47 protein-coding genes (1 of these 47 only partly in view) are annotated in these 57,671 nt (G+C 52.4%); 20 read left to right on the forward strand and 27 right to left on the reverse strand.

The annotated features are described in order from the left end of the window. From CBE72_RS05670 to CBE72_RS05710, 9 genes are all read right to left on the reverse strand, one after another. Positions 1-490, reverse strand: the 5' end (the start) of a protein-coding gene (locus CBE72_RS05670) for a WD40/YVTN/BNR-like repeat-containing protein (RefSeq protein ID WP_100142690.1). The gene continues 551 nt to the left of window position 1, outside the view; only the first 490 of its 1,041 coding nucleotides appear in the window; the start codon lies at positions 488-490; the stop codon falls past the left edge of the window. A gap of 83 nt (positions 491-573) precedes the next feature. After that, positions 574-1,941, reverse strand: coding sequence for a DUF1329 domain-containing protein (locus CBE72_RS05675; protein WP_100142691.1), 1,368 nt, complete (start codon positions 1,939-1,941; stop codon positions 574-576). Positions 1,942-1,954: 13 nt separating this feature from the next. Beyond that, entirely contained in the window at positions 1,955-4,009 is a 2,055-nt protein-coding gene (locus CBE72_RS05680; protein ID WP_100142692.1) for a DUF1302 domain-containing protein, read from the reverse strand. 316 nt (positions 4,010-4,325) lie between these two features. Further along, complete coding sequence (locus tag CBE72_RS05685) at positions 4,326-4,541, reverse strand: DUF2835 domain-containing protein (RefSeq protein ID WP_025011156.1); 216 nt, start codon at positions 4,539-4,541, stop codon at positions 4,326-4,328. Positions 4,542-4,549: 8 nt separating this feature from the next. Then, a complete protein-coding gene (gene pepN / locus CBE72_RS05690) occupies positions 4,550-7,135 on the reverse strand; it encodes an aminopeptidase N (protein ID WP_100142693.1) in 2,586 nt (861 codons plus the stop codon). 125 nt (positions 7,136-7,260) lie between these two features. After that, positions 7,261-9,324, reverse strand: coding sequence for a carboxy terminal-processing peptidase (gene prc / locus CBE72_RS05695; protein ID WP_100142694.1), 2,064 nt, complete (start codon positions 9,322-9,324; stop codon positions 7,261-7,263). 30 nt (positions 9,325-9,354) lie between these two features. Further along, on the reverse strand, positions 9,355-10,011 hold the full coding sequence (gene proQ / locus CBE72_RS05700) for an RNA chaperone ProQ (protein ID WP_100142695.1): 657 nt from the start codon (positions 10,009-10,011) through the stop codon (positions 9,355-9,357). A gap of 263 nt (positions 10,012-10,274) precedes the next feature. Next, positions 10,275-10,733: a GAF domain-containing protein gene (locus tag CBE72_RS05705; protein WP_100142696.1), complete on the reverse strand. Its 459-nt coding sequence runs from the start codon at positions 10,731-10,733 to the stop codon at positions 10,275-10,277. Positions 10,734-10,746: 13 nt separating this feature from the next. After that, entirely contained in the window at positions 10,747-11,034 is a 288-nt protein-coding gene (locus CBE72_RS05710; protein WP_100142697.1) for a YebG family protein, read from the reverse strand. Positions 11,035-11,203: 169 nt separating this feature from the next. Here CBE72_RS05710 and CBE72_RS05715 point away from each other — a divergent pair, with 169 nt between their 5' ends. The 3 genes from CBE72_RS05715 to CBE72_RS05725 are packed head-to-tail and all read left to right on the forward strand — an operon-like array spanning position 11,204 to position 15,105. After that, a complete protein-coding gene (locus CBE72_RS05715) occupies positions 11,204-11,878 on the forward strand; it encodes a paraquat-inducible protein A (RefSeq protein ID WP_100142698.1) in 675 nt (224 codons plus the stop codon). Further along, entirely contained in the window at positions 11,868-12,506 is a 639-nt protein-coding gene (locus tag CBE72_RS05720; protein WP_100142699.1) for a paraquat-inducible protein A, read from the forward strand. Before CBE72_RS05715 ends, CBE72_RS05720 begins: the two co-directional genes overlap by 11 nt. Continuing rightward, the gene (locus tag CBE72_RS05725) at positions 12,484-15,105 is read left to right on the forward strand and encodes a PqiB family protein (protein WP_100142700.1); all 2,622 of its coding nucleotides are present in this window, start codon (positions 12,484-12,486) and stop codon (positions 15,103-15,105) included. The genes CBE72_RS05720 and CBE72_RS05725 overlap by 23 nt, the downstream gene beginning before the upstream one ends. Before the next feature lie 63 nt (positions 15,106-15,168). On the opposite strand, the gene CBE72_RS05730 is transcribed toward CBE72_RS05725, so the two are convergent. Next, positions 15,169-16,395: a nucleoside recognition domain-containing protein gene (locus CBE72_RS05730; protein ID WP_100142701.1), complete on the reverse strand. Its 1,227-nt coding sequence runs from the start codon at positions 16,393-16,395 to the stop codon at positions 15,169-15,171. A 71-nt stretch (positions 16,396-16,466) separates the two neighbouring features. Here CBE72_RS05730 and rsmF point away from each other — a divergent pair, with 71 nt between their 5' ends. Continuing rightward, positions 16,467-17,870: a 16S rRNA (cytosine(1407)-C(5))-methyltransferase RsmF gene (gene rsmF / locus CBE72_RS05735; protein ID WP_100142702.1), complete on the forward strand. Its 1,404-nt coding sequence runs from the start codon at positions 16,467-16,469 to the stop codon at positions 17,868-17,870. Between the two features lie 370 nt (positions 17,871-18,240). On the opposite strand, the gene CBE72_RS05740 is transcribed toward rsmF, so the two are convergent. From CBE72_RS05740 to apbC, 9 genes are read right to left on the reverse strand one after another with little or no spacing between them, the layout of a single operon-like run. Beyond that, on the reverse strand, positions 18,241-19,029 hold the full coding sequence (locus CBE72_RS05740) for a TatD family hydrolase (protein ID WP_025011163.1): 789 nt from the start codon (positions 19,027-19,029) through the stop codon (positions 18,241-18,243). Between the two features lie 44 nt (positions 19,030-19,073). Next, positions 19,074-19,400, reverse strand: coding sequence for a PilZ domain-containing protein (locus tag CBE72_RS05745; RefSeq protein ID WP_025011164.1), 327 nt, complete (start codon positions 19,398-19,400; stop codon positions 19,074-19,076). Positions 19,401-19,410: 10 nt separating this feature from the next. Beyond that, a complete protein-coding gene (gene holB, locus CBE72_RS05750; protein ID WP_229671796.1) occupies positions 19,411-20,316 on the reverse strand; it encodes a DNA polymerase III subunit delta' in 906 nt (301 codons plus the stop codon). Positions 20,317-20,349: 33 nt separating this feature from the next. After that, positions 20,350-20,982, reverse strand: a complete 633-nt coding sequence (tmk, locus tag CBE72_RS05755) for a dTMP kinase (protein ID WP_100142704.1) — start codon at positions 20,980-20,982, stop codon at positions 20,350-20,352. Then, complete coding sequence (mltG, locus tag CBE72_RS05760; RefSeq protein ID WP_100142705.1) at positions 20,982-21,989, reverse strand: endolytic transglycosylase MltG; 1,008 nt, start codon at positions 21,987-21,989, stop codon at positions 20,982-20,984. Before mltG ends, tmk begins: the two co-directional genes overlap by 1 nt. Beyond that, entirely contained in the window at positions 21,986-22,819 is an 834-nt protein-coding gene (gene pabC / locus CBE72_RS05765; RefSeq protein ID WP_100142706.1) for an aminodeoxychorismate lyase, read from the reverse strand. The genes mltG and pabC overlap by 4 nt, the downstream gene beginning before the upstream one ends. 14 nt (positions 22,820-22,833) lie before the next feature. Further along, positions 22,834-23,415 carry a dCTP deaminase gene (gene dcd / locus CBE72_RS05770; protein WP_100142707.1) on the reverse strand — a complete coding sequence of 194 codons (582 nt, stop codon included), beginning with the start codon at positions 23,413-23,415 and terminating at the stop codon, positions 22,834-22,836. A gap of 30 nt (positions 23,416-23,445) precedes the next feature. Continuing rightward, on the reverse strand, positions 23,446-24,084 hold the full coding sequence (gene udk, locus CBE72_RS05775; RefSeq protein WP_100142708.1) for a uridine kinase: 639 nt from the start codon (positions 24,082-24,084) through the stop codon (positions 23,446-23,448). A gap of 12 nt (positions 24,085-24,096) precedes the next feature. Further along, positions 24,097-25,212 (reverse strand): iron-sulfur cluster carrier protein ApbC, encoded by a 1,116-nt coding sequence (apbC, locus tag CBE72_RS05780; protein WP_100142709.1) that lies wholly within the window; start codon positions 25,210-25,212, stop codon positions 24,097-24,099. A gap of 159 nt (positions 25,213-25,371) precedes the next feature. Here apbC and metG point away from each other — a divergent pair, with 159 nt between their 5' ends. After that, positions 25,372-27,402 carry a methionine--tRNA ligase gene (gene metG, locus CBE72_RS05785; protein WP_100142710.1) on the forward strand — a complete coding sequence of 677 codons (2,031 nt, stop codon included), beginning with the start codon at positions 25,372-25,374 and terminating at the stop codon, positions 27,400-27,402. Positions 27,403-27,502: 100 nt separating this feature from the next. On the opposite strand, the gene CBE72_RS05790 is transcribed toward metG, so the two are convergent. After that, positions 27,503-28,627: a beta-ketoacyl-ACP synthase III gene (locus CBE72_RS05790; RefSeq protein ID WP_100142711.1), complete on the reverse strand. Its 1,125-nt coding sequence runs from the start codon at positions 28,625-28,627 to the stop codon at positions 27,503-27,505. Positions 28,628-29,086: 459 nt separating this feature from the next. Here CBE72_RS05790 and cysK point away from each other — a divergent pair, with 459 nt between their 5' ends. The 5 genes from cysK to CBE72_RS05815 all read left to right on the forward strand — a co-directional run bounded on the left by cysK (position 29,087) and on the right by CBE72_RS05815 (position 38,799). Further along, entirely contained in the window at positions 29,087-30,055 is a 969-nt protein-coding gene (cysK, locus tag CBE72_RS05795; protein WP_100142712.1) for a cysteine synthase A, read from the forward strand. 325 nt (positions 30,056-30,380) lie between these two features. Further along, on the forward strand, positions 30,381-31,451 hold the full coding sequence (locus CBE72_RS05800; protein WP_100142713.1) for a methyltransferase: 1,071 nt from the start codon (positions 30,381-30,383) through the stop codon (positions 31,449-31,451). A gap of 91 nt (positions 31,452-31,542) precedes the next feature. After that, on the forward strand, positions 31,543-32,550 hold the full coding sequence (locus CBE72_RS05805; protein ID WP_100142714.1) for a TDT family transporter: 1,008 nt from the start codon (positions 31,543-31,545) through the stop codon (positions 32,548-32,550). A gap of 421 nt (positions 32,551-32,971) precedes the next feature. After that, positions 32,972-35,674: a TonB-dependent receptor gene (locus CBE72_RS05810; RefSeq protein WP_100142715.1), complete on the forward strand. Its 2,703-nt coding sequence runs from the start codon at positions 32,972-32,974 to the stop codon at positions 35,672-35,674. Positions 35,675-36,150: 476 nt separating this feature from the next. Continuing rightward, complete coding sequence (locus CBE72_RS05815) at positions 36,151-38,799, forward strand: TonB-dependent receptor plug domain-containing protein (protein ID WP_100142716.1); 2,649 nt, start codon at positions 36,151-36,153, stop codon at positions 38,797-38,799. A gap of 82 nt (positions 38,800-38,881) precedes the next feature. Here the strand turns inward: CBE72_RS05815 and panF are convergent, their stop codons facing one another. Together panF and CBE72_RS05825 are read right to left on the reverse strand one after the other, a co-directional pair. Continuing rightward, positions 38,882-40,330, reverse strand: a complete 1,449-nt coding sequence (gene panF, locus CBE72_RS05820) for a sodium/pantothenate symporter (RefSeq protein WP_100142717.1) — start codon at positions 40,328-40,330, stop codon at positions 38,882-38,884. Then, complete coding sequence (locus tag CBE72_RS05825) at positions 40,327-40,539, reverse strand: YhdT family protein (RefSeq protein WP_100142718.1); 213 nt, start codon at positions 40,537-40,539, stop codon at positions 40,327-40,329. The genes panF and CBE72_RS05825 overlap by 4 nt, the downstream gene beginning before the upstream one ends. Before the next feature lie 874 nt (positions 40,540-41,413). Between CBE72_RS05825 and focA the strand changes: the two genes are divergently transcribed. From focA to pflA, 3 genes are read left to right on the forward strand one after another with little or no spacing between them, the layout of a single operon-like run. After that, positions 41,414-42,295: a formate transporter FocA gene (gene focA, locus CBE72_RS05830; protein WP_100142719.1), complete on the forward strand. Its 882-nt coding sequence runs from the start codon at positions 41,414-41,416 to the stop codon at positions 42,293-42,295. Between the two features lie 29 nt (positions 42,296-42,324). Next, positions 42,325-44,607 carry a formate C-acetyltransferase gene (pflB, locus tag CBE72_RS05835; protein WP_100142720.1) on the forward strand — a complete coding sequence of 761 codons (2,283 nt, stop codon included), beginning with the start codon at positions 42,325-42,327 and terminating at the stop codon, positions 44,605-44,607. A gap of 57 nt (positions 44,608-44,664) precedes the next feature. Further along, positions 44,665-45,405: a pyruvate formate lyase 1-activating protein gene (gene pflA, locus CBE72_RS05840; RefSeq protein WP_100142721.1), complete on the forward strand. Its 741-nt coding sequence runs from the start codon at positions 44,665-44,667 to the stop codon at positions 45,403-45,405. 3 nt (positions 45,406-45,408) lie between these two features. On the opposite strand, the gene yfbV is transcribed toward pflA, so the two are convergent. Next, a complete protein-coding gene (gene yfbV, locus CBE72_RS05845) occupies positions 45,409-45,852 on the reverse strand; it encodes a terminus macrodomain insulation protein YfbV (RefSeq protein WP_100142722.1) in 444 nt (147 codons plus the stop codon). Between the two features lie 160 nt (positions 45,853-46,012). Here yfbV and ackA point away from each other — a divergent pair, with 160 nt between their 5' ends. The 6 genes from ackA (at position 46,013) to xthA (ending at position 52,047) form a co-directional block, all read left to right on the forward strand. Further along, positions 46,013-47,212, forward strand: a complete 1,200-nt coding sequence (gene ackA / locus CBE72_RS05850; protein ID WP_100142723.1) for an acetate kinase — start codon at positions 46,013-46,015, stop codon at positions 47,210-47,212. A 93-nt stretch (positions 47,213-47,305) separates the two neighbouring features. After that, the gene (gene pta / locus CBE72_RS05855; RefSeq protein ID WP_100142724.1) at positions 47,306-49,447 is read left to right on the forward strand and encodes a phosphate acetyltransferase; all 2,142 of its coding nucleotides are present in this window, start codon (positions 47,306-47,308) and stop codon (positions 49,445-49,447) included. Positions 49,448-49,857: 410 nt separating this feature from the next. Beyond that, the gene (locus CBE72_RS05860; protein WP_100142725.1) at positions 49,858-50,295 is read left to right on the forward strand and encodes a WYL domain-containing protein; all 438 of its coding nucleotides are present in this window, start codon (positions 49,858-49,860) and stop codon (positions 50,293-50,295) included. 95 nt (positions 50,296-50,390) lie between these two features. Beyond that, entirely contained in the window at positions 50,391-50,936 is a 546-nt protein-coding gene (locus CBE72_RS05865) for a septation protein A (RefSeq protein WP_100142726.1), read from the forward strand. Beyond that, complete coding sequence (locus tag CBE72_RS05870) at positions 50,936-51,235, forward strand: YciI family protein (RefSeq protein WP_100142727.1); 300 nt, start codon at positions 50,936-50,938, stop codon at positions 51,233-51,235. Before CBE72_RS05865 ends, CBE72_RS05870 begins: the two co-directional genes overlap by 1 nt. After that, positions 51,235-52,047, forward strand: a complete 813-nt coding sequence (gene xthA / locus CBE72_RS05875) for an exodeoxyribonuclease III (protein ID WP_100142728.1) — start codon at positions 51,235-51,237, stop codon at positions 52,045-52,047. Before CBE72_RS05870 ends, xthA begins: the two co-directional genes overlap by 1 nt. A 90-nt stretch (positions 52,048-52,137) precedes the next feature. On the opposite strand, the gene CBE72_RS05880 is transcribed toward xthA, so the two are convergent. After that, on the reverse strand, positions 52,138-52,980 hold the full coding sequence (locus CBE72_RS05880) for a M23 family metallopeptidase (protein ID WP_100142814.1): 843 nt from the start codon (positions 52,978-52,980) through the stop codon (positions 52,138-52,140). A gap of 203 nt (positions 52,981-53,183) precedes the next feature. Next, positions 53,184-54,068 (reverse strand): 6-carboxytetrahydropterin synthase, encoded by an 885-nt coding sequence (locus CBE72_RS05885; protein ID WP_025889416.1) that lies wholly within the window; start codon positions 54,066-54,068, stop codon positions 53,184-53,186. 212 nt (positions 54,069-54,280) lie between these two features. Here CBE72_RS05885 and CBE72_RS05890 point away from each other — a divergent pair, with 212 nt between their 5' ends. After that, positions 54,281-55,630 (forward strand): dihydroorotase, encoded by a 1,350-nt coding sequence (locus CBE72_RS05890; protein WP_100142729.1) that lies wholly within the window; start codon positions 54,281-54,283, stop codon positions 55,628-55,630. A gap of 95 nt (positions 55,631-55,725) precedes the next feature. Here the strand turns inward: CBE72_RS05890 and CBE72_RS05895 are convergent, their stop codons facing one another. Together CBE72_RS05895 and yegD are read right to left on the reverse strand one after the other, a co-directional pair. After that, positions 55,726-56,214, reverse strand: coding sequence for a CreA family protein (locus CBE72_RS05895; protein WP_100142730.1), 489 nt, complete (start codon positions 56,212-56,214; stop codon positions 55,726-55,728). Between the two features lie 37 nt (positions 56,215-56,251). Next, entirely contained in the window at positions 56,252-57,625 is a 1,374-nt protein-coding gene (gene yegD / locus CBE72_RS05900) for a molecular chaperone (protein ID WP_100142731.1), read from the reverse strand. Positions 57,626-57,671 lie beyond the last annotated feature (46 nt).

The following is a 57,671-nucleotide window of genomic DNA, read 5'->3' on the forward strand; positions in this document are numbered from 1 at the left end:
TCTGCCAACTTTGACCGCCATCTGTGGTGCGCAGAAATAGACCATAGGCGCCAACGGCTATGCCGTTTTTAACATCGGCAAACCAAACATCCAGCAAGGGCCGGGCAAGCTCTGGCGAACCAAACTGTGACTGCCAGGATAGCCCGCCATCTTGAGTAGCAAGAATGGTGGCATCATGACCCACGGCCCAGCCATGATTGGCATCGAGAAAAAATACCTTGGTCAACTGCGCCTGACTCGGTGTCACCACCTGTTGCCACTGAGTGGCATCGGCGCTGAGCCTTAAGATATGACCACGCTCACCGACAGCGACCATAGTGTTGCCGGCCTTAGCAATATCCAGCATCAAAGAATGCACCGCCAGAGGCTGCAACTGGCCAGTCAGAGCACCGGTTACAGATTGCGTTTCGGCGTGAAGGGGCGAAATCGCGCCCTGGAATGTGAGTATGCCAAGGCCCAGAGCCGCTGCTTGAAGCATGCGATACGACATTACAGACTTCCTTAGGGTTGAAAGGGGCGCACGCGCCCCTGGAATTTCCAACTGGGTGACTTATGTCACCCAACGACACAGGCTTAACGTATCCCTTCGCGGCGCAGCGCGGCCGGGGTGAAGTTGGCCTCAGACAACTTGGCATCGAAGTCATACATACGGCCTTCGTTATCCAAACCTATGGCGATATAACGACGAGACTGCAGATCGTAATACACCTCGAGAGTACTCCAGTGAGTCGGCACCTCGTAGTAGTTCAGACCATGCGCCATGGCAACCCGATACAGTTCGTCACGGTTGTCGTACAGATCGGCGATTGAGACCTGCCAGGAATCCTCATCCAAATAGAAGACTCGGGTCTTGTAGATATGACGCATGCCCTCTTTCAAGCTGGCCTTGACCACCCAGACTCTGTGCTTTTCATAGCGAATATAATCGGGGTTCAGGTGACCGGGCTTGAGTAGCTCACTGTACTTGACCTTATCCGAATGCAGACGGTAGTCGTTGTAAGGAATGAATATCTCTTTCTTGCCCAGCAACTCCCAGTTGTAACGGGAAGGCGAGCCGTTGAACATATCGAAATCATCCGTAGTACGCAGACCATCAGAAACCGTACCGGGCGTGTCAAAGGCCACGTTGGGCGCCTTTCTCACCCGGCGCTGCCCTGTGTTGTAGGTCCAGGCCTGGCGGGGTTCCTTCTCCTGATCCATGGTTTCTTTCACCAACAGCGCAGTACCGGCCAAACGCGCGGGTTGCGTCACCACCTGTTTGAATTCAAACAGAATATTGTTCTTTTTCAGTTCATCCAAATTGGCTTCGGGACGAGAGTATTCGAAACGTATCTCCTCGGCCATTTCCACCAGTGTGTAATCACCACTGGCGGTAGGCGCCGCCTGATTACGTTCGGTTTCGATATCGACACCGCGGAATCTGAGGATATGGTTCCAAATGGCTTCCAATCCATTGGCAGGAATGGGGAAAGGAATGCCTATAGACGCGCCATCGACACCATTGCCCTCTGAGACCAGAGTCGCTCTCGGCGCATTGGCCTTGGTGGCATCATAAATAAACTGCGGCACAGAAGCGGTACGCCGGGTCTGATAGATGTTCATTTTGAAACTATCAGGATAGGTTTCAAACATCTTCAGTTGCCCCGGCGTCAGGAACTCCTTGTATTGCTCCTTATTGGCTGCGGTAACCGTCACCAGCGGCTTGTCATCCGGAAAGGGATCGGGGTGATGCATGCCTTTTTTATAACTGGCAGGAGGTGTGGTAATGCCGCCGTCCCAAGCCGGAATACTACCATCGGCGTTGGGGCCCTTTTCAGCCCCGAGTGGTGTCAGGCTGCTACCCAGCTTGGCCACATCGGCCTCGGAAACCTTGGCTTCTACGGCTGTAGTGGCCCCCAAAGCCAGAATTACAGCAGCAGACAATATAGCTATCGTTCTCATTTTATTGTCCTTATCAGATCGAAAACTTAACGTTGAAAGACACATAATCGCGATCGGCCATCGCATTGGTTGTGCCTACCCCACCAAAGAAACTGTTATAGGAAAGATCCGCGCCCCAGCGGCTCTGGTAATCAAAGCTGAGTCCCAGTGCCACAGACTTGCGACCTTCGGTAAACAGGAACATAGGATCTGGGGTAATACCATCAACGTCATGGGAGAAAATCACTCTAGGTGACATATTGATGCCGGAGAACACGTTGTTAAAATCGGCCTTGGCAACAATCCGGTAACCCCAAGCGAAATCAGTCGGGAACGGATTGGTTTCAGGTCCGTTGTGCAACGCTTCAATGATGCCTGGCATATCCGGGTTGCCGCCGCTGCGCCCTGTGCCTGGACCATTGAGTCTGAGTTCATCAAAACCCGGCATATCGTGGATCCACACCCCACCCACTTCGGCGAGCATCACCAGGTTATCGGTACCCAGCGTCGGGCCAAACAGGTGGGTAAAGGTCATCTGCGCCTGAGTCGTATCGAGGCGGATAAAACCTTCGGCGTATTCACCTGGACCAACATCCTTGACATGGGAAGTGTACTGGGACAAACCATCGAGATCCGGCCTCAGCCCCGCGTTAGCCAGCTGTTGTGGCATAGCGGCAAATAACAGTTCCACATCATCAATCTGCAGAGGCTCATCCTGGCGGTGCGCGATTTCACCAGCTACAGAGGTATCACCTATCAAGGTGTTGAAACTAAAGCCGTAAAGCTTGATATCTTCCGGATAAACCACCTGGGCCTTGGAGAAGCTGTCTAGGCTAAGCAGCACTTCGCGGTTGATATTGCCCGCGTTTTGCCCAAGCACCGCCATATCAGACAGCAACGCGCCAGTGCTGAAGTCCGCCGTGGTACCACTGATGAGCGGACGGCGACTGTGGTAATTCATGTAATAAAAGCCAAACTCGGTTTCGCCCAGCTCCGGGGCGTAGTACCCCAGTTTGATACCGTACTGACCGGAATCGCTGGGAGCGGCTTCATCTTCCACCAATGTCACCTTGGTGGGATAAGCCAGCGCCATCTGTACCAACTGCTCGGTCGGAATATTCTGTCCGGAGGCTATCATGTTGGACAGGCGGTTATATTCCTGGGTCAGGAAATCGAGGTTGATATCCGGGTTGGCGTTAAAACCAAGCTGAGCGTTTTGGTTGTAGCCACCGTAACCGACAAAGTCGTTGGTACCGAAAATCGACCCGGGAGTCGGAACCCAGATAGGCTCCCAGTCATATTGATAAAACGCTTCCAGCGACAGGTTTTCGGTCACCCCCAAAGAGGCCCACACCATACCCTGCGGCCTGAAGGCTTCCTTCAATTCCGCGCCCGGTGCGTTAAGTATGTTCAAATCCACCGGGTTGATCACCGCAATACCATGGGAAATCAGCGTGCTTTCCCCCCATGACACCACCTGATTACCCACACGGATAGTCAGTGGATTGGCACCATCGTTGAAATCGAAGTTGGCATAGACGAAGGCATCCAACAGACGGATATCCTTACACTGCACTTCCTCGGCGCGCTTGTCGGCGCAAGGATCGTAACGGTTGCCGGTCAGAGGATCATTGAAATCGTAAATTCTGTCGTTCAGCTTACGATCGTAGAAATACATGCCGCGGGCGAAAATACCGAAATTCTCATACTTGAGCGACAGTTCGTGCAGCCCCTTGAAGATTTCCGAGGTAGTATCGCCTTTAGAATAGAGGAGATTACTCAAGTCATTGTTGCTGGAATAGGAACCGGGTTGCGCCCAGATCTCGGCGGCGGTGTACTTGGTATCGGTAAAGGCGGAGTAACCGCTCCAGTCGAATCTGGGATGGTTAACCTTACCTATCTGACCATCCCAGTCACGTCCTTCCACGCGCCAACTGGCGCCCAAGGTCCATGTCGAGTCAAAGGAACCATCCACATCGCCCCATTTGAACGATACCGCTTCGACACTGGGGATCATCCCTAAACTCAGTGCCGACGCCACCCCCAAAGCGAGCGCCGACTTGTTAAAACGGTTTATCACTGTTTTCATTTATCGCTTCTCCGTAACCTGCTGGATTAATTGTTATAGGAGTCTCAACCAACATCTTGTTAGCTCACAGGTAACACCATTGTTACAGCAATTAATGCTGATGAGCAAGGCAGATACTGAGAAATTTATCTTGCAGATTTGAGGACTTAAGGTCGTTAGTTCGTGCACTGAAGGGGACAGAATTTAAATTTTTGTTGCGTATGCGGGCGACAAATGGCGGTGACAGCTATAAGCCGCTTAATTTCAATGAATTAACCTTTGTTACAGGCATAAAAAAACGGCCGACTGATTTAGTCGACCGTTTTAAGTAATTACTCTAAAGTTGTTTTAAAGAAATGAATTTTCCATCCCGGTCCAATCTGAGATGGAATTCACCGTGAATACCATCGGCAGTCAGAAAAGGGCGTAGACGGCGGCCGTTGATCCAGAGGATCTTGCCCCCCTTCTCCCTGACCTCAACATTCTCGGCAATACCTTGATAGTAAGGTAAAAAATCTTGATAACTCAGATTGAGGCGAAAGTAAAATTCCATCTTTGTACTCAGTCTTCCAGTGCGCGGCTGACCTTCTCATAGAGATCCCGCGACAGCTCAGGCATAGCCAACAGCTCCTGCAGACAAGCCTTCATTTTGGCCTGGCGCTCGTCATCAAACTTGGCAAACTGGATCAGCGGAGTGATGATCCGCGCTGCCACTTGCGGGTTGAGGCTATTGAGCTGTTTGAGCATGGCGGTAAGGAAAGCATATCCCTTGCCGTCCAAGCGGTGGAATTGACGCACATTGGCCGCGGCAAAACTGCCCACCAGAGAACGAACCCGGTTGGGATTATTCAGACTGAAGGCCGGATGTTGCAACAGGGTCTCGAGTCTGGCGATCACCCCATCATCTGTCGCCATCGCCTGCAGGCTGAACCACTTGTCCATAACCAGAGGGGTCTGGTTCCAGCGCTGCTCGAATGTCTGCATCAGGGCATCACGGCACTGACAATCGGCATCGTTGGCGGCAAGCAGCGCGCCCAGCGCATCTGTCATGCCAGAGGCCGATGCAAACTGCTGTTCAATCAAAGACTCATGTTCATCAGAGACTTTGGCCAGCAGCCAAAGCAGAGTATTTTTTAAACTGCGGGCGGCGGCATCATCCTGCGACAGTAATTGACGATAACGGGCCAACAGCTCATCTTCACAGCCACTGGCGATGGCTTCAATCACAAAGTCGCGGGCCAGCAACAGGGCATCCAATTCCACCTTATCGGCCTGTTCAATCAAGGACGACACTGAAAGCAGCTTGAGAATTTCGGCCGCAAGGCCCTTATCCAAAGCGTCATCCAGCATCACACCTCTGAAGCCGTCGACAACCCGAGGATCCAGATGCATCCCCTGCCCCTGTTCGAGCAAGGCAACGTTGGCCCACACGGCGCGGCTGAAGAGGCTCATCGCCGCTTCCCAACGGGCCACTTCACTGCTGGCATGGCGCAGTAAGCAAAGCAGCTGCACTGTGCTGTAGTCATACTTGAGCTTCACCGGCGCCGAAAAGTCCTGCAACAGCGAAGGAATTGGACGGGCACTGATACCCTTGAACTCTAATGTCTGCTCGGCCTGGGTAAAATCAAACACTTGGTTGACCAAGGAGCTGCCATTATTGCCCAGCAGTTCCAGACTGAACGGAATATGCAATGGTGCCTTGGCCGCTTCTCCGGCACGCACTGGGGTGAACTGTTTGAGGTGCAGGCGGTAGGTCGCTGTGCTTGCATCATACTCATCAGTCACTGTTACCTGAGGGGTGCCCGCCTGGCTATACCAGAGGCGGAACTGAGTCAGATCTTTACCCGAGGCATCTTCCATAGCAGCGACAAAGTCATCACAGGTAACCGCCTGGCCATCGTGACGCTCGAAATAAAGCTTCATCCCCGCCTGGAAGGCCTGCTCACCCAGCAGGGTGTGCATCATGCGGATCACTTCGGCGCCCTTGTTGTAAACAGTGACTGTGTAGAAATTATTCATCTCTATCACGCTTTCGGGGCGAATAGGATGCGACATCGGCCCCGAGTCCTCGGCGAACTGCTGATTCTTGATGACCTTGATGGCATGAATACGGTTGACGGCCCGGGAGCCAAGATCTGAGCTGAATTCCTGATCGCGAAATACGGTCAGACCTTCTTTCAGGCTCAGCTGAAACCAGTCACGGCAAGTTACCCGGTTGCCGGTCCAGTTGTGAAAATATTCGTGACCAATAACGGACTCTATGCCGTGGAAGTCATCATCGGTCGCCGTGTCATTATCCGCCAACACATACTTGGTGTTGAAAACATTCAGGCCCTTGTTTTCCATGGCGCCCATGTTAAAGAAGTCCACAGCCACCACCATGTAGATATCGAGATCGTACTCGAGGTCAAAGCGTGACTCATCCCAGGCCATCGCCTTTTTCAATGAAGCCATGGCGTGTCCGGCCTTACCCAAGTTGCCCTTGTCGACAAACACCTGCAGTTTGACCTCTCTTCCTGAGCGGGTGGTAAAACTGTCTTCCAACAGGTCAAAGTCACCGGCAACCAGCGCAAACAAGTACGCGGGTTTAGGGAAAGGGTCTTGCCAGACGGCGAAATGACGACCATCGTCCATCTCCCCTTTTTCCAGCAGATTGCCGTTGGAAAGCAGGAAAGGAAACGCCTTGTCGGCTTCGATACGTACCTGGTATTTGGCCAGCACATCGGGACGGTCGAGAAAATAGGTGATGCGTCTGAAACCTTCCGCCTCACACTGAGTGCAATAGGCGCCATCGGACATGTACAGACCTTCCAGTGCCGAGTTATCGGCCGGGCTGATACGGGTCACCAGAGTCAATTCAAATTCGTTGAGTTCAGTTTCAAGCAGCAGTTTACCCGGTTCGAGGCGATAGTCGGCCGGTTCACCGTTAACCAACAGCTGTTCCAATTCCAGCTCGTCACCGTCAAGCTGCAGAGGTTCATTGTGATTGCCGTTGCGCCTAACCTGGCTGACTGCAGTCACCCGGGTTTGCTTGGGTTCGAGCTGAAATGAGAGGGACAGTTCTGGGATCAAAAACGCCGGTGGACGATAATCAGCCAGGCGCTTGGCTTGCAGTTGGTCCGGGGAAAGGTTTTGTGCTTCAGACATAGGTCATCCTTAATTCGTTGGGCACTTGCAGTCGCTGAGTTCGTTGACTGATCTTGCCTCTGTGAGCGCTGGGAGCAAACAAAAAACGCGCAATCAGCGCGTTTTTATGTTTCCTGGAGCCAGCATCAATTTGCGCTGTTTTTTGCCAATCTCTGATAGTCCACCATATCCAGAGTGATATAGACGGCTTCATCGAGGAAGGCATCCGGAGTCTCGATTTTTTTCTCATCTTCGGAGACATTTTCATCGTCATCCAGAGACTTCAAGGGTTCGAGACCATGGTCAACCCGACGTTCGTTGAGGCGAGCCAACTGTTTCTGATCGTCCTTATCCCGCTCGGCCAGGCGCTCGCTTTCCACCAGAGAAACACTCTTCTCTTTATGGTGTTTCTTGAACTCGCCTATGTCCTGCAGTATATAACCGAACTCGACGTCCTGCTGGATCCGGCTATGGTGGCGTTTCGCAAGATTGCTGACCATTTCTGCGCCGATTTCACCCAAAGGCTGGTACTTGGCGACAGGCACCTTATCCCATGGCAGCGCATTGTCTTCTTCCGCTTCACCGTATTCACCCGGCTCCAACGCACTGGGGAACGGGATATCCGGAGTCACCCCTTTCAGCTGGGTGCTACCACCATTGATACGGTAGAACTTGGCAATGGTGTACTGCACATGGCCAACCGGCTTTTCATATAGGTCATAGATACGGCCAAGGCTCTTGTGCTGCTGCACTGTGCCCTTACCGAAGGTAGACTCACCGATAATCAAGGCGCGGCCATAATCCTGCAATGCAGCGGCAAAAATTTCCGAGGCCGAGGCCGAGTAACGGTCAACCATCACTGTGAGAGGGCCGTCGTAATAGCTCTTACCATCGTTGTCGCGGTTTTCGCTGATGCGACCATTGGCATCACGAATTTGCACCACAGGTCCCTGGTCGATAAACAGCCCTGTTAGCAAGGTCGCTTCGGTCAAGGCGCCACCACCGTTACCACGCAGGTCGACAATCACGCCTTCAACCTTGGCTTCATTGAGGGTTTGCAACTCTTTGGCCACGTCGCGGGATAAGTCCATATAGAAGCCGGGGATCTGGATAACACCGATTTTACGCTGGGCGTAAGGACCGGTTTCCGGCTCGACTATCTTGGAAGTCGCCGCCCTGTCTTCAAGACGAATTTTGTCCCGCACCACAGTCACATTGATGGGTTTAGCATTGGAGCCGCCTTTCTTGGGCAGCACCTGCAAAGTCACGGTACTGCCTTTAGGCCCTTTGATCAGCTCAACCACATCGTCCAGGCGCCAGCCGATAACATCGACCATCTCCTTGCCTTCCTGACCCACGCCGACAATTTTGTCTTCCGGCGCCAATTTCTCACTCAGAGCCGCCGGACCACCGGCCACCAGACTCTTGATAACCGTGTAGTCATCTTCCATCTGCAGCACAGCACCTATCCCTTCCAAGCTCAGGTTCATCTCCATCTGGAAACGTTCGGCATTACGGGGAGACAGATAACTGGTGTGCGGCTCGACACTGCGGGCAAAGGCATTCATCAGCCCCTGGAACACATCTTCGCTGTTAGTTTGCTTCAGGCGTTTGATGGCGTTGTTGTAGCGCTTACCCAGCACATCAACAATCTCTGGCCACTCTTTACCGGTAAGCTTGAGGTTAAGGGCATCGTACTTGACCCGTTGACGCCACAACTCATTGAGCTCGGCCTCGTCTTTGGGCCAGGCGGCGTCTTTACGATCAAAGACATAAGCATCGCCGGCCTGATTAAAGTCCATCTCTTTGTCGAGCAGACTCAAGGCATAGGCAAAACGCTCGTAACGACGCTGCTGCACCAGATCGTACATCTTGTACGCAGGTTCCAGATCGCCGCTGCGCACCATATCGTCAAACTGGTTGGCATAGACTTTAAAGCTGTCGATATCGCTCTGCAGCAATACATTGCGGCGATAGTCGAGCTGTTCGAGATAACGCTTGAAGATCTGCTGAGAAAAAGCATCATCCAGATCGAATCTGTGATAATGGGAGCGACTGAACAGGCCGGTAATCCGTTTGCTGGCAACCTTGTGTTGTGGCTCCTGTTGTAGATGGGGTAACTCGCTGACCGGGACTGCCGGTGAGATAGCCAGCGCCTGGGAACCCATAAAGACACTGGCGATCGATGCAGCAAGAATAAATTTTCGCATCAGCAAGTTACTCCTTTCTATTTGATGATTTTACAGCAGAATATGTTCCACACGAACCTTGACTGACAGGCCGGAATCCAGTTGAACGTGAACATCTTCTTTATTGATGTCGAGGATCACACCGGCTACCGGCGTCATACCCAATTTGACATTCACTCGCTGTGAAGGTTTCAGCTCTTCCAACACAGCTGGAACCAATTCCACGGCTGGAGCAGCAGGCTTCGGCTTACGGGCCACTTTTTTGTCGCTGCGTGGGCGCTCACTGCGAGGCTTGTCACCCTGAGGACGTGGCTTACGCGCAGGCTTAGCCTTCTTGGCTTCACCTTCTTTGGCAGGCTCAGCCGCACGGCGGGCCTTGGCCTTTTCCTGACTCTCTTTCAGCGTCGCCTTGGCATGTTCAATATGTTCGGGATCCAGTTCGCCGCAAGGGTTACCATCGAGGTCTACCCGCTGAGCGCCTTCCTTGATGCACTTAAGATAGCGCCAACTGTTGGTATAGCGTCTCAGGGCGACCCTCAGTTGGGTCTTACTGACTTTGGAATCATCAGCCAACCTTTCAGCCAAATCCTGAAACAGTCCTATCTTCAGCGGTTTGGTTTCTCCTTCGGCGATAAAGCACAAAGGAAATGTTTCATACAAATACGCCAGAATAGCGTTGGTGTCGGTCAACTTTTCTGTTGATTCCATCATTACTTCCACAGTTAACAGGGGACGTCAGTGGTCAGTTAGGTCTGCTGTACTCACGGCGTCGTTCATCTTCGTTAATCCCTTGGGGGATAACGTACAAATTAGCATGCATTCGGCCATTGCCAAAGACATGACACAAAACTTAACATTTCAGCCCGATAGGGCCAAGCACCACAAACGGTCAGTTGGCCCACAAAGCGGCCGCCTATTATAAGCTGCACGCGCCTTAATGCGACCACCAATTGTGGCAAATTGTACAGGGATTAACCAAATAAGCACTTTTCCAGACTCTGCACTAGGGTCTCCAGTCCGGTTTGATCCTCTTTATCGAAGCGCGACAGGCTGGGACTGTCGATATCCAGCACGGCAATCAGTTCGCCCTGACGATAGAGTGGGATCACAATTTCCGAATTACTGGCGGCATCGCAGGCAATATGTCCGGCAAACTGATGCACATCCTCAACCAACTGAGTCTCAGCCTTTGCAGCCGCAGTGCCACAGACACCTTTACCCATTGGGATCCGAGTACATGCCAGCTTGCCTTGAAAGGGGCCAAGCACCAGTTGCTCGCCCTTGAGCAGATAAAAGCCCACCCAATTGATATCCTCAAGCTGTTCATTCAACAAAGCTGAAAAGTTGGCCATGGCACAAATCACATCGTCTTCACCGGCGAATAGTGCCTGTACCTGACGGTTGAGCGTATCGTAAAACTGAGCTTTCATCTGGGGTTCCGGGTTATGCTTTTTCTGATTCTGTCTTCTTCTTGTTGCTCTTGGCAGGGGCCGGCGCTTTTACCGGGGCGCCCTTGAGCAGATTCGCCAATGTATCTTTATGAGAAGCTAAATAAAAAGCAAGTTTTTCCGCTGTATTATCATCCAGCTCCAATTCACTACTCTGAATAAAGGGGATTAAGTTATCCGCGATGTCGAGCATCTTATCGTAGGCATCAGCCTCCTTCTTAGATGTAAATGTCATCTTCTCAACCCCTTCTCTGACCACAACGTACTGAGTTATAACGGCCATGACCTTCCTCACACTGTTTAAATATACAGTAAATAGATTGACATAAAATGCGCTATAGATGCAAGAGACGCGTTCTTTCTGATAGTATTTGCGAGTTTGTTTTGTCGATTAACTCCAATGGACCCACAAGCAACGCAGTTAGCGTGTTGGCGATTAAGCTTGGGTCACCATGGCCAAAACAGGACATATCCAGCACTTGAAAGCTTATACTCCAAGCGACAGCAAGCCAGACTGCAGCATAGTGCTCTGCCGCGCCTGTGATTTAGCGGTGAGTAAACGCGCCTTGCCCTCCGGCGTCAGAGCGCTTTGTCCCAGATGCCATACAGCGCTTTATGATGCGCCCTATTGTTCTATCAATGGCATGCTGGCGTTATGTATCAGTGCCCTGCTGTTTTATCTGCCCGCCATGCTGCTGCCAGTATTGGAAATGCACTTTCTCGGCAGTGTCAGAACCACGACCGCATACCAGGGCGCCTTGGCGGTGATGAACCAAGGTTATTGGATAGTGGGGATTGCCGTATTGGTGGCGGCAGTAATAGCCCCCGGGGTGCTCAACCTGTCGATTTTTATTCAAGTGCTGATCATCAAGACAGGTCTAGTGCAGCATCACTTCTGGCGCCGTGTTCTTACTTGGCTGCTCAAGAAGCAAGGCCTGCTGTCGCAAATGACCATGCTGGAAATTTATGTGATCAGTTTCCTGGTTTCCGCCTTTCAGTTGTCCGACTTCTCTGATGTTTACTTTGGCATGGGAACCTTTTGTTTTACCATGCTGTTTTTAGTGACTCTCTTCCTGCAGCGCGAATATAACCTGGAGCATATGTGGAGTTTTCTCGATGAAAGCTAAAAAGCAGCTCCAGGGCAAAGACATGGGCCTGTGCAGCTGCCCAGCCTGTAAAAAACTCAATCAGATAGAGAATGAGTATTGCAGCCGCTGCCAAAACCCACTCAGGCTAAGGGATGAAACCAGTCTGCAAAAAAGCTGGGCCTTGCTGCTCACTGCAGCCATCTTGTTGATCCCGGCCAACATCTATCCCATTACCATGCTCACCAAACAGGGCAAGGTTACCTACGACACCATTTTTTCCGGCATCACCCATCTGGTACAGTCGGACATGTTACCCATCGCCATCATAGTCTTTACCGCCAGTATTCTGGTGCCCTGGCTGAAGATTATCGGCCTGGCTTTCTATCTGACGGCGATCAGTTTCAACCTGCCTATCCCCAAACGGCCAATGATGGCCGGGTTTCATATCATAGAATGGATTGGACGCTGGTCTATGCTGGATCTGTTTGTCATATCCATTACCGTTGCCCTGGTTAATATGGGGCAATTGCTGGACGCCAAGCCGGCGCCGGCGGCAACTGCGTTTGCCTTGGTCATCCTCTTTACCCAACTTGCGGCCAAGGTGTTGGACACACGTTTACTTTGGGATCAACTGGACACAGAAGATGACGCAAATCGAAAAGCCTAAAATAGTCAAAAAGAAGCTTTTTTCCCCCATCTGGCTGTTACCTATAGTGGCGTTGGCCTTGGGCGCTTGGCTGGGGCTGAAGAGCATCAAGGAATCCGGCATTGAGGTGCGGATCCACTTCCCCAGTGCCAGCGGTATGGATGTGGGCAAGACACTGGTGCGCTATCAGGGCCTGACCGTCGGCAAGGTGGTGGATATCTCCATCGATGAAGAGCTGCAGGGCGTTAACGTCGATGTCTTGATGGACTACCGCGCCGAGCCTTTCCTCAAGGATGAAACCAAATTCTGGCTGGTGACCCCCAAAGCATCCATCACAGGTGTCGAAGGTTTGGATGCCTTGTTCTCGGGGAACTATATAGGCATTCAACCCGGGGATGGCGATTCACGTTACAACTACGAGGCCGAGCGCTCAGCCCCTCCAGTACTGCCCAGTAATGATGGTTTAGTGATTGAACTGAGCGCCGATCGCCTCGGCTCACTGGATGTGGGCTCTCCGGTATTCTATCGCCAGGTACCGGTCGGCAGTGTGGTCAGCTATCGACTCGACAACAGTGACAAGCTGCTGCTAAGCGCTTTTATTCAGGAGCAATATGCCTATCTGGTCAAGAAAGACTCCCGCTTCTGGAATGTCTCCGGCATAGAGATCAACGCCTCACTTTCCGGCGTCAAAGTCAGCGCCGAGAGTCTGGCGGCGATACTCGCCGGCGGCATCAACTTTGATTCCCCAGAAAACTCAAAGAACGCAGTAAACGGCGATAGTTTCACCCTATATGACAATGAAACAGAAGCCAGTGGCGGCGCCAGCTTTATTCTGTCGGCAAAAAACGCCGATGGCCTCAACAAGGGCAGCCCTATTCTCTATCGCGGTTTGCCCATAGGGGAAATCGAAGAGATAGTGCTGGCCAATGACGGCGTGGCGCTGCATGCCCGCCTGGACGCCCCCTACTCGAGTCTTTTGACCGGCACGGCGCAGTTTTGGCGTGAAGGCGCCGAGCTGTCACTGTCCGGCATAAAACACCCGGGCCGATTGCTGAGCGGCGATGCCATCGCCTTTCTCCCGGGTACGGGCGAGGCTCAAACCCGTTACGCCTTGGCCGAGCAGGCACCGGATCTCAGCAAGGCCAAGGCGCTAAAGATAACGCTTAGAGCCGATGAAAACCCCGGCATCAGCCCTGAGGCCGAACTGAGATACAAGAAGATCGCCATAGGCAAGGTCACTTCAGTTGCCCTGAGCCGGGACTTCAATTCGGTAGAGTACCAGGCCGAGGTGTTGCCCGAATTTGCCCCGTTGCTGACTCAAGGCAGTGACTTCATCGCCGAAGCCGCGCTGGACTTCAACGCCTCACTGGACGGAGTCAGCCTCAAGAGTGGCGATTTTGCGACCCTCACCAAGGGCAGTGTCAGCTTAAGACGCGGCCAAAGCCGCAAGGGCGCCGATCTTTCCAAACCGCTGCAGCTGTTTGCCTCGAGTGCCGAGGCCGGCCACTATTACCAAGGCATGGAGCAGCTCAAATGGCAACTCTACAGCGATGATGGCGCCGACTTGAGCCCGGGCGCACCTGTCTACTACAAGAAGATGCAGATAGGTCAGGTGAAACAGGTCAGCTGGCAGAGCCAAGATGACAGATTTGCCATTGCGCTCGCCATAGACCATACCTTTGCGCCCCTACTCAAACCCAATGCCGTGTTTTGGCGCAACCAGGCGGTGTCAATCGATGCCGGACTTTCGGGAGTCAAGCTGGATGTCGCACCGCTGGCCGGTGCCATCAAGGGCAGTATCAGTTTGGGCTTTTTGGAGCAAGGCGAGCCCAACAATAAGCAGCTTTATGCCTCCGAGTCACTGGCACGCAATCAGGCCGTTGCCATTGGGCTGAGTTTCCCGGCCAGTGCCACTATCAAACCAGGTGCCGCTATCCGCTATCAGGGGCATCAGATAGGTGAAGTCACCCGGGTAACCTTGAGTAAGGATCTCCACAGCCAGCAACTCAGTGCCTTTCTCTATGGCCGCTATGCCGAGCCGTTTCTCAAAAGCGACAGTCGCTACAGCCTGGTCAACGCCGAAATATCCCTTAAGGGCATAAAGGCACCGGAAACCCTGCTGACCGGCGCCTATATCAGTGCCCTGCCGGGCCAAGCCGCCGAAGTAAGCCAACAGTTCAATGGCCAAGTACACACGGCGGTTGCCCCAGAGGCCGATGCGCTGCAACTGGTGCTGAGCAAGCCCAGCCTGGGCTCGGTCAACGTAGGCACAGGGATCTTCTTTCGCGGCATTCAAATTGGCGATGTAACCAGTTACCGGTTGGCGCCCAAGGGCGATGAAGTCTGGATCCAGACTCAGATTGCCGCGCCCTATCGGCATCTTATCAACCAGAGCAGCAGGTTCTACGACTTGTCCGGTATTCGGGTCGATTTGGGGCTGTTTTCCGGAGCCCAAATCGAAACCGGCTCATTGGAAACCATACTCGCCGGCGGCATAGGAGTGGTCACTGAACTCGACAACCAAAGCAGTAAACCGCTTGAAAACCAGAGCCTGATGCCACTTCATGACAAACCCGAGCGCGACTGGCTCGATTGGCGTCCAAGACTCAGCCAGCCATAAAACCCAAACGGGGCTCAGATGAGCCCCGTTTTTTTAACTCTGTAATCCTACCTATGTTTCACCTCAGCCATAAAACCAATAACACACGGCAATAGCAGTGCAGATACCCGCCAGATCGGCAAACAAACCACAAGCCAGTGCATGACGGCCATTGCGGATACCGACAGCACCAAAATACACCGCCAGCACATAAAATGTGGTTTCAGTACTGCCCTGGAAAATGGCCGCCAGCCTGCCGGCAAAAGAATCGACGCCGTAATGGGCCATGGTTTCCAGCATCATGGCTCTGGCGCCTGAGCCGCTCAAAGGCTTCATCAGGGCGGTTGGCAAGGCATCGATAAAGCGGCCATCTATCCCCATATGACTCACCAAAGCAGCAATCACCCCGAGTAGATAATCCAGCGCGCCGGAGGCGCGCAGTAAGGCTATCGCCAGCAACATGGCCAGCAGATAAGGAATAAGCCGCACCGACTGCTCAAACCCCGACTTGGCGCCTTCAATAAACTCATCATAAACCGCCACTCGCCGCAGCAGCGCCACCAATACAAAGGCAAAGATGATCCCCAGCAGCAAACCGTTCCCCAGCATGGCGGAGACTTCGCCGATCCGCTCGGCTCCCAGGGTCAACAGGTACATCACTCCGGCGCTGAGACCGCCGAGCAGTATTGCGCCATAACTCAGCACCACCCAATCCAGCAAGCGTATCCTTTGCACCAGCGCCACCAAACTCAAACCCGCCAGGGTCGAGCCCAGGGTCGAAAGCAAAATAGGCAGGAAAATATCGGCAGGATCAGCCGCCCCTTGCTGCGCCCGGTACAGAAAAACCGTCACGGGCACCAAAGTCACGGAAGAGGTATTGAGCACCAAAAACAGGATCTGGGCGTTGGTGGCGGTCTTCTTGTCGGGGTTCAGGCTTTGCAGATCCGCCATCGCCTTAAGTCCCAATGGTGTGGCGGCATTGTCCAACCCCAGCATATTGGCGGTCAGGTTCATGGTGACGCTGCCATAGGCGGGATGGCCTCTTGGCACTTCTGGCATCAACTTGCTGAGCAGCGGCTCAAATACCCAGGCGATGGCGGCAACCACTCCGGCTTTTTCCCCGAGACGCATCAGCCCCATCCACAGGGTCAACACCCCAATCAATCCCAGGGCTATTTCGGCGGCCAATTTGGCGCTGTCAAACATCGCCGTGACTGACTCATTGAGCACGGTCGCATCGCCGCTCATCAAACGCAGCAAAATCGCTCCCAGCGCGATAATAAAGAACAGACTCCAAACCCGGTTCAACACCTAAAACACCCCACAGTCGCCGCGCCCGAGTGTGCTATACTGCCGCCATCCCGGGGTCACCCTTTTTGTTTATGGTTCAATTAAATCAGAATTTTATCAACAGTATCGCCAAGGATCTGCCAGAACATCTCAAGCTCGAGGATTTTATTCACTTTTGCAGCTTACCACTGAGAGCCGCCTTGCGGGTCAACACCCTCAAAATCAGCGTCGATGAATTCCTCTCGAGAATGCAGGCCAAAGGCTGGCAGTTCGAAACCATTCCCTGGTGCCCTGAAGGCTTTTGGTACCAGGCGGGTGATAGCCAACCCGGAAACTGTATCGAACATCAGCAAGGGCTGTTTTACATTCAGGAGGCGAGCTCCATGCTGCCACCCGTGGCGCTGCTTGAACCCGGAATGGAGCGGGTGCTGGATATGGCCTCGGCGCCGGGATCCAAGACCACACAAATGGCGGCCATGATGGCCAATGGAGGCGTGCTGATCGCCAACGAATACTCCTCCAGCCGCGTCAAAGTGCTGCATGCCAATCTACAGAGAATGGGGGTCAGCAATACCGCCCTGACCCACTTCGATGCCAGGGTATTCGGCCAATACCAGTATGAATCCATGGATGCCGTGTTGCTCGACGCCCCCTGTAGCGGTGAAGGCACGGTACGTAAGGATCCGGATGCCCTCAAACACTGGGATCCACAGGAGATAGCCGACATTGCCGCCACCCAGAGGGATCTGATAGATTCCGCCTTTCTGGCGCTTAAGCCTGGCGGGGTAATGGTGTACTCCACCTGTACCCTCAACAGCCAGGAAAACCAGGCCGTACTGCAACACCTCAAGCAAAAATATGGCGCTGCCGTGGCCTTTGAGTCACTTGAATCACTGTTTGCCGGAGCGGAAAAAGCCTGCACGACCGAGGGCTTCCTGCATATTTGGCCGCAAATCTATGACAGCGAAGGTTTCTTTGTTGCCAAGGTGCGTAAGCTGAGTTCAGTGGCGCGCGAAAGTGATGAACCCAAACAGCAAAAGCAGTTTCCTTTCAGTCCCGCCAGTACCAAACAGCAACAGGCCATCGCCACCGAACTGCAGCGGTTGCTCGGCAAAACGCTTCCCGAAGGCAGCCTCTGGATCCGGGATCAGGAGTACTGGCTGTTTCCCAGCGGCTTTGAGCCCTTTATCGGCAAGATGCGTTATCAGCGTATCGGCCTTAAGCTCGCCGATGACAGTAAGCATGGGTTAAAACTGCGCCATGAGGCCTTAATGGCCTTGGGAGTAACCGCCGACAAGGGTTATGAAGTTACAGAGCCTGAGGCTCAGGCTTATCTGATGGGCCGGGATATCGCGCTGGATGTCAGTGAAAAGGCCCGTGGTGAGCTGGTATTGACCTGGGGCGGGCAAGTGCTTGGGTTGGGTAAACATCTGGGCAACCGGCTGAAGAACAACCTGCCTCGGGAGCTGGTCAAAGACAAGATCTGCCTATCCTGAAAGCCTTGGCCGTCCTGAAAGCATTAGGTAAACGCCGCTGCAGACACGCTTTCAATTAAACTCGCCTGAATGCTTAAAAGAGTGGCTTATTAAGTCATTCTTTTAAGTGCCCTTCCTTAAATCGATCTCTATTTTTGTTATATCTTATATCAATTGGTGCTAACAAATCTGCCGGTCAAATACCTCTTTTATCGGCGTTCGGCTAATATTTAGTCAGAGATAGCCAATCCTGTCGGATCTCAACATTAGCGCACGGCTCAACCATGAGCCATTCCCCTAGGCCCAAAACAATTGGAATAGTTTTGGGCCTTTTTTTATCTGCAGCTTTTATGGCAGATGGCCAGTGGTTGGATATCCCTAAGCCTCCACCCTATCTTGCCGCAAGTTTGGCCGCATCCTTGAACAGGGTAAAAAAGTTGTCTGTGGTGTACTGGGCCAGCTCTTCAAAGGACTCACCTCTGAGCTCGGCAACAAACTCGGCGACATCACGAACAAAGGCCGGCTGATTCTCTTTTCCCCGATGAGGCACGGGTGCCAGATAAGGCGAATCGGTTTCGACCAGCAGCCTGTCTTTGGGGATTTTACGGATAACACTTCTTAGCTCACCGGCATTTTTAAAGCTGACGATACCGGAAACCGAAATATAAAAGCCCAGATCCATCGCCGCCTTGGCCATTTCCCAGTTCTCGGTAAAGCAGTGCAGTACCCCGCCGCACTGTTCGGCGCCACCGTTCTTCAGTATGGCTATGGTGTCTTCTCTGGCATCCCGGGTGTGAACAATCAAAGGCTTGGCCACTTCTCTGGCCAGTGCCACTTGTTGCTCAAAGCATTGTTGCTGCAAGGCCTTGGTATCATCGGCATAGAAATAATCCAGCCCTGTCTCGCCAATGGCCACGACTTTCGGGTCGGCGGCATAACGCTTGAGTTCATTGAGATCCAATCCCTCTTTCACATCCAAAGGATGCACCCCGGAAGACAGGAACACCTGCTCAAACCCGGCGACTTTGGCCTTCATCTCGGCAAAACCTTTTTGCCGGACATTGACACAAAGAAAATAGTCTACCCCCCGAGCCTTGGCGGCATCGAGCAACTGACTGAGGCTTTCGGGATCCGGCGCGGCTTTGAGGCGATCGAGATGGCAATGGGAATCAACTAACACTTGGAAATCCACCCACAATTGAAAAGGACGGCAAGGATAGCGCCCTACATAGTGCAGGTCAAATCACCCGAGGCCAGCTCTCTGGAGAGGAGTTTTTCGATATGATGCTTGTGGGATTCGGGATCCGAGAGAATTTTAACCCCGATACCGGCCGGGCGTCCTCCGGAAGCACCGAGCGGGTTGATCCACACCACGACCCCCTGAAACTCATTGACATGAGTCGAGCCCGGCAAACGATAACCTATCTGGATCTCCTGACCGAGGAAATGCCCCTCGGTCGTTGCCACAAACAGGCCCGCTGGCTGAATAAAAGGCATGTAAGCACGATACAACTGGTGCAGGGTGTCAAAATTCACTGTCAGATCGACCATAGGATACTTTTTAAGTTTTCAGTCTCTTATATTCTAAGACATAATTCTGGCAAAGCGCCAAGTAGTTGACACTCGGCATCTGGCTCAGACGATTACAGGTATCCATCACCTTGGCAGCCAGGGTCGCTATTCGCGCCCGCAGCAAGGGGTCCTCCCCTTCGGTGGTTAACAGCTCTCTATGTAACACCAAGTATAAAACTCTAAGTACATCAGAGATTTGTTCCTCACCTACCGTTAACAAGCTAGCACACAGATGGCCCGTTAACAAACTGGTGCGCCAATCGCGGCGATAATCCAATAAGGTCTGGTATCTGTCAGACTGCAAAACCTCTGCCAACTTTAGCGGCCCGCCGACAACGGGCAAACACCAGGTAACATCGGCCGGCAGCGGCAATTGCTGCGCCAGCCAGGACTGAATGGCACTATTGTCCGGCAGTTTTACCTGCACTCTCTGACAACGACTGGATATGGTCGGCAGCAGCCCGGCGGTGCTGTCGGTCTGTAGAATAATCAGCGTCCCCTGCCCGGGCTCTTCCAGGGTTTTCAGTAGGGCATTAGCCGCCGCTTGATTGAGGCGCTCACTTTGGGCGATAAGCGCTACGCGCCGCCCACCTTGCTGGGCCGTGGAGGTGAGATCCTGACAAAGCGCCCGCACCTGATCCACTTTTATCTGTTTACCATCGGCTTCGAGAAGATGAAAATCGGGATGGTTACCGGCGAGCAGCAGCTGGCAGCTCTTGCAATGACCGCACTCTCCCCGAGCTGTGGGTTCGCTGCACAGGGCCGCCGCGGCTATCTCTTCGGCTAGCTTCATGCCGCCATAGCCTTGGGAAAGCCCCAGTAGCAACGCATGAGGCATCTGAGCCGAGTGCAGTTGCTGCATAAAACGGGCTTTGGCGTCACTTAACCAGGGCATGTCCACTTTCATCACTCCTTATACCGCGCGTGCTTACCAATCTTTGGTTTGCAACACAGCCAGAATATCTTTATGCACTTCGGCCATGCTCTGACTGGCGTCGATAACCGCTATGCTGTCGTCCTGTTGGGCCAGGCTCAGATAGGTGGCACGGGTTCGTTCAAAGAAGGCCAGCTCCTGTTGCTCGATTCGATCCAGCTCACCACGGTTGGCGGCGCGGGTTAGCCCCAAGCTTGGCTCTATGTCGAGATATAGGGTCAAGTCTGGTTTAAAATCCCCAAGGGTGGCGGCGCTGACTGCGCTGACCAATGGCATCAACCCCCGACCACCGCCCTGATAAGCCAGGGACGACAGATTGTGTCTGTCGCCGAGCACCCAACGGTCCTCGGCCAGCGCCGGCTTGATCACTCGGGCCACCAGTTGCGCCCTGGCGGCATACAGCAGCAGACATTCAGATTCGTCACACAGAGGGTCGCTTGCATCGGCCACCTTCACCAAGTCACGGATCTTCTCCGCCAACGGGGTACCACCCGGCTCACGGGTACAGACAGGTGCCTTACCGGTATGTTTTTCGATAAAGTCTCGCACCAATGCGATGGCGCTGGACTTACCGGCACCTTCCAGGCCCTCGATAACGATAAATTTTGCAGTGGCTTTTTGTGGCATTATCTCTTTCTCTGATACTGGTTTACGGCGCGGTTATGTTCGGCCAGTGTACGGGAAAATACATGGCTGCCGTCATTGCGGGAAACGAAGTAGAGGTACTCCACGGCTTCCGGGTGTGCGGCCGCCAGCAAGGCTTCCCGCCCGGGCGCGGCAATAGGTGTCGGCGGCAGTCCAAAAATACGGTAGGTGTTAAATGGCGTTTCTTCGCGCAGATCTTTACGGGTGATATTGCCATCAAAGCGCTCACCCATGCCGTAAATGACTGTGGGATCTGTCTGCAAACGCATACGTTTTTTCAAGCGATTGACAAATACTGCCGCTATCTTGCCGCGCTCCTCTGCCAGGCCGGTTTCCTTTTCTATGATGGAGGCCAGGATCAAGAGTTCATAGGGACTCTTGAGCGGAATACTCTGATCCCGCTGCTGCCAGATACTCTCCAGTTGTTGCTGCATCTTGATAAAGCTTTGGGTCAACAGAGTATTGAGCTCTGTGCCGGCACGATACTGATAGGTATCCGGGAAAAACTTGCCTTCCGGCAAGCCGCTGCTATCCCCTTGGGCTTCGAGCACATCGATAAACGGCTTGTCGCTGACCTTGAGATGCGCCAGGGTCTGCAGATATGCTTGCCACTCACGAATAGTCTTACCCTCTACCAGCGTCAGGGTGAATGTCTTCTCGTCACCGGCCACCAGCCGCTCCAGCAAAGACACAGGGGTGTCGCCAGGTTCAATCTGGTAGAGACCGCTGCGAATGGCGGTCATCTGCGGGTATAGCTTACCCCAGAGCTTCCAGTGCCAGTCAAACTCCAACAACTGCTGCTTTTGCAACTCTTGCCCCAACTGGTAAAAGGAGGTGCCTCGTTTCAGCAGCAGCTCTCTGGGTTCATCCAGCTTCAGCTCGGTGGCCGCAAAGCGGTTGAGTTCGTTGTAACCCCAAAAACCGACGCCCAGCGCCAGAGTCATCAGGGTAAACACAAAGGCCAGGGCCGCAACTAAGCATTTTTTCATAATTGAATAGCAAGCGCCTTGCGAAGAGGTGTGCTGCCGGGCCAGAGTTCAAAGTTTTGCTGATCCACAGCAATAACATCGACCAAACCCAACAGGCTGTTACTGATAAAGAGGTGCCGCGCCCGTTGCAGCATCTCTGTGTTAATAGGGCACAGCTGCACGTCTATGCCCTGGTCGAGCAAGGCCATGATCAACTGTTGTCGCATCACTCCAGAGACACCAGAGTAATTCATGGCCGGTGAATACGCCGTCAGTTTACCTTGTTCATTAGGTAGTAGCAGGAACAGATTGGCCATCGAGGATTCGAGCAGTAAATCGTCGCAATCAAGTACCAGCCAATCATCAAAGCCTTCAGGCAATGGCTGCGCCTTGATAAGCACCTGTTCCAGGCGATTGAGGTGTTTGATGCCGGCAAGCCTAGGCTGTTTGCCAAGCCTGATGGATGAGGTCTTGAGGGCAATCCCTTTTTGCTGCCAATCTGGGTAATGCACCGGCAATGGCGCCAGGCTGATGACTTCGGTGACCAAAGCGTCTGCAGGCGGCGTATAACCACGGCCGCCCTCTCCCCGGGTGAGCTGCAACTTAAGACAGCTGTGGGGATTGGCGATGGCGATGCGCTTGAGGCTTGAGTACAAGGCATCCGATGCCTGCCAGACAAAACCCAAGCGCAGCGCCCCCTGAGTCAAGCGGGCAAGATGCTCACTCAGAAAGGCTATCTGTCCCTTACCATCCACCGCCATGGTTGCAAACAGGCCATCACCATAGGTAAATCCCCGATCGCGAACGCAGACGCTATCCTGCTCTTTTCCCTGAACCCAGACACCACTCATGCGCAATCCAAGGTTCAGTCCTGGCTGATCCGACTGGCGACCGCGTCCTGCTGATCGCGATACTTGGCGTTCTTGCGGGTGTTGTAGGGTCTGGCCACAGGACGGGCCAAACGCTCAAAGTTCAATGCGCCTATGGTCATCATGGGACGCAATGCCAGCGGTAATTTACCGCTGTTGTAAAACTCAAGCACAATTCGCCCCTGCCAGCCCGGATCGATACGATGCGCGGTCACGTGCACCATCAAGCCCAGACGTGCCAGTGATGAACGACCATCAAGCCAGCCGACTATGTCGGAAGGCAGGTGAACACTCTCATAGGTCACCGCCAATGCCAGCTCGCCCGGATGTAAAAAGAAAGCATCGCCGTCGGCAATATCTATCTGCTCGCTCATCACTCTATCCAGCGCGGCCTGCACTTCGGCCTTAGGGCCACTGAGATCTATATAAGGCGCAGTGTGATCCTTGAACACCCGAAACTGGTGACCCAGACGCACATCAACACTCACGCCACTGATGGCCTCTATGCCAGGACGGGGATCTATGACTATGCTGCCCTCGTCCAGACATTGTTCAATTTCGATATCAGTTAATCGCATCTCGCCTTCTAGCTCCTTGGATACTTGTGGTTATTTCGCCAGCAAATGCTGGATTCTGGCCTTGAGAATATCGGTGGCAATCCGGTTCTTACCGCCCCTTGGCACTATGATGTCGGCATACTGCTTTGAGGGTTCGATAAACTGCAGAAACATGGGCCTTACTGTTTTTTGGTACTGGCTGATCACAGACTCCATGGTGCGGCCACGCTCGGCCACATCACGGGTCAGACGCCGCAGTAGACAGATATCCAACGGTGTGTCCATAAACACGCTGGCATCCATCAGTTCACGTAACTTAGGGTCGGTCAGCAGCAGAATACCTTCGAGGATGATGACCTTTTTAGGGGTCATCTTCAAGGTATCGCTGGTGCGGGTATGCTCGGCATAGCTATAGCAGGGAATATCCACCGCCTGCCCCTGTTTGAGCGCTACCAGGTGAGTGCTGAGCAGTTCATGATCCAACGCCTTGGGATGGTCATAGTTGGTCTTGACCCTCTCCTCCATGGACATATGGCTCTGATCCCGATAGTAGGCATCTTCATTGATAACCCCAATCTGATCTGTCCCTAAGTCTCGGCATAACTCTTCAAATATGGTCTTGGCGATCAAACTTTTACCTGACGCCGAAGCCCCTGCTATCCCGATAACGACACACTGTGGCGAATTCATGCTGCTAAAACCTTACTCATCATCTGCTATTGCGATTGAAATACCGCTGTGATTCTTTTGCTTTGCCAGTTGGGCACCCACACGGCGGGCGATATCCCGGTAAATACCGGCCACTTCACCCTCAGGCGCGGCCACCACAGTCGGTGCACCGTTATCCATATCCTCACGGATATTGATATGCAGAGGTAAGGCGCCCAGTAAAGGCACTTGATAGCGTTCGGCTATCTTGCTGCCACCATGAGTACCGAAAGGATGCTCTTTATGGCCACAAGCAGGGCAGAGATGGAAGCTCATGTTCTCCACGATCCCCAACACAGGGATATTCACCTTCTGGAACATGGTGATGCCCTTCTTGGCATCGGCCAAGGCGATATCCTGAGGCGTAGTGACTATCACGGCGCCGCTGACCGGCACTTTCTGCGACAGCGTCAGTTGGATATCCCCTGTGCCCGGAGGCATATCAATCATCAGGTAATCGAGCTCAGGCCACTGGGTTTCATTGAGCAGTTGCACCAGGGCGCCAGCGGCCATAGGGCCACGCCATACCGCGGCCTGATCATCGGTCAGCATGAAACCTATACTCTGGGCGCTGATACCATGGGCCGCAGCGGCTGTCATATGCACGCCATCGGGGGAAACGGGTCTGAATGTGGGGATCCCCAGCATCAATGGAATGGAGGGGCCATAGATATCGGCATCCAAAATACCCACCCGGGCACCTTCGGCCGCTAGGGCCAAAGCTAGGTTAACCGCAGTGGTTGACTTACCCACACCGCCCTTACCGGAAGCAACGGCAATCACCTGCTTCACGTTGGGAATAGGGTCAATATTGCCTAGGGCCGAGTAACTAAAAGGCTCAAAGCCAATCTCACACTCCACCTCATCGATGGCATCGAGCTTGGACAATTCATTGGTCAGCGCAATCACAGTGTCGCGATATTGGGTCTGACAAGGATATGGATACAAGATGGTCAGCAACAGCCTTTTACCATCCAAATCCAACTTACGAATACAACCGGCATCGACTAAACCCTGGGCCAGGTATGGATCCTGAAACGCATTGAGAATGGCAAGAACCGGACCGAGCAGATCGTCACTGAGACGATAGTCCTGAGAAGCAGAAGACAAAACGCAATCCCCTTTTGATAAATTTGGCCAAGTGTACCAGATAATGATGCGAATATTAGAGTAGAATTAACCCACTCATGTCAGGTTTTGATGAAAAAGCCGGATTAATCGGTTAGTATCTATGCCATTCTTTCAGGGCCTAGATTTAACAGAGAAAAGATGGCTACTACACAACGTAAAATCCTTGTTACCAGCGCGCTTCCATATGCCAACGGTCCCATTCACTTGGGCCATATGCTCGAGTACATTCAGACAGATATCTGGTCCCGCTTTCAAAAACTCCGTGGCCATGAGTGTCATTATATCTGTGCCGATGATGCCCACGGTACACCTATCATGCTCAAGGCCCAGCAGATGGGGATCCAACCCGAAGAGATGATCGCCAAGGTCAATCAAGAGCATCAGCAGGATTTTGCCGAGTTCAATATTGCCTTTGACAATTACCACAGCACCCACAGCGAAGAGAACCGCCAGCTGGCCAGTGAGATCTACCTCAAACTGCGCGATAACGGCTATATCAAGAGCAAGACTATTTCCCAGCTGTTCGATCCGGAAAAGTCCATGTTCCTGCCGGACAGATTCGTCAAGGGCACCTGCCCCAAGTGTAAGTCTGAAGATCAATACGGCGACAACTGTGACGCCTGTGGCGCCACCTACAGCCCAACCGAGCTGATCAATCCGCGCTCGGCGGTATCCGGTGCCACCCCTGTCATGAAAGAGACAGAGCACTTCTTCTTCGATCTGCCCGCCTTTGAAACCATGCTCAAAGAGTGGACCCATTCAGGTTCACTGCAGAGTGAAATGGCCAACAAGCTGGATGAATGGTTCGAGCAAGGCCTGCAGCAGTGGGATATCACCCGTGATGCGCCCTACTTTGGCTTTGAGATCCCTGATGCGCCGGGCAAATACTTCTATGTTTGGCTCGATGCGCCTGTGGGCTACATGGGTTCATTCAAGAACCTCTGCGACAAGCGCCCGGAGCTGAACTTTGACGAGTTCTGGAATGCAGACTCAAAGGCCGAGGTGTATCACTTCATCGGCAAAGACATAGTCTATTTCCACAGCCTATTCTGGCCGGCCATGCTCAAAGGTGCCGGCTACCGTCAGCCAAGCAGTGTCTATGCCCACGGCTATGTCACGGTCAACGGCGCCAAAATGTCCAAGTCCAAGGGCACCTTTATCAAGGCGCGTACTTACCTGGATCATCTGGATCCTGAATATCTGCGCTACTACTATGCCGCCAAGCTCTCCAGCCGTATTGACGATCTGGACCTGAACCTGGAAGACTTTGCCGCCAGAGTCAACTCAGATCTGGTCGGTAAGCTGGTTAACCTGGCAAGCCGCACCGCCGGCTTTATCGTCAAGCGTTTTGACGCCAAACTGGCCAAAGTAGAAGACAACAGCCTGGCCGAATCCTTCCTGGCCAAACAGGAGCTGATCGCCGAGCTTTATGAAGGTCGCGAATACGGTAAGGCGATGCGTGAAATCATGGCGCTGGCCGATGTCGCCAACGCTTACGTTGCCGATGAAGCTCCTTGGCAATTGGTGAAAAACGAAGAAACCTTGGCCCGCGCCCATCAGGTATGCTCAGTGGCGCTGAATTTGTTCCGTATTCTGGTGACTTATCTTAAGCCGGTACTGCCGCGCTTGGCCGCCGATGTTGAAGCCTTCCTCAAGCTGGAACTCAGCTGGAGCGGCTTGGCAATGGATATGGCCGATCACCAAATCAATCCGTTCAAGCCTATGATGCAACGCATCGAGCTCGATAAGGTGAGCGCCATGGTGGAAGCCTCCAAGGAAAGCCTCCAAGCAACCGAGGATACGCCCAAGGCCAGCGGTCCATTGGCAGATGACCCTATCAGCCCAACCATAGAGTTTGACGACTTTGCCAAGCTGGATCTGCGGATTGCGCTTATCAAGAAGGCCGAGCATGTCCCTGAAGCCAACAAGCTGCTCAAATTACAGCTGGATCTCGGCGGCGAAACCCGTCAGGTCTTTGCCGGTATCAAGTCGGCTTATGCGCCGGAAGATCTCGAAGGCAAACTGACAGTAATGGTGGCCAACCTGGCTCCTCGCAAGATGCGCTTTGGTCTATCTGAAGGCATGGTGCTGGCCGCAGGCCCGGGTGGCAAGGATCTGTGGATCCTTGAGCCCCATGAAGGTGCTCAGCCTGGGATGCGAGTCAAGTAACCCAAGAGCAATCGCCAACTACCGTTGACCCGGTATTGATAAAGGCCTGCCCGAGTACTTCGGTGCAGGCCTTTTCATTTCCCAGAGTGGAATTGTGTCTCTAACAGGCTCTGAGGATCAGGCTGCCGATGGAGTAACCCGCACCAAAAGAGCTCAACAGGCCCAACTCGCCAGGCTTGAAGTCATGGTGATATTTATGGAAGGCGATCACCGAACCGGCCGACGCCGTGTTGGCGTATTGATCCAGTACCACAGGTGCCTTCAAAGGCTCCGGGATTTCACCCAAGAGCTTTTTCACCACAAACTGATTCATATTAATGTTGGCCTGATGTAACCACAGACGCTTGAACTGCTCAGGCGTTATGCCGGATTCCTCGAGCTGCACATCCAGATGTTGATATATCATGGGCAGCAACTCTTTGAATACCTTGCGCCCCTGTTGATGAAACAGCTTATCGGCCGCACCGGAAGTCGAGGGATCACAGCGGTTGAGGAAACCAAAGTTACTGCGGATATTATTCGAGTAGTGGGTAAAGCAGCGGCTGGAGAGGATCTCAAAGGCAGATCCGGAACGGCAATCAACAGCAGACTCCAACACCAGCGCAGTTGCCACATCCCCGAAAATAAAGTGGCTGTCGCGATCCCGATAGTTGACCTGAGCCGAGCAGATCTCCGGGTTAATCACCAACACCCGCCGGGCACTACCACTCTTGATAGCATTGGCCGCAGTGACTAAAGCAAAGGTCGCCGATGAACAGGCCACCTGCATATCAAAGCCGTAACCTTGGGTGCCGAGGGCCTGTTGGATCTCTATTGCCATCGCCGGATAGGCCCGCTGCGTATAAGCGCAGGCAACGATAATCAAATCAATGTCACCCGGCTTGCAATTGGCGCTCTCCAGCGCCTGTTTGGCCGCATGCAAGCCCATTTCGGCCTGCAGGGACAAGCTGTCGCTGGCACGTTCAGGGATCAGCGGCATCATGACCTCGGGATCTAAAATCCCCTCTTTGACCATCACAAACCTGTGTTTGATCCCTGAAGCCTTCTCAATAAACTCACTCGATGAGTAATTCAGCGCCGCCACATGGCCAAGATCAATCTGCGCCCGATTTTCGCTATTGAACAGGTCAACATATTGATTGAAGCTGTCCACCAATTCTTGATTGGTAATTCCTTGTGCAGGGGTAAACAGCCCGGTGCCGGAAATGACAATCGCATCCTTCATAGCCTACCTTCTTATTGTTTTTTGAGTCGCCCCGCTTACCCGATAAGGGTTTCCTGTGGGTTAACTCAGATCCATTGCAGTTGAGCTGAAATATGATGTTCGTTATCGCCAGCAATCGCGCCGCAAACAAGCTTTCAGCCGACAAGGAACCAAACCATTACCGCACTCCCCTGCACGATAAAGGCATTCCATCAGCCAAAGCTTAACATCTATTGTCACTAACACCGCAGCCCAGCTTACTTTTTGGTTAAAATTCAGTCAGCAGCTACCCGCCGACCAGCGCATATTGCGCAAAATGGCCACTTGCGGGTCTCGGGTTCCCCTGGCCAGACCTCTAGCATTACAAATAACAGCAAATCCTTTAATAACCAAACGGAATAAAGAAGAACAAAGATTCACTTCTCTTTGATCTCATAGGGATTATGCTTTAGGGATGCAATCAAAGGAGGCCTGCAAGCCATGAGCAAAATTTTCGAAGATAACTCCTATACCATAGGCAATACCCCGTTGGTTCGACTCAACCGAGTCAGCAACGGCAAAGTACTGGCCAAAGTTGAGTCTCGCAACCCCAGTTTCAGCGTAAAATGCCGTATCGGTGCCAACATGATTTGGGATGCAGAAAAGAAGGGCTTGCTGACCAAAGAAAAAGAGCTGATTGAACCCACCTCAGGAAATACGGGCATTGCGCTGGCCTACGTTGCCGCGGCCAGAGGTTATAAGTTAACACTGACCATGCCAAATACCATGAGTCTTGAGCGTCGCAAGTTACTCAAGGCTCTGGGAGCGAATCTGGTACTGACCGATGGTGCCAAAGGCATGAAGGGAGCCATTGATAAGGCGGAGGAGATCCGTCAATCTGCACCGGATAAATATCTGCTACTGCAGCAGTTTGACAACCCCGCCAATCCTGAGATCCACGAAAAAACCACAGGTCCTGAGATCTGGCACGATACCGATGGTCAAATCGATGTATTTGTGGCCGGTGTCGGTACCGGTGGCACCATCACAGGTGTGAGCCGTTATATCAAGAACACTCAAGGCAAAGCCATCACCACAGTTGCCGTTGAGCCAAGCGACTCGCCGGTGATCAGCCAAACTCTGGCAGGACAACCTGTGCAGCCGGGTCCTCATAAGATCCAGGGCATTGGTGCCGGTTTCATTCCTGGCAATCTGGATCTGGAACAGATAGACAAGGTAGAGCGGGTTGGAAACGATGAAGCCATAGAAATGGCCCATCGTTTGATGAAAGAGGAAGGCATTCTGGTGGGTATCTCTTCCGGTGCCGCCGTCGTTGCCGCTAACCGCATCGCCGCCCTGCCGGAATTCGCCGATAAGAATATCGTTGTTATCCTGCCATCGGCTGCCGAGCGTTATCTGTCATCGGCTCTGTTTGTCGGCCAATTCGGCGATCAGGAAAACGTGCAATAAGAGTAAGCTGTAGTTGCCAGCCCCGTCCCATGACGGGGCTTTTTGTTGTCAAGGCTATGCTTCTTTGGACAGCTTCATTAAATCCACCACAGCTTTGGAGCAACCGCTGCTTTAGAGTAACCAAAGCCGAGAGAATGCAGCTGACCACTATCTGTTATTGTCAAAACAGGCACAGCGGTATCTAGCTCAATGGCGATATCCGATTCGAATTGGCATTAATCCCATATTTGCCTTCTTGATCATAATTTTATACAGCCAGTCTGTACTTGTTTTTGGCTTTGGGCGATAAAGCTCTTTTTGGACCTTTCCCTCGGCTCTCAAGACAATGCCCTTTTTCAGTGAACCCGCCAAGCTCAGTGCCTTTCAGGCCAAATTTGAAGCACAAAAAATCGCCTTCGCTCCCGTCAGCTTTCAAGTTACCCGCTGCCTGCTGCAGTTCGACATCCTCAAACATATAGATGCCGCCGGCGATGAGGGCACCGACCTTGAAACACTCAAAGATAAAACCGGGTTGACAGCATATGCTCTGGGCGTTTTACTCGATATGGCGCTCTCCATGGGACTAGTTTGGCACAAGGGAGACAATTACATCCTCGACAAGACAGGCTGGTTTCTGCTGCATGATGATATGGCGATCACCAACCTCAATTTTATCCACGATATCTGCTACCAAGGTCTGTTTCATCTGCAGCAAGCGCTGGAACAAGGTACGCCTGAAGGCTTAAAGGTCTTCGGTGACTGGCCGACCATCTACCCCGCACTGAGCCAGTTACCGACAGAGGCCAAACACAGCTGGTTCGCCTTCGACCATTATTATTCAGACCATGCCTTTGACAGCCTGATGCCGCGCATATTTGCCAATGGACCGACTCATTTGGTGGATATCGGCGGTAATACCGGCAAATGGGCCTTGAAATGTGCCAGCTACAACACACAGTGCCGGGTAACCATAATGGATCTTGCTCCCCAGCTTGAGCTGGCCGCCGAAGCCGCAAAAGCCGCAGGTTTAAGCGAGCGGATATCCGGCCTGGCGTGCGATCTGCTAACCCCAGACGGCCCCTTCGTAACCGATGGCGACCTCTATTGGATGAGCCAATTCCTCGACTGTTTCAACGAAGCACAAATCCTGGCCATACTGCAGGCTTGTGCCAAAGCCATGCCAACGACAGCCGAACTCTGCATTCTGGAAACCTTCTGGGACAGGCAGCCCAATGCCGCCTCCGCCTATTGTGTCAATGCCACCTCGCTCTACTTCACCGCAATGGCCAACGGCAACAGCCGTATGTATCACTCCAAGGTACTACTGAAACTACTGCAACAGGCCGGTTTCTACGTCGATGAAGATATCGATGACATAGGGCTTGGGCATACACTGCTACGCTGCAAGCTTAAATAAATTTGAATCTATGAATAACTTAATTCCAATTTTATTAATCAGAGGCCGATTTTAGACTAGGAGCATCAAATAGGAATCTAGAGGTCACAGCATGAAACTTGTAGCCACTACCACTGAAGAACTCAGCACTCGCGAGTGCAAGTTCAGTAAAGCCGCCTTCAGGCGACTGCCAAGCCCGCTGGCAGGATTAGCGCTGGCCATCGCTAGCCTGGGCTGGGCATGGGAAAGCGTGTCAGCGGAATTTCCCGGCCTGGCATTGGGCGCGGCGGTTGCCGGTGTATTACTGTTACTGTTGACGGTCAAGTTCATTCTGCATCCTGAATTACTGAATGAAGAACTGCGCCACCCTGTGGTCGGCAGTGTGCTGCCCACCTTTGCCATGGCACTGATGGTGATCTCCAAAGCCGTTGGGGTCCATCTTCCTTTGTGTGGCTTTCTGATCTGGTTGACGGCTATCGCCATTCATTGCTGTTTGCTGGCGGCCTTTGTGCTGCATAGAGCAATGGACTTCAACCTGGAGCATATGGTGCCCAGTTGGTTCGTGCCCCCTATCGGCATGGTGGTGGCAGCCGTGACCTTTCCCGGCGCCGAAGCCGGCGAGGTAGGCGCTCAAATCGCTCACATCATTCTGATGTTCGGCCTGGTGAGTTACTTGGTGATGCTGCCTGTGATGCTGTATCGCTTAATCTTCTGTAATCCGGTCGCGGATGCCGCCAAGCCTACCATAGCGATTCTGGCAGCACCGGCCAGCCTGTCTCTGGCCGGCTATTTGACCCTGACTCCCGAGCCTGAGCTTTGGTTGGTTGCTCTATTGCTGAGCCTGGCCCTGCTGATGACCCTGGTCATCTATCTGGCCTTCCTGCACTTGCTGCGACTGCCATTCAGCCCAGGGTTTGCTGCCTACACCTTCCCGATGGTGATAGGAGCCACAGCGCTACTGAAAACAGCCGCTTGGTGCAACAGCCAACCCATGCTGCAATCGCTGAACAAGCCATTGATGTTACTGGGTAATATTGAGCTGGTGATAGCCAGTGCCATTGTCGGCTACGTTGCGGTCAGCTACTTAAGACATTACCGCCCCTGGTCTAGTGAAAACTAAGCTCATCCCTTGGCCGCAAAAGCGTGATACACATCACGTTTTTGCAATTTATCGGCTGTGGAATAAAAAATATTAAAACCTGTTTCATCTCCTCAAAAAATTAAAAATACTTCCGCAACCCCATCAATCAAACATAAAAGCCACAAAGGCTTTTCATCCAATACACAATTAAAGAATATTTCACCGATTAATATGATTAATTAATCGCCTCGCTCAATAAAAACAAGAAATATACGGCATACGTTATTTTTTTGATAATAAAATGAAATAAATAAGTTTATTATGAATTTAATTACATCTGTATTATTCATGTTGCACTTTTTATTTCGCCGAGGTTATATTCCCGATACATCCGGAAACATTATTTAATTAATTCGGATAAGAAAAACAAAAAGCACACATAAGTATCAGGGAGAAAGAAATGCAAGCTAATTCTAAATTAGCCAAAGCAATTAATTTTGCGTTAATTGGCGGTACAGCAATAAGTGTTCTGTCCATCCCCACTGTTCAGGCCGAAGATGATGGCGCAAAAGTAGAGCGCATTGAAGTTACAGGTTCACGTATTAAACGCACCGACATGGAAACGGCAACGCCGGTAACGGTAATGAGCGCCGATGATATGGCCAAACAAGGTTTCACCAGCGTTCAAGACGCGTTGGAAAGCCTGACCTCAACAACCAGTGCCATGACGACTCAAGCCGTACATGGGTTTACCCCGGCAGCCTCGTCCATCAGCCTTAGAGGTGCAGGTGCAAGCCGCACTCTGACACTGATCAATGGCAAACGCCTTAATCAATATCCTAAGCCTGCCGGGGGCACAGATAACTTCGTTGATACTGCTAACCTACCAATGGAAGCGGTTGCACGCATTGAAGTATTACAGTCTGGTGGTTCAGCAATTTATGGTGCCGATGCTGTTGGTGGTGTGGTTAACATTATTCTCAAAAGGGACTTCGAAGGTATCGCCCTGAAATATCGTCATGGCGATACAACCAATGGAGGCGGTGCCAGTGACCGTATCGCACTGTCATTAGGGGCATCCAGCGACCGCGGTAATATTTCTACCTTTATTGAATTCACAGATACTGAACAATTAAAGGCAACTGACCGAGATAACTTTGGCCTACATACCGACAAAGTGCCTTACAGTGAATTTTCAGCATACAGTTCTTACGGAGCAAGGATTAAAGGTCCTGATGGCAGTCCTGCTGTCGGTAGTCTGCCTATGGAACGTTGTGTCGCAGAAGGTTTTTTATGGAATAACGGCACTTGTGGCTTCGATCGTTCACAATGGCGTGATCTGGCACCAGAGAGCAATCGTTTTATCAGCTCCACCAACTTCAATTATGAATTGTCTGACAATTTGACCTTTGTTGGACGCCTCGACTTTGCGCAAGCCAAATCTACAACCCGCGTAGAGCCCATGGCCACAGACAACTTTAACGTCAAAGTTGCCGGTGATACTTTGACTCTCACTACAGATATGGACGCCAACCTGAGCAAAACGTTCAATAAGGCGAGCGGTCTTGGGGGCGACTTCGCTAATGCAACAGACGGCGACTATACCTATATACGTCGTTTGCATGAATTTGGCCACCGTGCAGGAGAGACCAACACTCGTAACTATTTCTTCACCGCAGGCCTCGAAGGCATGTTGGCCGACACTTACACTTGGGATGCCTCTGTCAACTATGGTCGTACTAATGTGGATGTCTATAGCAGTGGCCTTGCCAGTGTTGCCAATATGTACAATTACATAGCTCAGGGCAAAGATGGTGTTTCTTTGTTGGCGCCTATAGCGGCGGCGGATGTTAAAAACATTAGCTATTCACCTTTCGAGCGCGCTCAATCGACCCAGAAAAACGTTCAAGCCAATATTTCCGGCCCAGCATTTGAACTGCCAGCCGGCGATGCCGAGTTTGCCTTTGGTGCCGAATGGACCAAACAGGATTACGAAACAGAATCGGATTCAGAATCCGCTAAAGGTAATATCCTCAGCCGAGGCGGTTCGTCAGGTGCAGGTGAACGCTCATTTTGGGCAACTTATGCCGAACTTCGGATACCTGTAACAGAACAACTGGTCGTTGATGCCGCCGTACGTTATGACAGATACGATGACTTTGGCGGAAACGTGTCTCCCCAGTTGACCATAGAGTATCGTCCTATCGATGAGTTGCTGCTGCGCGGCGCCATAGGTAAAGTATTCCGAGCCCCAGACATGCACAGAGTATATGGTGATGCCACCAAGGGCTACGCCACTGTCATAGACTTCAAACAATGTCAGGCATTGGGCGGAATACCGGGTGAAGCCTACGAAAACGATCCAACCCTGAATGAAGTCTGTAAAGAACTCAGTATCGACAGCACCACCGGAGCCAATAAAAACCTGAAAGCCGAAGAAGGCTACACGGCTAACATAGGCGCAGTATATGGCGGTGATGCCCTGAACGCCTCTTTGGATATCTGGGAATGGAAACTGGACGACATGGTAAGTGATATCGGTCCAGACAAAGCCGCTCGTGAATATGATACATACGCCGATATGATCACCCGTAACGACGTGGGCACTATCACTCATATCAACGCAGTAGCGCAAAACCTGGCGTTCCAAAAAGTTCGAGGCATAGATCTTACCGCCGGTTATGGTTGGGATCTGAACGAATTTGGTGAACTTAAGCTGAATTTCAACGGAACCTATATCCTGTTGTCAGAAGGTCAAACCGATCCGACTGCTGAAGTTGATGACGATCTGGATGATGGCGGTATGCCACGTTACCGTGCCAACCTAGTACTGGGTTGGTATATAGAAGACTTCGAAGCAACGCTGGGAGCCTACCATACCGCCCGTATGCATGGCCTGCAGTACAAATCATTCAAACGGTCAGCCATCAAAAACGGCGAGCCATTTGATGAAAATGCTCATGAAGTCGCCTCTCAAACACGTTGGAATTTAACTGCCGCCTACAACATCAGCGACAGCATTAAACTCACCGCAGGTGTGGTCAACCTGTTTGATGCGGGTCCTAACTTTGACCCAACTTATACTACATGGCCTCACTACCCACGTTCCATATATAATGCCCGTGGACGTGAATGGTTTGTCGAAGCTGAAGTCAAATTCTAACCCTTCAGCTTTCTTGAAAACGGCACCTTGAGTGCCGTTTTTTATGTAACCAAGGTTTCGAAAGTCTCTTGTTATCTCTCTTAAACTGCAACACAACAGACAATCCCTTCAGGCAATGAATTCTGCCATTAAAAAATAATTCGTTGACCATACTAAAACCTACATTGCAATAACCACTTTGATGACGTTACCTCAACCACAAACCGAATAGCACACCCTAAAAATAACGATTCCGAACATCATAAATAGCAATAACTTGTTATTAATTTGTTTTTAATTTGAAACAATTTAACGCAATAAAAGTTATTATTTAGCTTAAAAATGTTTGTTTACACCTTTATTACAATAAAAAACAACCAAACAGCATTTAACTACTTGTATTATTTGTTTCCTGATGGTTACATTTTGTCGCCAATGACTCACATTCGGCACAAATAAATACAAAAAGACAAAATGAATATCATAAAAGGATATAAATGATGAATCTTAGTGTCAGCAAAGCTGTGCGCTTCGCCCTATTCGGCGGTGCGGCAGCCGCCACTCTTAGCCTACCTGCAGTCCAAGCCAACGAAAATGAACAACAACTGGAGCGCATCGAAGTTACCGGCTCGCGCATCAAGCGTACCGACATGGAATCGGCTCTGCCGGTGACGGTAATGAGCTCTGAAGACATAGCTAAAACCGGGCTGACAGATGTTTCTGCGGTACTGGCACAAATGCCATACAACACGGCGGGCAGCTTCATCAGTGACGCAGGTAGCTCTGCCAGTAACCATGCCAGCTCAGGCATGCGAGGCCTGGGTTCAAACCGTACCCTGACCCTGATCAATGGTCGCCGAATTGCACCATCAGCCACCTTCGGTGCCGATGCAACCAACCTTAACCTGATCCCCATGGACGCCATCGAGCGTATTGAAATTCTTCGTGACGGCGCTTCAGCCATTTATGGTTCCGATGCCATTGGCGGTGTAATCAACATCATTTTGAAGAAGAACTATGACGGCCTCGGTTTCGATCTAAAATTCGCCAACCCGACTCAGGGTGGCCGCGATGAAATGTCGGCATCGATGACCTTTGGTAACACCAGCGACAAGAGCAGCAGTCTGGTTATCATAGAGCACAAGAAGTTTGATCCTCTCAAGGGTGGCCAGCGTGAACATCTCACCGCTAACTGGGATGAAGCTTATGGTCGCAGCTCTCTGTATGCACCGGAAGGCACCTGGCGCCCAGTAGCTGCTCGCCCAGGCAAAAAAGACGATGGAACCTTTGAAACACCGAGCTACACTGGTGACTATGTTCCAGGTAAAGACTGCCCCGCCGATCAAATCGTTCAGAGTAAAGATGGTCCACGTTGTGGCTACAGCATGTTTGATGGTACCGATTACCTGCCGGATCAGACTAAAGACTCCTTATTCAGCAACCTGACTTACAAGATCACCGATAATCTGGAGTGGTTCGGTCAGGCGATTGTGATGCGTGACAAGTCCACCACTTCCTCTACCGCACTGTGGACCCCCAACCTGTTTATAGCAGCCGACAACCCACTGAACCCAACTTATGGCACAGCCGGTGCAACTGAAGTACAGGCTTACCACCGTCTGACAGGCGTGGCCGATCGCAGCACGACGTTCAAGTCCGATGTTGTTGACGTGGTGACAGGGCTGAACCTGGAGCTGGATGCCGGTTCACTGAACTGGTACGTACAGTACTCAGATCAGCAGGTGGATATAAGCACAGACTCTTATGTGTTTGAAGACAACCTGCAGCAAGCCGTCGATGCCGGGCTTTATAACCCATTTGTTCTGGGCGGTAATGCCACTCAGGCAACCCTGGACAGCTTCCTGCACACAGCCACCCGTCAGGCGGATTCCAAGACCACAGCAACAGCCATTTCCTGGGCAGCCCTGGCACCTATCGCCCTGCCAGGCGGTGACATAGGTTATGCTGTGGGCGCCGAGTACCAGAAGATGGAATTCAGCGATCGCCGCGACGCGCAGCAAGCTGCCGGAAAAGTACTGGGTACTTACGGTGGCGACTCTGCCGGTGAGCGTAACTACAAGGCTGCCTTCGTTGAGTTGGAACTGCCGGTCACCGATGATCTGAACGTTAAACTGGCCAGCCGTTATGACCAATACAGCCTGCCGGATGAAGGTCAGTTGTCCAGCTCTATCAACCTGCGTTATCAGTTGTTGGATAACCTGGTTCTGCGCGCGTCTTACGGCCAGGGCTTCCGTGCTCCATCACTGGATGATCTGCTGGGCGAGGCTGCTACCAGTTATGACCGAGTGATCGACACCAAAGGCTGTCAGATGCTGCCGGCTGACCAACGCGAAGGCGCCGATGTGTGTGAGTCAACTCAGTATCTGCGCAAGAGCTCAGGTAACCCGGAGCTGAAACCTGAAGAGTCTGATCAGTATGCCTTCGGTGCAGTGTGGAACATCACAGATGATATCTCTCTGGTTGTGGACTACTACAACATTGAGATCAGCAACCAGGTCAGCTATGTCGGTGCCCAGACTATCCTGGATCTGGAAGCCACTACAGGTCTCGGTGCCTACGATCCTAAATATGTCTATGTGAAGCGTGATACCGACGGCAAGATTGAAGAGATTGGCGCCGGTTACATCAACATGGACGGGGTGCAAACCTCGGGTCTGGACGTCTCTTTCAGCTCGCGCTTCGAGCTGGGTAACTACGGCAGTCTGAAGTTTGCCCTGGACGGCACCTATGCACTGGAGTACACAGAGCAAGCCAGTCCGGTCGACCCACGTTACGACGTGCTGGGTACCAAGGGATATCCTGAGCTGCGTTTCAACTCCACCTTCAGCTATGAGTACGATGCCTTCAGCGCCTCGCTGATCGCCAAGTACATCGACTCCTATGCCGGTGAAACACCACAGCAGCAAGCTGCCAACATCGACAAGCAGGACTTTGGTTCCTTCACCACTTGGGATCTGGCCATGAACTATGACTTTGACCAGTTCGGTAAAGTCACGGTCGGTGCCCGTAACCTGTTCGATGCCATGCCTACGGTTAACTATGAGCTGTCCTACCCAGGTTATGACGCCGATACCCACAACATTATCGGCCGCGTAGTCTACGCGGGTTATCAGATCCGTTTCTGATAAGCGCTTTAATAGCCAAAAGCGCAGTCAATGACTGCGCTTTTTTTGTTTCATCCGCTACTCAACAATCAAGCATAGCTCTTTACTCTGCCTTATCCGGCGCTACCGCCAAAACCGCTCGCGCAGACAACCATGCCTGGCAGCCCAACATGGCCAAGAGTGAAACCAGCAAGGCCGGGACCACAGGGTGAATATGAAATGGTAAAGGCAAGGCCTGCCATTGCAGCATTCCATAACTCAGCAATCCGGAAATCATCGCGGCAAATACGGCGTTGCCAGTCAATGAAGGCCAGAATACCGCCGCCAATATCGGCCAGAGAAACACCGCCTGCAGCGCGCCGAAAGCCGCCAGATTGAGCCAGACTATCATGGCCGGAGGCTCCAGCGCCCAGTAGCAGGCGAGCGCAGCAATCATCAACATGGCGATGCGACTCAAACGCAGCTGGCTTTGCGCCGAGGTTTGTGGCCTGACTTTAACCCAGGCATCCCGTACCAGACTGACCGCCGCCTGCAGCAACATAGAGTCCACCGACGACATCACGGCGGCAATGGGCGCCGCCAGCAGCACCCCGGCCAACAGTGGCGAAAACAGTCCGGAGATCAAAGTTGGCATGATCTCATCCGGTACCTGCAAATCGGGATAAAGCGCCCGCCCCATCAATCCGATGAGATGCGGTAACAGTGTCATCAAGACACTGATAAGGGTGCCCCAAACAATACCTTTCTTGAGCGCCTGGGTATTTTTAACCGCCAGCAAACGCACCACAGTATGTGGCAGCCCAAGCGTGCCAAAACAGATAAGCACCCAAAACGACAGCATCATGGGCCAGCCCAGTTGCCCTTCATTGCCATGGGGCTGCAACAAGGCCGGGTCTTCACTGGCCACCTTGGACATCAACTCTGTCATCCCCCCATGGCCAAGCAGGGTGAAAAATAGCAGCAAGAGCCCCAGCAGCATTACTATTCCCTGAAAGGCGTCTGTGATGGTCACCGCCCGAAAACCTCCGCTCAGGGTGTAAGCCAACACAGTCACCACAAACAGAGCCAGCCCCAGGCTGTAGTCGATACCGCTGACCCCGGCAAACAACCTGGCGCCACCGATAAACTGCACCGTAATCATGGCGACAAATCCAAGCACCAAGGAGCCCAGCGCCAACATGCTGACCCCTTTATGTTCAAAGCGGGCATCCAACCACTCAATCAAGGTGGCGTAAGGCGCCTTGGCCGCGAGGATCTTCGGCCCCAACACTCCCAGGGTCAGCATGGCGACCGGCACCTGGATCAAGGCTAGCCACACCCAGCCCAAACCTATCTTGTAAGCGGCGCCCGGGCCACCAATAAATGAGCTGGCACTGGTATAGGTGGCCACTAGCGTCAAGGCCAACATGGGGCCATTGAGAAAACGGCCACCGATAAAAAAGCGCGCCGCCTTATCCTGATAGAGGCTGGCCTTGTCTTGTCTGGCGGCAATAAAGCGGGTCAACACTAGGCTGAGCAACAGATAAACTAATACGGGGATAAGGGTGGTCACTCTTTATGCCCTCCCCGGCCAAACAGGTAGAAGAGTCCCATGATGAAAAACAGCGGGGTCAGAATACAGGACAGCCAAAACCATAAAGGCAGGCCGTAATAATCAGCGTGTGCTCCCCAGATCCCCATATCGGTCAAGAGGGGCCCCAGAGCCCAAAACAGGGCATAAATGAGGGTAAGTATGATGGCCAGACGTGCCATGGATGGCATAACGGCCTCCTTGGATAGCCCCTTGAATTGGAGCGTGACAACAAAAAGAAAGCGTTGATTCTAATCAACTCTTTGTCTCGGTGCCAAGCTGCAAATTGAGTTATTCCCAGGTTACCGGATAGTGTTCGTTTAACCTTTTGGCTTCATGCATCGTAAATGATGACCGACTTCACAAGCTAAAGACTGTTCATAAATAGCTCACACCGCCAGCAACGACATGATGAATCGCACATAAGCAGATATAATGCGACCCACATCACTTAGCAATTGAATAAAATATCCCCTCACTCAACCCTAGTCCCTGACGCCAATGGCTTACAATTGTTAACCTGCTCGCAAAATTTAGCTTTCGCTGTTCAGTTAGCAGCGATAACAGATGCCGAGAAGACAGCTCTGTGTTAATATTTTCATGGTAAATTGGTAAGACCAATTTTGATGTTGTACGGTAAAAAGCGGGCAAGTTCGGCTGTTCTTCCGATAATTGAGGGTATAAGACAGAGCCCAATAAACAACTTACCCAAGAGGCCGCGAGCAACAGCACAGACTGGTTTTTTATAACGTGTTAAAAGCTATGCTGTGGTTAAAAGAAGAGTATTTTTCCAGCATAACGGCTGGTACAACTAAATAGACTGAGAATGTCAGCATATTGTTTTATAAGAAAGCGAGAGGAATAACGATAGACAAGCCGAGAAATGTAGTTTAATTACGCAATTAGATGAGAAACAACCGCTAAATTGATCTAAATCACGTAATTTAATTACATCGCATTTATAGTTAACGAATGCAGTGGTCATTGAATAGCCCTGCAGAAACTATCAATGTAATTCATACCTAAACCGGTGGCCTGCCACCAAATGAGCGAGAGAAGGCAATGATGAATAACACTCCTAGCCCATTTGATGCATCAACCCCTGCCCAAACTGCGCAGAAGGTCGAGGATGCGGCCGTCGTCAAAATTGGTCGCGACACTCAATCGACTCTGCTGTTGGCCATGACTGCGGGGGTATTTATCGGCCTCGCCTTCATCTTCTATGTCGTCGCCACTGCCGGTGGCAGTGCCCTTCCCTACGGTCTCAACAAACTCATCGGTGGTCTGTGCTTCAGCCTCGGCTTAATGTTGGTGGTAGTACTGGGCGGCGAACTCTTCACTTCCACTGTTTTAACCATTACCGCCAGAGCCAGTAAACGGGTTACCACCAAGGCCTTACTGCGTAACTGGGGGTTGGTCTATTTAGGTAACTTTATCGGTGCCATGATCTTGGTTGGCCTGATGATTGCCGCCAAACACTATGATGCAGGCCACGGTTTGATAGGCCTTGGCTATATGAAAACCGCCCAGGCCAAACTGCACCATGACTTTATCCAGGCTATCGCCCTCGGGATCATGTGTAACATCATGGTATGCCTCGCAGTATGGATGGCCTATGCCGGTCGCTCAGTCACAGACAAATTGCTGGCCGTGGTATTACCGGTTGCCATGTTTGTCGCCGCGGGTTTTGAACACTGTATCGCCAACATGTTTCTTATTCCTATGGCTATTATTAGTAAAAACCTGGCAAGCACTGAATTTTGGACAAACGCCGGAGTAAGCCCCGAGCAGTTTGCCGATCTCACATGGAGCCAATTCGTGTTCCATAATCTGGTTCCCGTCACTCTGGGTAATATCGTGGGGGGAGCTTTATTTGTAGGGTTGACTTACTGGTTTGTATATCGCCGTCCCTTGCTGGCCAAGCAAGGCAGCGAAACCAGCAAGTAACTTTATCTCAACTAGAAGGTATGAGTACTATGACCGAGAAAACTGAGCTGTTTGCAAACGCGTGGGAAGGCTTTGTTCCCGGCGATTGGAAGACCGAAGTCAATGTACGTGACTTTATCCAGAAGAACTACACCCCCTATGAAGGTGATGAGTCTTTCCTGGCTGGCCCCACCACTGCGACCACAGCCCTGTGGGACAAAGTCATGGAAGGCATCAAGCAGGAAAACCGCACCCATGCTCCGGTCGACTTTGATACAGACAAAGTCTCTACCATAGATTCCCATGATGCCGGCTACATCAATCAGGAACTGGAAACCATTGTTGGTTTGCAGACAGATGCGCCACTCAAACGCGCCATGCTACCCAACGGTGGTATCCGCATGGTTGAAGGCTCCTGCGCCGCCTATAATCGCGAACTGGATCCTGAAATCAAATATGTCTACTCCGAACTGCGTAAGACCCACAACCAGGGCGTGTTCGATGTGTACACTCCTGAAATCCTCGCTTGCCGCAAGTCAGGTGTACTGACAGGTTTGCCCGATGCCTACGGTCGTGGCCGTATCATTGGTGACTACCGTCGCGTAGCCCTCTACGGTATCGACTACCTGATGAAAGACAAGGTTGCCCAGTTCACTTCACTGCAAGCTCAAATGGAAGCCGGTGAAGATCTGAGCAACGTTATCCAGTTGCGTGAAGAGATTGCCGAGCAGCACAGAGCGCTGGGCAAGATGAAGAAGATGGCAGCCAAATACGGTTATGACATCTCCGGCCCAGCCAAAAACGCCAAAGAAGCCATCCAGTGGACCTACTTCGGCTATCTGGCTGCGGTGAAGAGCCAAAACGGCGCCGCCATGTCTCTGGGCCGTACTTCAACCTTCATCGACGTTTATATCGAACGCGATCTGAAAAACGGCGTGCTCACCGAAGAGCAGGCTCAGGAAATGATCGACCATTTCGTGATGAAACTGCGTATGGTGCGCTTCCTGCGTACTCCTGAATACGATGAGCTGTTCTCCGGCGACCCAATCTGGGCTACCGAATCTATCGGTGGTATGGGGCTGGACGGTCGTCCACTGGTGAGCAAGACCAGCTTCCGCTTCCTGCACACCCTGTACAACATGGGCCCAAGCCCAGAGCCAAACATCACTGTGCTTTGGTCCGAGCAGCTGCCTCAGCCATTCAAGAAATACTGCGCCAAAGTGTCTATCGACACCAGCTCCATCCAGTATGAAAACGATGACCTGATGCGCCCTGACTTCGAGTCTGATGACTACGCCATCGCCTGCTGCGTGAGCCCCATGGTTGTAGGCAAGCACATGCAGTTCTTCGGTGCCCGTGCCAACTTGGCCAAGACCATGCTGTACGCCATCAACGGCGGTGTGGATGAAAAACTGAAAATTCAGGTCGCTCCCAAGGCAGACCCTATCACAGACGAAGTGCTCAACTATGATGACGTCATGAGCCGCCTCGACGGTCTGATGGACTGGTTGGCAACTCAGTATGTCACTGCGCTGAACACCATCCACTACATGCACGACAAGTACTCTTACGAAGCCGCGCTGATGGCGCTGCACGACAGAGACGTACGTCGTACCATGGCCTGTGGTATCGCCGGTCTGTCTATTGCTGCCGACTCCCTGTCTGCCATCAAGTACGCCAAGGTGAAACCGGTTCGCGATGAAAACGGTATTGCCGTAGACTTCGAAATCGAGGGTGATTATCCCAAGTTCGGTAACAACGACGCCCGTGTTGATGACATCGCCTGTATGCTGGTCGAAGGCTTTATGGCCAAAATTCGTGACAAGAAGATGTACCGCAACGCCATCCCAACCCAGTCAATCCTGACCATTACTTCCAACGTGGTGTATGGTAAGAAGACAGGTAACACTCCGGATGGTCGCCGCGCCGGTGCACCATTTGCCCCGGGTGCCAACCCAATGCACGGCCGTGACGAAAAAGGCGCTATCGCCTCACTGACCTCAGTGGCCAAGCTGCCCTTCGCTCACGCTCAGGACGGTATCTCTTACACCTTCTCCATTGTGCCTAACGCACTGGGTAAAGATGAAGATGCCCGCCGCACCAACCTGGCCGCGCTGATGGACGGATACTTCTCCCACAAGCCGGGCCATGAAGGTGGTCAGCACCTGAACGTCAACGTGATGAACCGTGAAATGCTGGAAGATGCTGTCGTCAACCCTGACAAGTATCCACAGCTGACCATACGTGTATCAGGCTACGCAGTGCGCTTCAACTCACTGACCCCTGAGCAGCAGCAAGACGTGATTACCCGTACTTTCACCAAAGCACTGTAATTTACGTTTGAAACCAGGCTGCAGCGGCCGCCGCTGCAGCCATTCCAAGGAGAGCACATGACAGTAAAAGGACGGATCCACTCGGTGGAATCCTTTGGCACAGTAGATGGCCCCGGCATTCGCTTTATCGCCTTTATGCAAGGTTGCCTGATGCGTTGTAAATACTGTCACAATCGCGACACCTGGGATCTGGATGGCGGCAAAGAAGTAACGGTCGCGGAGCTGATGGAACAGATAGTCAGCTACCGACCTTTTTTGGAAGCCAGCGGTGGTGGTGTGACCGCCAGCGGTGGTGAAGCCGTGTTACAGGCAGAATTCGTTGCCGAGCTATTCAAGGCCTGTAAGGCCGAAGGCATACACACCTGTCTGGATACCAATGGCTTTGTTCGTAAATACACCGACGTGATCGACCAGTTGCTGGACAACACAGATCTGGTACTGCTGGACATCAAACAGATGGATGATGCCAAGCACATAGATCTCACCAAGGTCAGCAATCAGCGAACATTGCAGTTTGCCGAGTATCTGGCCAAACGAGGCCAAAAAACTTGGATCCGTTATGTGGTCGTCGGCGGTTATACAGATGACGAAGCTTCGGCCGAAAAGCTGGCAGAGTTCATCAAACCAATGACTAACGTGGAAAAAGTGGAGTTACTGCCCTACCACGAACTGGGTAAACACAAGTGGGAAGCCATGGGCGAGCGCTACGAACTCGACGGCGTGTCGCCGCCGAATCGCGAAACCATGGAGCGAATAAAGACTATATTTATTCAAAGAGGGATCAATGCCGGTTACTGAACGTTAGAGTTCTTCCCAAAAACCGGCATCGAGACGCTCAAAGGCCAATTTGAGGATCTGTGCCATATCCATATAACTGGCCTTGGCGCCTAGTGGACGGCTACTGACTCCAAGTCCGGAAAGTTTGGCATTGAGCTGATTGCCCCAATCGAGCAAGGACAGCGGCAAGGGATGGCGAGCACGCCAACCGAGCCACAGATAGCCCTGCAATGGCAGGCTGAGAAAGAATAGAAAAATGGCTATGGCCTGGGGCAAAAAGTCCCAACCATAGACATAGATTTGCGCAGCAGCAGAGACCATGGCCAATGCCGGCATCAGTTGCAGCGCTAACCGAGTAGCGCGAATAACGCGAAACTCAGGAAAAAAGTAACCCAGTTGTCTGACCATGGGCCAGGTCTTCATATAACGACGACCTTCCCTCACGGTTTTGAGAAAGTTAAGGCTCAATCAAGGCACCTGAACAACAAGCATAATATTGCTTTTACCTTAGCACAGTTCCCTATTCGGCCCCAACAACGGCTTGACGGCAGGAACGCAGTGAAACAGGTTACAGGCGAGTCCAGTTCACCCGTAACTTATTAATTAAAAACGGCGAAAGGTTTTTAACATGTCTAAAAAACTGGTATTGGTTCTAAATTGCGGCAGTTCTTCTTTGAAATTTGCAGTCATGGATGCACTCACAGGCGATGATCAGATCTCTGGTCTGGCCGAGTGCTTTGGCTTGGAAAACTCCCGCATCAAATGGAAACACAATGGCGAAAAGCATGAAGCCACACTGGGCGCATTCACCGCGCACCGTGAAGCCGTGGAGTTTATTGTAAACCAGATTTTGGCTCCCCTGCCCGAACTGGCATCACAAATCTTGGCGGTGGGTCACCGAATCGTGCACGGTGGTGAAAAGTTCACCCACTCGGTAATCATTGACGATCAGGTGATCAAAGGTATCGAAGATTGTGCCTCGCTGGCACCATTGCACAACCCTGCGCACCTGATAGGTATTCGCGCCGCCATGGCCTCGTTCCCAAGCTTGCCTCAGGTTGCCGTGTTTGACACCGCCTTCCACCAGAGCATGCCTGAGCGCGCCTTTGTCTACGCCCTGCCCTATAAGCTTTACCGTGAGCATGGCATTCGTCGTTACGGCATGCATGGCACCAGCCACCTGTTTGTCAGCCGCGAAGCAGCCAAGGTATTGGGCAAAGAATTGGCCGACACTAATGTGATCTGTGCTCATCTGGGCAACGGTGCATCCGTCACCGCTGTAAAAGGTGGCAAGAGCGTAGATACCTCCATGGGCCTGACGCCACTGGAAGGTTTGGTGATGGGTACCCGCTGTGGCGATATCGACCCCTCCATCATCTATCATCTGGTACACCAGTTGGGCTACACCCTGGAAGAGGTCAACAACCTGCTGAACAAGCAAAGTGGCCTGTTGGGGATCAGTGAACTGACCAATGATTGCCGTGGTATCGAGGAAGGATATGCCGAAGGTCACAAAGGTGCGACACTGGCACTGGAAATCTTCTGCTATCGTCTGGCAAAATACATCGCCTCCTACACTGTGCCATTGGGCCGTCTGGATGCCGTCGTCTTTACCGGCGGCATAGGTGAAAACTCCGACATTATCCGTAAGAAAGTGCTGGAACTATTGTCCATCTTCAACTTCCAGATCGATGATGAACGCAACCTGGCCGCCCGTTTCGGCAATGGCGGTATCATCACTAAAGATGAAGGCACTCTGGCCATGGTCATTCCCACCAATGAAGAGTGGGTCATCGCCGAAGACGCTATTAGTTTGATAGAAGAATAATATGACCAAACAGCCGCCAGCTTAACCTGGCGGCTTTCATGTTTTTGACTTTATAAGATTTACCGGAAAACCATCGACTCCGAAGAGGTTTTTATGTCCCGTAACATTATGTTGATCCCCATAGGCACAGGCGTCGGCCTGACGTCTATCAGCCTGGGGATGGTTCGCGCATTGGAACGCCACGGCGTTAAAGTGCAGTTCTTTAAACCCATTTCCCAATTGCGCCCGCAGGACCACGGCCCTGAGCGCTCAACCACCATTCTCAGCAAGTCCCCCACGGTCAACCCGTTGGAGCCGTTTGAAATGGCCCACGCTGAAGCCTTGATCCGCGCCGATCAGACAGATGTACTGATGGAGCAAATCATCGCCCGCGCCAGTGAAATTGCCGATAATACCGAAACCCTGATCATCGAGGGTTTGGTGCACACCCGCAGCCATCCCTTTGCCGATGATGTTAACTATGCCATCGCCAAAGCGCTGGACGCCGATGTGATTTTTGTCGCGACCCCCGGCAACGATAGCCCAACCGGGCTGATGAACCGTCTCGAAATCGCCTTCAACTCCTGGGGCGGCAACAAGAACAAGCGTCTCATTGGCACTATCATCAACAAGATTGGTGCGCCGGTGGACGATGAAGGTCGTGCCCGTCCGGATCTGTCTGAAGTATTCGATCACCAATATGTACAACGCACTGATACCGCAGGCATGTTCCAGTTGCCGGGTAAGAGCCCATTGAGGATCCTCGGCAGTGTGCCTTATAACCTGGATCTGGTGTCCCCTCGGGCATCCGACCTGGCCAAGCACCTGCGTGCCCGGATCATCAATGCCGGTGAGATGAACACTCGCCGTTTGCGCAAGGTAACCTTCTGTGCCCGCTCTATTCCCAACATGGTGCAGCACATCAAGGCAGACTCGCTACTGGTGACTTCGGGTGACCGTTCCGACGTTATCGTTTCGGCCTGTCTGGCGGCGATGAACGGCGTCAAGATTGGTGCCTTGCTGCTAAGCGGCGGTTATGAACCAGAGCCCGAGATCATGGCTCTGTGTGAACAGGCCTTTGAAACCGGCCTGCCTGTGTTCCTTATCGACACCAATACCTGGCAGACCTCACTCAATATTCAACGCTTTGACCACGAAGTACCTGTGGACGATGCAGTGCGTATTGAACTGGTACAGGAATACGTTGCCGGTCATATTGATCAGAGCTGGATTGAAAGCGTCACCGAAAACTCGCCTCGCGAGCACCGCCTGTCGCCACCGGCTTTCCGCTACAAGCTTACCGAGCTGGCCCGCGCCGCTCACAAGACTGTAGTACTGCCTGAAGGCGATGAGCCACGCACCATCAAGGCTGCCGCCATCTGCGCAGAGCGTGGCATTGCCCGCTGCGTACTACTTGGCAAACGCGATGAAATTCTGCGTATCGCAGCCCAGCAGGACGTTATTCTGGGAGAGGGTGTCGAGATTATCGATCCCGATGAAGTGCGTGAGCGCTATGTCGAGCCTATGCTGGATCTTCGCCGTCACAAGGGCCTGACCGAAGTAGTTGCCCGTGAACAGCTGGAAGACAACATGGTGCTGGGCACCATGATGTTGGCCCAGAATGAAGTGGACGGTATCGTTTCCGGTGCGGTTAACACCACGGCCAACACCATTCGTCCGCCACTGCAGCTGATCAAGACAGCGCCCGGCTCCAGCCTGGTCTCTTCCATCTTCTTCATGTTGATGCCGGATCAGGTGCTGGTATATGGTGACTGCGCCATCAACCCGGATCCCAATGCCGAGCAGTTGGCCGATATCGCTATCCAGTCGGCCGAGTCTGCCAAAGCCTTCGGTATTGAGCCCAGAGTCGCGATGATCAGCTACTCTACCGGTGACTCAGGGACAGGCTCAGATGTGGATAAGGTGCGCGAAGCCACCCGGATTGCCAAAGAGAAGCGTCCGGATCTGGTGATTGACGGCCCACTGCAGTACGACGCCGCGGTAATGCCTAACGTGGCTCGCTCCAAGGCGCCGGACAGCCCGGTTGCCGGTAAGGCAACTGTGTTTGTATTCCCGGATCTCAACACGGGTAACACCACTTATAAGGCCGTTCAACGAAGCGCCGATCTGATCAGCATAGGCCCTATGCTGCAAGGTATGCGTAAGCCGGTGAACGATCTGTCCCGCGGTGCCCTGGTGGATGATATTGTTTACACCATCGCCCTGACTGCCATTCAAGCGACTCAGAACGATTAATAGCCCATCAAATTGGGATTAGAGAAAAACGCCTGTCAAAACAGGCGTTTTTTTATGCCCCAATTAACCGACTGCTGCTTTTATCAACAGCAACTGAACAAAATAACCGCAAACGATCTTTTACAACTGGCGATATTTGAGTAAATTCAAACTCGGAGAGGGATAAATTACCGCGGGAACACTGCAGGCGTCAAAAAATAACCAGCCAATATCTGGCATGTAATTCAACTAGTTAGAAAGCATCAACTGAGTCTTCAACACACTTGTCCACAGATTCTGTGGATAAGAATGCAGGTACTAGCCTTTCTATATGCCATAGGATCGCCGATCCCGTCAAGCCCAAGGCACCGGCTTGCGATCAGAGTTAAAAAAACTGATACTGTTTGGCACCAATAATCGGAGTCAACACTATGAGATATCTACTTTTTATTTTTCTAATCGGCCTGTTTGGCTGCAGTGATGACCCCAAAGTGACGATAGATACTCCAGAACAAGTCGCCCTGGGATTTTTTCAGGCCATCTACATAGATAAAGATGTCGAGAAGGCCACCCATTATGTCGATGAACCGATGAAAGAGGTACTACGCAGTTACCATATTGCCCCTTCGGTACAACGCTATATGCTCAATTTGCAGATGACAGATGTCACCCTGGAGATTGAAGAGATAGATATCGATTTCTTTCGTAAGTTCACTGATGACGTCACGGTTGTCGTCAAGTTTACCGGCCAAAAAGATGGCCGCCGCTGGATTGATGATAGAACCATTCGCTTGCATAAACGTGGCAAAGGCTGGGTCATAGTCGAAATATTCCCAGAAAACGGCAAGATCAACTCAGGTTCCTTGTAATAATTGTGCACTGACCCACGCAAGGGCCGAAGAGGTTTATCCCTCAAAGCCCGCCGTGCTACACTCACAGCCAATTTTCACTCAGTCTGATTACTATGAAACAACTGCTGGATTTCCTGCCGCTGGTCATCTTCTTCGCCTTTTATAAGTTTTACGATATCTATGTCGCCAGTGGCGCCTTGATAGCCGCAACTGCACTGCAACTCGTGGTGACCTACCTGTTGTACCGCAAGCTTGAAAAAATGCATCTCATCACCTTCGCCATGGTGGCCGTATTCGGCACCCTGACTCTGGTGTTTCACGACGATGCCTTTATCAAATGGAAAGTCACCATAGTCTATGCCCTGTTCGCCTTGGGCCTGGGTGTCAGCCAACTGTTGAATAAGCCTGTACTCAAGGGCATGCTTGGGCAAGAACTCAAGGTCGCCGACAAGATATGGGCCAGAGTCACCTGGTACTGGGTCAGTTTCTTTATTATCTGCGGCCTTATCAATATCTATGTCGCCTTCAGTCTGAGTCAGGAAACCTGGGTCAACTTCAAGGTCTTTGGCCTGACCGCAGTGACGCTGCTGAACACCATAGCAACCGTGGTTTATCTCTTTAAACACATCCCCGAAGAGCAACGCAAGGAACTCAAATAATGTGGTATATGATCTCATCCCAAGATGTTGAAAACAGTCTGGAAAAACGTCTTGCCGCTCGTCCGGCCCATCTGCAACGCCTGCAACTGCTGGCCGATGAGGGGCGATTGATGCTGGCCGGTCCACATCCCGCCGTGGACAGTGAAAACCCAGGGGACGCCGGATTCAGCGGCTCTTTGGTGGTGGCCGAGTTCGAATCGCTTGAAGCCGCCCAGACCTGGGCCAATGCCGATCCTTATGTTGCCGCCGGCGTTTATCAGAGTGTTATCGTAAAACCCTTCAAACGAGTGCTGCCCTGATGAAAATCGTTTCCTTCAACATCAACGGATTGAGAGCCCGTCTGCATCAACTGCAGCAGTTGATAGACAGCCACCAGCCAGACATCATAGGGCTGCAGGAAACCAAGGTGCACGACGAAGCCTTCCCTCTGGCCGAAGTGGAAGCCATGGGTTATCAGGTACATTACCACGGTGGCAAGGCCCACTATGGCGTGGCCCTGTTGTCCAAACAGGCCCCCATCGAGGTTCAAAAAGGCTTTCCAACTGACGATGAAGATGCCCAGCGCCGACTTATCGCCGGAAAGTTCATCCAGGAAAACGGCCGCGTGCTGACAGTGATCAACGGTTACTTCCCTCAAGGGGAGAATATCAATCACGAGACCAAGTACCCGGCCAAGCGTAAGTTTTACGCCGATCTGATGCAGTATCTGCAAAATTCATTCAGCCCGGATCAGGATATTGCCATCATAGGGGATATCAATATTTCGCCGCTGGATCTGGATATCGGCATCGGCGATGCCAACGCCAAGCGTTGGCTGAAGACAGGTAAATGCAGCTTCCAACCGGAAGAGCGAGAATGGTTGCAAACCCTGCTGGATTGGGGCTTGGTAGATACCTTCCGCCAGTTACACCCACAGCGTAGCGAACGCTACTCCTGGTTTGATTATCGCAGCCGTGGCTTTGATGATAACCGTGGCCTGCGTATCGATGTGATCCTGGCGACCGAGTCGCTGGCAAGCCGCTTGACGGAAGCCGATGTGGATTACGCGCTTCGCGGCATCGACAAGCCCTCGGATCACGCCCCTATCTGGAGCTGTTTCTCAGAGGTTTAAACAAGACAGATAGCCAAACCGCCAACGGCAGAGCTTTGTTGCCATTGGCGGTTTTTCTCATCTTTCCCTATCGACAACACCGAAAAAGCGCTACTTTTTCGCGTCACTCTTGGCTTGCTGTAATACCTGACTCATTGGCGGCACTAAAGTGGTAGGATCCAGACGCATCTGATACCAGTTGACCCGCCAATCCAGATGTGGCCCTGTGGCTCGTCCTGTCGCCCCCACTTCGGCCACCGCCTGGCCCTGTTTCACCTCATCGCCCTCTTTGACATAGAGCTTGCTTAAGTGCAAAAAGCTGGAGCTGACGCCATAGCCGTGATCGATAATCATGGTGCCGCCGGAATAGAACATGTCCGCTACCGACAGGCTGATAACGCCATCGGCCGGCGCCACCACCACAGTGCCGGTTTTGGCGGCAACATCCACACCATAGTGCGGTGTGCCTGGCTTGCCGTTGTAGACCCTTTGGCTGCCATAAACCCCTGAAATTCGTCCGGTTAGCGGCCAGATAAAGTCGTCGGCAAACGCCTGCTGGGTACTGAAATGACTGCGGGCCGCCTTGACCTGGGCGCTGTCCTTGGCGGCGCGCTCCTGGGCCTTGGGATCCGGCTTCATGATTTTCTTGCTGATCCCCTCAACATACTGGATGCGATAATCCCGCTTGTCGAGTTTGAGGCTACGGCTCTCGCTGCTGCCATCCGGGTAGTTGAGTGTCAACGTCTGCTCAAGCGCGGCCTCACGCTCAAAACCAAAGGCAAACCGGCCATCCGGCGTCAAGGTGATGCTCTCGCCATTGAGCTGTACCTCAGTACCCGGCTCGGTTCTGGCTCTGATCAGGGCCCCCTGTTCAAACTTGCCCTGAAACTGCACCCGTGATGACTCGGGTTTGATGTTGGGCTGGGGCTCAGACTTGGATTCGGCCTGCAGCATAGGACTCACAACCAAAGTGCCCAGCAGCATCAGCGACAGCGCCTTAAAAGATGGGATTGGCATCTTACTGTTATTGAACTTCACTCTTGCTCCTCTTTATCTTTCCGCCCCATAGACCCCGGGGTGCGGTCTATTTGCGGATGCCTTTAGATTGCTTTTAGGTTGGCTTTATTCTTGGTCCGGCTCAGGCCAGGCAGTATCTATCAGTCACCCTGATGCTGCGCCGATGCGATGGCGCCCTTGCCTATGCCCTCGAAGGCGACCACTTTAAAATGTTTGCCCGGCTCAAAGCCCGCCATGCTGTCGGCCATAAAATGAGCCAGCAGTTCGACCGTGGTGTCATGGGGGATCAAATCACAGCAGTCTCTTGGCATCGCCAACTGGAAATCCCCCTGCGGCGCCTGGTATCTGAAGCCAATATGGCTCTTGTCATCTATCTTGGTTTGGGGTGACAGCTCAAGCTCGCTGACACCAACCACATCTTCTTCACTGCCAAGGTAGATATCTTTCCAACGTTTGGCCCAGTATTCATCCCATTTGGGCGCGGCGATACCATCGGCAAACACATTGACAGGACTGCGGTGACCGTGAGCGATACGCTGGCAGTTACCGTCGTGCTTACGCAAGCCGTGACTGTAATGGTAATAGGGCGTTTCCAGCACCTCGTTGCGAAGTGTCAGGCTGATACCCTGAACATTGTCCGGCAAGGCATCTGTCAGCGCCTTGTGCAAAAACTGGTTAACGCTGTCAAAATCGATAATCTCGCTGGGGATAAGGGCGAAAGCCTGCGCCGGGCAAGCCAGGTGAATGCTGCCGCGCAGACTATGGAAGTCCATCCACACCTTGTCGCCCTGCTGTTGCCAGCGCACCTGGCTACAGGCGGTGGGCACCAATAAACGGTGATCGGCCACCTCATCTATGGTTTGCTTTATGGTGCGCTTGACCTTGGAAAAGTCGAGCAACATGTTTTGCTCATCCAGGCCACCGTCGAGCAGCACATCGACTATCCAACTTTCGCCTACCATGCCGCGAAACGGGCACAGGTAAGAAAAATCAACCACAGTTAAATCTTTGACAAATAATTGCATTCTCGCTCCCAGGCAGATAAACAGTCCACCCATGTGTTATCGGCCGGCCGATATTGGCACCGATTGAACCGATACCGGCCAGAGTATCGGCACTTGACGTATCTTTCGCAAAAAGTCTGTGATCTTGTCCAAAAGCTCCACAGCTTTTTGCTTGAGTTTCCGGTATTATACGCAAGTCACTGCCAATATTAATAACGCTAATCAGGTATCCTATGAAAACCCTCATCTGCAACGCCCAATTGGTTAATGAAGGAACAATCCGTACTCAGGATCTGCTGATCGACAACGGCCGCATCAGCCAGATTGCCTCCCAGATCACGGCTCCGGCAGGGGCTCAGGTCATAGATGCTCAGGGTAAACACCTGCTGCCGGGGATGATCGACGATCAGGTGCATTTCCGTGAGCCGGGTTTCCCCAATAAGGGCACCATCGCCAGTGAATCCCGCGCCGCCGTGGCCGGGGGTATCACAAGCTTTATGGAAATGCCCAATGTGAATCCGCAGACCACCAATCTGCAGGCGCTGGAAGACAAGTATACCCGCGCGTCTCAAAGTTCATTGGCCAACTTTGCTTTCTATCTCGGCGCCACCAACGATAACCTGGAAGAGATTAAACGTCTCGATCCCAACCAGGCCTGCGGGGTGAAAATCTTTATGGGCGCCTCTACCGGTAATATGTTGGTGGATAACAGTGCCACTCTGGACGGCATCTTCGCCAACTCTCCTGTGGTCATTGCCACTCACTGTGAAGACAGCCCCACCATAGCCGCCAATGAAGCCGCCATGCGTGAAAAATACGGTGATGCCATACCTATGGAGCTGCACGGCGAAATCCGCTCCCGCGAAGCCTGCCTCAAGTCATCTCAACTGGCGACCGAACTGGCTATTCGTCACAAGGCGCGCCTGCATGTACTGCATTTGACCACCGCCGACGAGCTCTATCTGTTTGAGCCGGCCAAGCAACTGGCACAACTCAAGGGTGCCAACATTACCGCCGAAGTCTGTGTACACCATCTTTCGTTCAACGACAGTGACTACGCCCGCCTCGGCAGCCAGATAAAGTGTAACCCGGCGATCAAGACCCTTGCCGATCAACAAGCACTGATAGATGCCGTCAATCGCGACATCATTGACATTATCGCCACAGATCACGCGCCGCACACCTGGGAAGAGAAGCAAGCCGACAGCTACTTCAAGGCGCCGTCCGGTTTGCCGCTGGTGCAACATGCACTGCTAAGCCTGTTGGATCTGCATGCCAAGGGGCACTTCAGCCTGGAAAAAATCGTCCAAAAGACCAGCCATGCTGTGGCCGAGCGCTTTGAACTCAAAGACAGGGGCTATCTGCGCGAAGGTTATCTGGCGGATTTGGTACTGGTGGATCTCAACAAGCCCTTCGAGGCCACGCTGGAAAACACCCGTTATCACTGCGGTTGGTCGCCCTTTACCGGCCACAAGTTTGCCGCCTCTATCAGTGGTACTTGGGTCAATGGTAAGCAACTGTTTGACGGCAGTCGCTTTATCGACAATACCCTGGGCCAACGCCTCACATTTAATCGCAGTTAATTGCGATCAATTGAACGGAACCCCCAGTCTAGCTAGGGGGTTCTATAGACAAAAAAGCCTCGATTTCGAGGCTTTTTTGTCTATATCTCGACCTATCAGTTTACCGCTTGGGGCCTTGGCTCGTAGGCGTCGGTTCCCCACAGCGGCACAGTGGACAAGGCGTGCTTGTGGCTACCGTTGGTTTCTTTGGTGGAATAGGACAGATACAGGAGTGTCTGGTGTTCACTATCATAGATACGTCTCACCTTGAGGCTCTTGAACAAGATGCTCAAGGACTCGGTAAACACTATCTCGCCCTTCTTACCCAGTTCGATACCGGCCAGTTGCGCCTTGGTTATCGGCCCTGTCTGGCGACAGCTGATACTCATATCCGATGGGTCGGCAAAATCCAGATTAGCCTCTATGCGGCTGATATGACAGGTAACACCGGGCAGTTTGGGATCTGTCTTGGCATCTATGATCACATCTTTGGTGGTAAATACGCCCAGGCTGACCTTGCCCACATCATCGCCGCACCCGGCGAGCAAGCTTGTCGCCGCAGTCACGACTAAGGCGGCCAAGAGTGGCGTTTTTTTCAGTGCCATGAAGAATCCTCTTTCAATCAAAGTGCAATAATTGCGACTAACGGTACAGGCGCTCGGCCCAGCGGGTCAAGCCGGCCACCACAGAGCCGAAGTGATCGCCACTGACCAAAGCCACATCCGGGAAGCGCGCGCGGATCTGCTCGGTAATATAGGGGCTCTTGGCACTGCCACCGGTGAGATAAATGACATCCGGCTGACATCCCCCTTCCGCCAAAGCTTGGGTGATGAGCTTGTGCACCGTTTCAAGCGATTCATCGATGGCGGCGACAAAGGTGGCGGCATCGACATTCACAGTCAAGGGCTGCGGTTTGGGCGCTTCGACAAAACCTATATCCATAGCGGCTTGCTTACTGTCGCTCAGGGCGATTTTAAGCTGCTCGGCACTGCGCACCAAACGATAACCCAGCTGATCTTTTTGCACCTTTAATAAGCGCGCAAGTTTCGCCTGCTCTTTGGCATCCCGTTGCAGCTCTTCAATCAGCTTGCGACTACTCAAGGCAGAGAATTCCCGCTGGGCACTGACATCGTTGACGGCGACCGCGTTCCAGAAGGGTTGCCTTGGCATAGGCTTGCCTGTGATGAGCGCACTGCCGAGCCCCAAGTGCGGCATAAAACCGGCCATCGCCAGAGCGATATCCAGATCGTTACCCCCTACCCTTTGACCACTGTGGCCCAGGCAGTCGTCACTGCGATCTTTCTTGTCCTTAAGCTCAGGCCCCATGCGCACAAAGGAGCAGTCGCTGGTACCGCCGCCAATATCCACCACCAGCACCCGCTGCTCCCGGGTGAGTGTCGACTCAAACTCAAGGGCAGCCGCCATAGGCTCATACAGAAAAGCCACATCGGTGAACCCGGCGCGCTGGGCCCCCAGAGTCAAAATGGCCTCGGCTTGCTTGTTGCTTTGCTCGCCACCAATGCCCTGAAAGTTAACCGGCCGCCCGATCACCACCTGGGAAATCGCCTGTTTCAGGCTCTGCTGCGCCCGGGTATGAATTTCCTGCATCATCAGGGTGACGATATCTTCAAACAGTGCCATCTGATTGCTGAGCAGGCCCGAAGCGCCGAGGAAGGACTTGGGCGAGCGAACATAGAAGCCCTCTTCCGGCATTTCCATATAGGTTTCAATCGCCTGATTGCCGATGAATACCGCTTGCTCATTGGCAAGCAAATCCAGCTCCAGGCGCGCCGTTCGGGCGCGACTCAGCTCGGCGGCGCGTTTGGGTTTGAAATCAGCCTGGGCCGCCAAAGGCAAGCGCTGCAGCACAGATTCGGAAATGAGTTCCCGCTCCATGGCATAAATGGTCGACGGCATATAGTTGCCATCCTCGGCCAGAGGCAAGAGCCGAGTCTGGCCCTCCTCCATCACGCCAATGGCGCAGTTGGCACTGCCATAGTCAAAACCTGCAAACATTCCGTCCTCCTGCTTTCGCGGGCTCTATGTGATCTCGATGCTGCTT

Source organism: Shewanella carassii (assembly GCF_002777975.1).
Lineage (GTDB): Bacteria > Pseudomonadota > Gammaproteobacteria > Enterobacterales > Shewanellaceae > Shewanella > Shewanella carassii.

What these genes read in the sequence shown, in the direction of transcription:
- yegD (WP_100142731.1), bottom strand. Translation starts at nt 57,625, where the DNA reads ATGTTTGCAGGTTTTGACTATGGCAGTGCCAACTGCGCCATTGGCGTG.
- CBE72_RS05890 (WP_100142729.1), top strand. Translation starts at nt 54,281, where the DNA reads ATGAAAACCCTCATCTGCAACGCCCAATTGGTTAATGAAGGAACAATC.
- CBE72_RS05825 (WP_100142718.1), bottom strand. Translation starts at nt 40,539, where the DNA reads ATGCCATCCATGGCACGTCTGGCCATCATACTTACCCTCATTTATGCC.
- CBE72_RS05710 (WP_100142697.1), bottom strand. Translation starts at nt 11,034, where the DNA reads ATGGCCGTTATAACTCAGTACGTTGTGGTCAGAGAAGGGGTTGAGAAG.
- CBE72_RS05865 (WP_100142726.1), top strand. Translation starts at nt 50,391, where the DNA reads ATGAAACAACTGCTGGATTTCCTGCCGCTGGTCATCTTCTTCGCCTTT.
- xthA (WP_100142728.1), top strand. Translation starts at nt 51,235, where the DNA reads ATGAAAATCGTTTCCTTCAACATCAACGGATTGAGAGCCCGTCTGCAT.
- pabC (WP_100142706.1), bottom strand. Translation starts at nt 22,819, where the DNA reads ATGAGTGGTGTCTGGGTTCAGGGAAAAGAGCAGGATAGCGTCTGCGTT.
- pflB (WP_100142720.1), top strand. Translation starts at nt 42,325, where the DNA reads ATGACCGAGAAAACTGAGCTGTTTGCAAACGCGTGGGAAGGCTTTGTT.
- pflA (WP_100142721.1), top strand. Translation starts at nt 44,665, where the DNA reads ATGACAGTAAAAGGACGGATCCACTCGGTGGAATCCTTTGGCACAGTA.
- pta (WP_100142724.1), top strand. Translation starts at nt 47,306, where the DNA reads ATGTCCCGTAACATTATGTTGATCCCCATAGGCACAGGCGTCGGCCTG.
- CBE72_RS05715 (WP_100142698.1), top strand. Translation starts at nt 11,204, where the DNA reads ATGGCCAAAACAGGACATATCCAGCACTTGAAAGCTTATACTCCAAGC.
- CBE72_RS05870 (WP_100142727.1), top strand. Translation starts at nt 50,936, where the DNA reads ATGTGGTATATGATCTCATCCCAAGATGTTGAAAACAGTCTGGAAAAA.
- CBE72_RS05895 (WP_100142730.1), bottom strand. Translation starts at nt 56,214, where the DNA reads ATGGCACTGAAAAAAACGCCACTCTTGGCCGCCTTAGTCGTGACTGCG.
- CBE72_RS05805 (WP_100142714.1), top strand. Translation starts at nt 31,543, where the DNA reads ATGAAACTTGTAGCCACTACCACTGAAGAACTCAGCACTCGCGAGTGC.
- CBE72_RS05685 (WP_025011156.1), bottom strand. Translation starts at nt 4,541, where the DNA reads ATGGAATTTTACTTTCGCCTCAATCTGAGTTATCAAGATTTTTTACCT.
- metG (WP_100142710.1), top strand. Translation starts at nt 25,372, where the DNA reads ATGGCTACTACACAACGTAAAATCCTTGTTACCAGCGCGCTTCCATAT.
- proQ (WP_100142695.1), bottom strand. Translation starts at nt 10,011, where the DNA reads ATGGAATCAACAGAAAAGTTGACCGACACCAACGCTATTCTGGCGTAT.
- ackA (WP_100142723.1), top strand. Translation starts at nt 46,013, where the DNA reads ATGTCTAAAAAACTGGTATTGGTTCTAAATTGCGGCAGTTCTTCTTTG.
- dcd (WP_100142707.1), bottom strand. Translation starts at nt 23,415, where the DNA reads ATGCGATTAACTGATATCGAAATTGAACAATGTCTGGACGAGGGCAGC.
- udk (WP_100142708.1), bottom strand. Translation starts at nt 24,084, where the DNA reads ATGAATTCGCCACAGTGTGTCGTTATCGGGATAGCAGGGGCTTCGGCG.
- CBE72_RS05675 (WP_100142691.1), bottom strand. Translation starts at nt 1,941, where the DNA reads ATGAGAACGATAGCTATATTGTCTGCTGCTGTAATTCTGGCTTTGGGG.
- CBE72_RS05680 (WP_100142692.1), bottom strand. Translation starts at nt 4,009, where the DNA reads ATGAAAACAGTGATAAACCGTTTTAACAAGTCGGCGCTCGCTTTGGGG.
- cysK (WP_100142712.1), top strand. Translation starts at nt 29,087, where the DNA reads ATGAGCAAAATTTTCGAAGATAACTCCTATACCATAGGCAATACCCCG.
- pepN (WP_100142693.1), bottom strand. Translation starts at nt 7,135, where the DNA reads ATGTCTGAAGCACAAAACCTTTCCCCGGACCAACTGCAAGCCAAGCGC.
- CBE72_RS05880 (WP_100142814.1), bottom strand. Translation starts at nt 52,980, where the DNA reads ATGCTGCAGGCCGAATCCAAGTCTGAGCCCCAGCCCAACATCAAACCC.
- holB (WP_229671796.1), bottom strand. Translation starts at nt 20,316, where the DNA reads ATGCCCTGGTTAAGTGACGCCAAAGCCCGTTTTATGCAGCAACTGCAC.
- prc (WP_100142694.1), bottom strand. Translation starts at nt 9,324, where the DNA reads ATGCGAAAATTTATTCTTGCTGCATCGATCGCCAGTGTCTTTATGGGT.
- CBE72_RS05725 (WP_100142700.1), top strand. Translation starts at nt 12,484, where the DNA reads ATGACGCAAATCGAAAAGCCTAAAATAGTCAAAAAGAAGCTTTTTTCC.
- mltG (WP_100142705.1), bottom strand. Translation starts at nt 21,989, where the DNA reads ATGAAAAAATGCTTAGTTGCGGCCCTGGCCTTTGTGTTTACCCTGATG.
- tmk (WP_100142704.1), bottom strand. Translation starts at nt 20,982, where the DNA reads ATGCCACAAAAAGCCACTGCAAAATTTATCGTTATCGAGGGCCTGGAA.
- CBE72_RS05885 (WP_025889416.1), bottom strand. Translation starts at nt 54,068, where the DNA reads ATGCAATTATTTGTCAAAGATTTAACTGTGGTTGATTTTTCTTACCTG.
- CBE72_RS05800 (WP_100142713.1), top strand. Translation starts at nt 30,381, where the DNA reads ATGCCCTTTTTCAGTGAACCCGCCAAGCTCAGTGCCTTTCAGGCCAAA.
- CBE72_RS05815 (WP_100142716.1), top strand. Translation starts at nt 36,151, where the DNA reads ATGATGAATCTTAGTGTCAGCAAAGCTGTGCGCTTCGCCCTATTCGGC.
- CBE72_RS05860 (WP_100142725.1), top strand. Translation starts at nt 49,858, where the DNA reads ATGAGATATCTACTTTTTATTTTTCTAATCGGCCTGTTTGGCTGCAGT.
- CBE72_RS05745 (WP_025011164.1), bottom strand. Translation starts at nt 19,400, where the DNA reads ATGGTCGATCTGACAGTGAATTTTGACACCCTGCACCAGTTGTATCGT.
- CBE72_RS05720 (WP_100142699.1), top strand. Translation starts at nt 11,868, where the DNA reads ATGAAAGCTAAAAAGCAGCTCCAGGGCAAAGACATGGGCCTGTGCAGC.
- CBE72_RS05790 (WP_100142711.1), bottom strand. Translation starts at nt 28,627, where the DNA reads ATGAAGGATGCGATTGTCATTTCCGGCACCGGGCTGTTTACCCCTGCA.
- CBE72_RS05705 (WP_100142696.1), bottom strand. Translation starts at nt 10,733, where the DNA reads ATGAAAGCTCAGTTTTACGATACGCTCAACCGTCAGGTACAGGCACTA.
- focA (WP_100142719.1), top strand. Translation starts at nt 41,414, where the DNA reads ATGAATAACACTCCTAGCCCATTTGATGCATCAACCCCTGCCCAAACT.
- rsmF (WP_100142702.1), top strand. Translation starts at nt 16,467, where the DNA reads ATGGTTCAATTAAATCAGAATTTTATCAACAGTATCGCCAAGGATCTG.
- CBE72_RS05810 (WP_100142715.1), top strand. Translation starts at nt 32,972, where the DNA reads ATGCAAGCTAATTCTAAATTAGCCAAAGCAATTAATTTTGCGTTAATT.